At 61.6% G+C, this 57,052-nt stretch carries 51 protein-coding genes and 1 pseudogene; 17 read left to right on the top strand and 35 right to left on the bottom strand.

The annotated features are described in order from the left end of the window. Positions 1–42: 42 nt before the first annotated feature. A complete protein-coding gene (gene chrA, locus A3AS_RS0133340; protein ID WP_018321826.1) occupies positions 43–1,434 on the bottom strand; it encodes a chromate efflux transporter in 1,392 nt (463 codons plus the stop codon). Further along, positions 1,434–1,697 (bottom strand): hypothetical protein, encoded by a 264-nt coding sequence (locus tag A3AS_RS0133335; RefSeq protein WP_018321825.1) that lies wholly within the window; start codon positions 1,695–1,697, stop codon positions 1,434–1,436. Before A3AS_RS0133335 ends, chrA begins: the two co-directional genes overlap by 1 nt. 309 nt (positions 1,698–2,006) lie before the next feature. On the opposite strand from A3AS_RS0133335, the gene A3AS_RS0133330 reads away from it, so the two are divergent. The 4 genes and pseudogenes from A3AS_RS0133330 (at position 2,007) to fetB (ending at position 5,746) form a co-directional block, all read left to right on the top strand. Next, complete coding sequence (locus A3AS_RS0133330; RefSeq protein WP_018321824.1) at positions 2,007–2,906, top strand: sulfite exporter TauE/SafE family protein; 900 nt, start codon at positions 2,007–2,009, stop codon at positions 2,904–2,906. 406 nt (positions 2,907–3,312) lie between these two features. After that, positions 3,313–4,343, top strand: a pseudogene (locus A3AS_RS0133320) (Cj0069 family protein). 3 nt (positions 4,344–4,346) lie between these two features. Further along, positions 4,347–4,943 carry an ATP-binding cassette domain-containing protein gene (locus A3AS_RS0133315; protein ID WP_018321823.1) on the top strand — a complete coding sequence of 199 codons (597 nt, stop codon included), beginning with the start codon at positions 4,347–4,349 and terminating at the stop codon, positions 4,941–4,943. Beyond that, positions 4,940–5,746, top strand: coding sequence for an iron export ABC transporter permease subunit FetB (fetB, locus tag A3AS_RS0133310; protein ID WP_018321822.1), 807 nt, complete (start codon positions 4,940–4,942; stop codon positions 5,744–5,746). The genes A3AS_RS0133315 and fetB overlap by 4 nt, the downstream gene beginning before the upstream one ends. Before the next feature lie 56 nt (positions 5,747–5,802). Here the strand turns inward: fetB and A3AS_RS0133305 are convergent, their stop codons facing one another. The 8 genes from A3AS_RS0133305 to A3AS_RS0133270 form a co-directional block, all read right to left on the bottom strand. Next, positions 5,803–8,580, bottom strand: coding sequence for a family 16 glycoside hydrolase (locus A3AS_RS0133305; protein WP_018321821.1), 2,778 nt, complete (start codon positions 8,578–8,580; stop codon positions 5,803–5,805). Positions 8,581–8,838: 258 nt separating this feature from the next. Continuing rightward, positions 8,839–9,438 (bottom strand): ubiquinol-cytochrome c reductase iron-sulfur subunit, encoded by a 600-nt coding sequence (locus A3AS_RS0133300; RefSeq protein WP_049815060.1) that lies wholly within the window; start codon positions 9,436–9,438, stop codon positions 8,839–8,841. Between the two features lie 242 nt (positions 9,439–9,680). Continuing rightward, positions 9,681–10,280: a superoxide dismutase gene (locus A3AS_RS0133295; protein WP_018321819.1), complete on the bottom strand. Its 600-nt coding sequence runs from the start codon at positions 10,278–10,280 to the stop codon at positions 9,681–9,683. A 438-nt stretch (positions 10,281–10,718) separates the two neighbouring features. Continuing rightward, positions 10,719–11,261: a LamG domain-containing protein gene (locus A3AS_RS0133290; protein WP_018321818.1), complete on the bottom strand. Its 543-nt coding sequence runs from the start codon at positions 11,259–11,261 to the stop codon at positions 10,719–10,721. Between the two features lie 196 nt (positions 11,262–11,457). Then, complete coding sequence (locus A3AS_RS0133285) at positions 11,458–12,819, bottom strand: ABC transporter permease subunit (RefSeq protein WP_026202623.1); 1,362 nt, start codon at positions 12,817–12,819, stop codon at positions 11,458–11,460. Further along, a complete protein-coding gene (locus A3AS_RS0133280; protein WP_049815059.1) occupies positions 12,806–13,552 on the bottom strand; it encodes an ABC transporter ATP-binding protein in 747 nt (248 codons plus the stop codon). Before A3AS_RS0133280 ends, A3AS_RS0133285 begins: the two co-directional genes overlap by 14 nt. Before the next feature lie 245 nt (positions 13,553–13,797). Beyond that, a complete protein-coding gene (locus A3AS_RS0133275) occupies positions 13,798–14,124 on the bottom strand; it encodes a hypothetical protein (protein WP_245283341.1) in 327 nt (108 codons plus the stop codon). Positions 14,125–14,335: 211 nt separating this feature from the next. Beyond that, on the bottom strand, positions 14,336–15,334 hold the full coding sequence (locus A3AS_RS0133270; protein WP_018321814.1) for a transcriptional regulator GcvA: 999 nt from the start codon (positions 15,332–15,334) through the stop codon (positions 14,336–14,338). A 125-nt stretch (positions 15,335–15,459) separates the two neighbouring features. Here A3AS_RS0133270 and A3AS_RS47835 point away from each other — a divergent pair, with 125 nt between their 5' ends. Genes A3AS_RS47835 through soxA form a run of 5 tightly spaced genes read left to right on the top strand, consistent with a single transcriptional unit; the run spans position 15,460 to position 18,600 of the window. Then, positions 15,460–15,696 carry a DUF1127 domain-containing protein gene (locus A3AS_RS47835; protein WP_157644455.1) on the top strand — a complete coding sequence of 79 codons (237 nt, stop codon included), beginning with the start codon at positions 15,460–15,462 and terminating at the stop codon, positions 15,694–15,696. A 36-nt stretch (positions 15,697–15,732) separates the two neighbouring features. After that, a complete protein-coding gene (locus A3AS_RS0133260; protein WP_018321812.1) occupies positions 15,733–16,425 on the top strand; it encodes a glutathione S-transferase family protein in 693 nt (230 codons plus the stop codon). A 41-nt stretch (positions 16,426–16,466) separates the two neighbouring features. Then, positions 16,467–16,922 (top strand): thiosulfate oxidation carrier protein SoxY, encoded by a 456-nt coding sequence (gene soxY / locus A3AS_RS0133255; protein WP_018321811.1) that lies wholly within the window; start codon positions 16,467–16,469, stop codon positions 16,920–16,922. 25 nt (positions 16,923–16,947) lie between these two features. Continuing rightward, positions 16,948–17,274 carry a thiosulfate oxidation carrier complex protein SoxZ gene (gene soxZ / locus A3AS_RS0133250; RefSeq protein WP_018321810.1) on the top strand — a complete coding sequence of 109 codons (327 nt, stop codon included), beginning with the start codon at positions 16,948–16,950 and terminating at the stop codon, positions 17,272–17,274. Between the two features lie 45 nt (positions 17,275–17,319). Then, the gene (soxA, locus tag A3AS_RS0133245) at positions 17,320–18,600 is read left to right on the top strand and encodes a sulfur oxidation c-type cytochrome SoxA (RefSeq protein ID WP_157644454.1); all 1,281 of its coding nucleotides are present in this window, start codon (positions 17,320–17,322) and stop codon (positions 18,598–18,600) included. Positions 18,601–19,380: 780 nt separating this feature from the next. Here soxA and A3AS_RS0133240 read toward each other — a convergent pair. The 10 genes from A3AS_RS0133240 to A3AS_RS0133195 form a co-directional block, all read right to left on the bottom strand. Next, a complete protein-coding gene (locus tag A3AS_RS0133240) occupies positions 19,381–20,700 on the bottom strand; it encodes an amidase family protein (RefSeq protein WP_018321808.1) in 1,320 nt (439 codons plus the stop codon). 21 nt (positions 20,701–20,721) lie between these two features. Further along, positions 20,722–21,405, bottom strand: coding sequence for a DUF2848 domain-containing protein (locus A3AS_RS0133235; RefSeq protein WP_049815058.1), 684 nt, complete (start codon positions 21,403–21,405; stop codon positions 20,722–20,724). Further along, a complete protein-coding gene (locus tag A3AS_RS0133230; protein ID WP_018321806.1) occupies positions 21,389–22,081 on the bottom strand; it encodes an ABC transporter ATP-binding protein in 693 nt (230 codons plus the stop codon). Before A3AS_RS0133230 ends, A3AS_RS0133235 begins: the two co-directional genes overlap by 17 nt. Then, a complete protein-coding gene (locus A3AS_RS0133225) occupies positions 22,081–22,827 on the bottom strand; it encodes an ABC transporter ATP-binding protein (protein WP_018321805.1) in 747 nt (248 codons plus the stop codon). The genes A3AS_RS0133230 and A3AS_RS0133225 overlap by 1 nt, the downstream gene beginning before the upstream one ends. Then, positions 22,824–23,747: a branched-chain amino acid ABC transporter permease gene (locus A3AS_RS0133220; RefSeq protein WP_026202622.1), complete on the bottom strand. Its 924-nt coding sequence runs from the start codon at positions 23,745–23,747 to the stop codon at positions 22,824–22,826. The genes A3AS_RS0133225 and A3AS_RS0133220 overlap by 4 nt, the downstream gene beginning before the upstream one ends. Next, the gene (locus A3AS_RS0133215; protein ID WP_018321803.1) at positions 23,747–24,646 is read right to left on the bottom strand and encodes a branched-chain amino acid ABC transporter permease; all 900 of its coding nucleotides are present in this window, start codon (positions 24,644–24,646) and stop codon (positions 23,747–23,749) included. Before A3AS_RS0133215 ends, A3AS_RS0133220 begins: the two co-directional genes overlap by 1 nt. 46 nt (positions 24,647–24,692) lie before the next feature. Further along, positions 24,693–25,976, bottom strand: a complete 1,284-nt coding sequence (locus tag A3AS_RS0133210) for an ABC transporter substrate-binding protein (RefSeq protein WP_018321802.1) — start codon at positions 25,974–25,976, stop codon at positions 24,693–24,695. A gap of 157 nt (positions 25,977–26,133) precedes the next feature. Then, entirely contained in the window at positions 26,134–26,514 is a 381-nt protein-coding gene (locus tag A3AS_RS0133205; RefSeq protein ID WP_018321801.1) for a hypothetical protein, read from the bottom strand. Positions 26,515–26,531: 17 nt separating this feature from the next. Further along, positions 26,532–28,001, bottom strand: coding sequence for a 4-hydroxyphenylacetate 3-hydroxylase family protein (locus tag A3AS_RS0133200; protein ID WP_018321800.1), 1,470 nt, complete (start codon positions 27,999–28,001; stop codon positions 26,532–26,534). A 21-nt stretch (positions 28,002–28,022) separates the two neighbouring features. After that, entirely contained in the window at positions 28,023–28,541 is a 519-nt protein-coding gene (locus tag A3AS_RS0133195; protein WP_018321799.1) for a flavin reductase family protein, read from the bottom strand. A gap of 142 nt (positions 28,542–28,683) precedes the next feature. On the opposite strand from A3AS_RS0133195, the gene A3AS_RS0133190 reads away from it, so the two are divergent. Continuing rightward, a complete protein-coding gene (locus tag A3AS_RS0133190; protein WP_018321798.1) occupies positions 28,684–29,292 on the top strand; it encodes a MarR family winged helix-turn-helix transcriptional regulator in 609 nt (202 codons plus the stop codon). A 708-nt stretch (positions 29,293–30,000) separates the two neighbouring features. Continuing rightward, on the top strand, positions 30,001–31,440 hold the full coding sequence (locus A3AS_RS0133185; RefSeq protein ID WP_049815057.1) for an FAD-binding oxidoreductase: 1,440 nt from the start codon (positions 30,001–30,003) through the stop codon (positions 31,438–31,440). Positions 31,441–31,689: 249 nt separating this feature from the next. Here the strand turns inward: A3AS_RS0133185 and A3AS_RS0133180 are convergent, their stop codons facing one another. From A3AS_RS0133180 to A3AS_RS44150, 11 genes are all read right to left on the bottom strand, one after another. Beyond that, positions 31,690–33,012, bottom strand: coding sequence for an FAD-binding oxidoreductase (locus tag A3AS_RS0133180; protein WP_018321796.1), 1,323 nt, complete (start codon positions 33,010–33,012; stop codon positions 31,690–31,692). A gap of 147 nt (positions 33,013–33,159) precedes the next feature. Continuing rightward, on the bottom strand, positions 33,160–34,632 hold the full coding sequence (locus tag A3AS_RS0133175; RefSeq protein WP_026202621.1) for an aldehyde dehydrogenase family protein: 1,473 nt from the start codon (positions 34,630–34,632) through the stop codon (positions 33,160–33,162). Between the two features lie 75 nt (positions 34,633–34,707). Then, complete coding sequence (locus A3AS_RS0133170; protein ID WP_026202620.1) at positions 34,708–35,877, bottom strand: alanine racemase; 1,170 nt, start codon at positions 35,875–35,877, stop codon at positions 34,708–34,710. Positions 35,878–35,903: 26 nt separating this feature from the next. Next, complete coding sequence (locus A3AS_RS0133165; RefSeq protein ID WP_018321793.1) at positions 35,904–36,776, bottom strand: GNAT family N-acetyltransferase; 873 nt, start codon at positions 36,774–36,776, stop codon at positions 35,904–35,906. A gap of 370 nt (positions 36,777–37,146) precedes the next feature. Continuing rightward, entirely contained in the window at positions 37,147–38,115 is a 969-nt protein-coding gene (locus tag A3AS_RS0133155) for a homoserine kinase (protein WP_018321791.1), read from the bottom strand. 34 nt (positions 38,116–38,149) lie between these two features. Then, positions 38,150–39,577: a threonine synthase gene (thrC, locus tag A3AS_RS0133150; RefSeq protein WP_018321790.1), complete on the bottom strand. Its 1,428-nt coding sequence runs from the start codon at positions 39,575–39,577 to the stop codon at positions 38,150–38,152. Between the two features lie 72 nt (positions 39,578–39,649). Further along, a complete protein-coding gene (locus A3AS_RS0133145; RefSeq protein WP_020508784.1) occupies positions 39,650–40,960 on the bottom strand; it encodes an FAD-binding oxidoreductase in 1,311 nt (436 codons plus the stop codon). A gap of 53 nt (positions 40,961–41,013) precedes the next feature. Continuing rightward, complete coding sequence (locus A3AS_RS0133140; RefSeq protein WP_018321788.1) at positions 41,014–41,892, bottom strand: ABC transporter permease; 879 nt, start codon at positions 41,890–41,892, stop codon at positions 41,014–41,016. Positions 41,893–41,930: 38 nt separating this feature from the next. Further along, positions 41,931–42,881, bottom strand: a complete 951-nt coding sequence (locus A3AS_RS0133135) for an ABC transporter permease (RefSeq protein WP_018321787.1) — start codon at positions 42,879–42,881, stop codon at positions 41,931–41,933. 55 nt (positions 42,882–42,936) lie between these two features. Next, the gene (locus A3AS_RS0133130) at positions 42,937–44,607 is read right to left on the bottom strand and encodes a peptide ABC transporter substrate-binding protein (RefSeq protein WP_026202618.1); all 1,671 of its coding nucleotides are present in this window, start codon (positions 44,605–44,607) and stop codon (positions 42,937–42,939) included. Beyond that, complete coding sequence (locus A3AS_RS44150; protein WP_049815061.1) at positions 44,604–46,295, bottom strand: ABC transporter ATP-binding protein; 1,692 nt, start codon at positions 46,293–46,295, stop codon at positions 44,604–44,606. The genes A3AS_RS0133130 and A3AS_RS44150 overlap by 4 nt, the downstream gene beginning before the upstream one ends. A 641-nt stretch (positions 46,296–46,936) precedes the next feature. On the opposite strand from A3AS_RS44150, the gene A3AS_RS0133120 reads away from it, so the two are divergent. Together A3AS_RS0133120 and A3AS_RS0133115 are read left to right on the top strand one after the other, a co-directional pair. Beyond that, positions 46,937–48,262, top strand: coding sequence for an FAD-binding oxidoreductase (locus tag A3AS_RS0133120; RefSeq protein WP_018321784.1), 1,326 nt, complete (start codon positions 46,937–46,939; stop codon positions 48,260–48,262). 113 nt (positions 48,263–48,375) lie between these two features. Continuing rightward, positions 48,376–48,852, top strand: coding sequence for an Lrp/AsnC family transcriptional regulator (locus A3AS_RS0133115; protein ID WP_018321783.1), 477 nt, complete (start codon positions 48,376–48,378; stop codon positions 48,850–48,852). Positions 48,853–48,880: 28 nt separating this feature from the next. On the opposite strand, the gene A3AS_RS0133110 is transcribed toward A3AS_RS0133115, so the two are convergent. Beyond that, the gene (locus A3AS_RS0133110) at positions 48,881–50,257 is read right to left on the bottom strand and encodes an aspartate aminotransferase family protein (protein ID WP_018321782.1); all 1,377 of its coding nucleotides are present in this window, start codon (positions 50,255–50,257) and stop codon (positions 48,881–48,883) included. 343 nt (positions 50,258–50,600) lie between these two features. Here A3AS_RS0133110 and A3AS_RS0133105 point away from each other — a divergent pair, with 343 nt between their 5' ends. Then, complete coding sequence (locus A3AS_RS0133105; protein WP_018321781.1) at positions 50,601–51,290, top strand: haloacid dehalogenase type II; 690 nt, start codon at positions 50,601–50,603, stop codon at positions 51,288–51,290. Positions 51,291–51,401: 111 nt separating this feature from the next. On the opposite strand, the gene A3AS_RS0133100 is transcribed toward A3AS_RS0133105, so the two are convergent. The 3 genes from A3AS_RS0133100 to A3AS_RS0133090 all read right to left on the bottom strand — a co-directional run bounded on the left by A3AS_RS0133100 (position 51,402) and on the right by A3AS_RS0133090 (position 54,364). Next, positions 51,402–52,859, bottom strand: a complete 1,458-nt coding sequence (locus A3AS_RS0133100; RefSeq protein WP_018321780.1) for an NAD-dependent succinate-semialdehyde dehydrogenase — start codon at positions 52,857–52,859, stop codon at positions 51,402–51,404. 211 nt (positions 52,860–53,070) lie between these two features. Further along, positions 53,071–53,427 (bottom strand): cupin domain-containing protein, encoded by a 357-nt coding sequence (locus A3AS_RS0133095; RefSeq protein WP_018321779.1) that lies wholly within the window; start codon positions 53,425–53,427, stop codon positions 53,071–53,073. 13 nt (positions 53,428–53,440) lie between these two features. Then, positions 53,441–54,364, bottom strand: coding sequence for a glyoxylate/hydroxypyruvate reductase A (locus tag A3AS_RS0133090; RefSeq protein WP_018321778.1), 924 nt, complete (start codon positions 54,362–54,364; stop codon positions 53,441–53,443). A 342-nt stretch (positions 54,365–54,706) separates the two neighbouring features. Between A3AS_RS0133090 and A3AS_RS0133085 the strand changes: the two genes are divergently transcribed. The 3 genes from A3AS_RS0133085 to A3AS_RS45905 all read left to right on the top strand — a co-directional run. Further along, a complete protein-coding gene (locus A3AS_RS0133085) occupies positions 54,707–55,585 on the top strand; it encodes a GNAT family N-acetyltransferase (protein ID WP_026202617.1) in 879 nt (292 codons plus the stop codon). A gap of 609 nt (positions 55,586–56,194) precedes the next feature. Next, the gene (locus A3AS_RS44145; RefSeq protein ID WP_020508782.1) at positions 56,195–56,695 is read left to right on the top strand and encodes a hypothetical protein; all 501 of its coding nucleotides are present in this window, start codon (positions 56,195–56,197) and stop codon (positions 56,693–56,695) included. Next, a partial coding sequence (locus A3AS_RS45905; protein ID WP_084674964.1) for a transposase occupies positions 56,685–57,052 on the top strand: 368 nt, incomplete at its 3' end. The genes A3AS_RS44145 and A3AS_RS45905, both read left to right, overlap by 11 nt.

Below are 57,052 nucleotides of genomic sequence, written 5' to 3'. Positions count from 1 at the left end.
GTTGTGTCCCCGCCCCAGGTGAAGTTCGCTCCGCGATGCCACCTATATGATGCCTGCCAGCCGCAGCACCACGCCCGCGATGCACGACGCGGCGAGCACGACGAGCATTCCGATATTGAAGCGGAAGATCGCGGTGGCCGCGGCGAGCGAAAGCAGGAGAGCCGGCACGTCGATGCTGGTAAGCACCGGCGCGTCGAACGAAAACCCCAACCCGTGAACTGGAAAAGTCTGCCGGAACACGGTGTGTAGTGCGAACCAGATCGAGAGATTGAGGATCACGCCCACGACGGCCGCTGTGATCGCCGTGAGCGCGCCGGCGAGAGCCTTGTTGCCCCGCAATGCCTCGATGTAGGGCGCCCCGACGAAGATCCAGAGGAAACAAGGTGCGAACGTCACCCATGTCGCCAGAAGGCCGCCCAGCGTTCCCGCGACCATGGGAGATAGGCCGCTCGCCTCGCGGAAGGCGGCCATAAAGCCCACGAACTGAACGACCATGATGAGGGGCCCAGGGGTGGTCTCCGCCATGCCGAGGCCATCCAGCATCTCCCGGGGCGTGACCCAGTGGTAGTATTCGGCGGCCTGTTGCGCGACGTACGCGAGCACGGCATAGGCACCGCCGAAGGTCACCATCGCCATTTTGCTGAAGAATATGGCGATTTGGCTGAAGACGTCGTTCGGTCCCAGCGCAATGAGCAGCGCGACGACCGGAATGAGCCAGATCGCGAGCCAAGCGGCCGCGACCCGCAGAGTACGCCCCGCGTTCGGCCTAACGTGCTCCGGAATCCCCTCGCCCAGCATGCTGTCGATGGCCGCAGAGTTCTTTCCGCCGTGTTCGAGAGCAGCGAACTCAGGCCTGCCGAGCTTAGCACCGACGAAGCCGATGAGAGCCGCGGCGACGATAATCAGCGGAAACGGTGCCCTGAAGAAGAAGATCGCGATGAAGGCGACCGCGGCCAGTCCGACCATGATGGGATTGCGGAGCGCCCGTTTGCCGACGCGGACCACCGCCTGGATTACGATGGCGAGGACTGCCGCCTTGAGGCCGAAGAACAACGCCTCGACGAAGCCAACGTTGCCATAGGCGGCGTAGATATAGCTGAGCCCCATGACGGCGAAGATGCCGGGCAGGATGAATAAGCCGCCCGCTACGATGCCACCGACCGTCCGGTGCAGCAGCCAGCCGATGTAGGTTGCAAGCTGCTGCGCTTCAGGTCCCGGAAGCAACATGCAGTAATTGAGAGCGTGGAGGAAACGGCTTTCCGATATCCAGTTCTTCTCCTCGACCAGGATGCGGTGCATGACCGCGATCTGACCGGCCGGTCCGCCGAAGCTCAAGATCGCCACTCGCATCCAGACAAGAAGCGCCTCGTTGAAAGAGATTCCGTGCGCCGGTGGCTCGGCGGCGATTTTCTGGTTTGCTGGAACGTCAGTCATCAATTCACCCTGTTGATCGGCCGGCTGTGCGTCTCCTTGGCCGCGTCGCAGCACCATCGGTAGAACGCCTTGGGGAGTGGAAAGTCGGCATTCAACGGCTCGACGTCGAAAGGAGTGGTGTCGAAGCGCTTGGCCACGGCTCCGACCTCGGCTGCCGTGCCGCCCCGCCCGTCGCGCTCGGGAAGGCAGCGGTGCAGCGCCGGCGCGGCCGCCGTGCCGATCAGTCGGGTGTCAGGTGAAATGGAGGGGTATGATGAAGACATGCTGCGCCCTTGGTGATCAGGACGCGATTCTTGGGCATGTCGCCTCGCGGGGAGATCGCAAACCCCCGTGCCTCGAATAGAACGCCTCGAGACCAAGCTGTCAACCCGCACGCGCTCGCAAGCTAACACCAGAAGGTCACGAACGCTTCACCGCCCATGATCCGTCCATTAGCATTACGGCGTGGCTTCGAAAGAGGCGGCGCGCTCGATGTAGGCCGACGCCCCGCCGGGTTCGTTCGACCTGCAAACTGACCGTTTTAGTGATAGGATGAGTGGTCTCACCCGATCGGTGCCGTTGGAGAAGCCGCAATGCCTCCTTTCGATCTTGTGGTGATCGTTGTCGCCGGCATCGCTTTATTTGCAGCCTTCGTGAACGGCGCCCTCGGCTACGGCTTTTCCTCGCTCACCGTACCGATGGCTCTCGTTTTTTATACGAACCGCATCCTGAACCCGGCAGTCGTTCTAGTTGAGGTGATCACAAATCTCTACGTTCTGTTGATCAATCTGAACGGGGTTGCAACGGTCTGGAGAAGAGTGTTTCCGGTCGTTGTCGGGCTTCTGCCAGGCATCGGAATCGGCGCCATGATTCTTACTTCGGTTCAGCCAGGCTGGATCAAATTGGTCACCTACTCTCTCATTCTGCCCCTCATCCTGCTTCAGGCAGCGGGCTGGCGGAGGCCAATTCGGTCGACATGGCTGGTCGGTCTACCCTTTGGAACCACGCTGGGCGTCCTATACTCCGTCACAACCATCTCCGGGCCGCCGCTTGCGATTCTATTCAACAATCAAGGTCTGGTTAAAACCGAATTTCGGGCTGGCCTGGCATTGGTGCGCGTGGCCGAGTCCAGCGTGACTGCCATGGTCTATTATCAGCTTGGCCTGTTTACGGCTGAAAGCGGCAAGCTGTTGTGGGTGTTTTTTCCCTGCATTGCGATTGGAGTGCCGCTCGGCTCCTACGCCATCAGCCGCCTGGATGCCGAAACGTTTCGCCGGATTTGCATGAGCTTCGATGCATGGGTCGTGGGCTTCGGTTTCTCCAGGGTATTGATCGAGGTGAATTTGATGGAGAGCCCTTGGGCCTACGGCGTATTGATCCTGACGCTGCTGATCGACGGCTGCTTGTTGTACATTTTTTTCTCGCGCAGGGCTGCATCAGCTCGCTCGCGAGGAGAATTACTTACGCACGGTGCACAGGGTGGGCCCGTATAATGGTAAAGACCATGAGATGACTGAACCTCCGCCTGACCGATATTCTACGCTCAACACCTTGCTCGGTTACCTCATAGCGGCGCTCGCCATCGCTATACTGGTCTTCGAAGTTCTTCCTTCGTTTCGCCTGGGTTAGAGCATCATTCCATTCAGACATGACCGCCTTTGCGCCTGACCGGCCGCACTGTTCCGCGCGGTGCACGCCGCCTTTGTCGACCTGTCCGTAGATCGGACCTCTCAAGCGGACTTTGGCGGAACCCGCTGCCGCCCTGGTGGCGTATCCCTCGGTGCTAACGTCTTGAAGGCTCCCCATAATCTCACATAAAGTGCTTCCAAGGGGACAAGCAGGCTCCCCGTGAGACTTCGGTCCAAGCTCTGCGCAGCACGCAAAACGTGGAGTTTGCGCATGACCGAACGTCAATCTTCTTCCCTACATTCTGTGGCCATTCTCTCGCGAGGCGACGCTGCCACGCGCCGCGATGCGACCCCTCAGAACAGCCGGTTTGTCCAAGTCTTCGAAGCACTCGCCGCCATTGGCATCGAAGCCAAGCTGGCGATCTACGATGAGAGCTTCGCCGAGGCGGTCCGCGAGCAACTGCTCGCCGTGGACGGCGTGCTCGTCTGGGTCAACCCGATCCAAGACGGTCAGAACCGCGCCGGTCTCGACGCCCTGCTGCGCGACGTCGCAGCGACGGGCGTGTGGGTGAGCGCTCACCCCGACGTCATCCTCAAGATGGGCACCAAGGAAGTCCTCTATCGCACCCAGTCTATGGGTTGGGGATCAGATACGGCGCTCTATGAAACCGCCGAGGCGATGCGCGCCGGGCTGCCGACCCGGCTCGCCGCTGGCCCGCGCGTGATCAAACGCAGCCGGGGCAATGGTGGCCAAGGCGTTTGGAAAGTCGAGAAGCTGCCGGCCTCGTCCATGATAAAGGTGCTGGACGCGACCAAGGACGCACCCGAGGAATTGACGCTGGATGATTTTGTCCGTCGCTGCGCGGAGTATTTCGAGAACGGTAGCGTGATCGACCAGGCGTACCAGCCTCGCCTAAGCGAGGGCGTGGTGCGCTGCTACATGGCAGGCGACCGCTGTGCCGGCTTCGGCCACCACAAAGTCAAAGCCCTGGTCGACTCGCCGGCCGCGCGGTCCGAGGCCGGACGCGGCTCTACACTTCGAACGCGGACCCCCGCTTTCAGCGGCTGCGCCGGTTGATGGAGGACGAGTGGACTCCGCAGCTAACCTCGCTGCTGGACATCGCGCGAAGCGATCTCCCCGCGATCTGGGACGCCGACTTCATGCTCGGCCCAGCTCAGGCCGACGGGAGCGACAGCTACGTGCTCGGCGAGATCAATGTCAGCTCGGTTCATCCCTACCCGGACGAGGCGCCGGCGGAGATCGCCCGGCGGGCTGCCGATCGGCTGCAGCTTAAGCTCTGACGCATGCTGACGGTCAGCGGGCTCAAGCGTCTGCACATCTCCGTGTCGTTCGACCTGCAGGACGGCGAATGCGTCGCCCTGCAGGGGCCTTCCGGGGTCGGAAAGACCTTGCTGCTCCGCTCCATCGCGGATCTCGATCCTAACGAAGGAAAGGTCAAGCTGGACGGCATGCTCAGGGAGGCGATGCCCGCCCCTGCCTGGCGAAGGAAAGTGACATACCTCGCCGCCGAGCCGGGTTGGTGGTCTGACACCGTGCAAGAGCACTTCTCAGCCTGGGAGGATGCCCTTCCGCTGGTCGCGCGACTGGGGTTGCCGGACGACTGCGGAGCGTGGTCGATCCAGAGACTTTCGACGGGCGAGAGACTGCGGTTGGGACTTGCGCGGTCGCTCATGCTGCGATCGCGGGTGCTTCTGCTGGACGAGCCAACCTCCGCGCTCGACCCGGCATCCTCCGCGGCCGTGGAATCTCTGATTGCCGAACGCATCTCGGATGGAACGAGCGTCCTCTGGAGTACCCACGACAATGCCCAAGCCCGCCGGGTCGGGACTAGGATATTTGCGATGAGGCCCGACGGCGGCATCGAGGAAAGGCGGCCGTGACCTACATCCAGCTTTCGTACGGCAATCTGGCCCTCCCCGCACTCCTTGTCGTCATGGACGGCGTCTTCTCGCTTGTTCTCCGCCTGAAACTTGAGAAGCAGCTGGCCATTGCGACCGTTCGCATGGTGGTCCAGCTCGTCCTCGTCGGATACGTGCTGACGTTCCTGTTTGCCGCGGTGTCGCCGCTCTGGACCGCTCTCGCCGCCCTGATCATGGTCTTCTTCGCGTCGCGAGAGATCGTCGCGCGGCAGAAACGGCGCCTTCAGGGCGTCTGGAAGTACGGTCTGGGCGCGGGATGCACGCTGCTCGCCGCCGGTACCGTCACGATGTTCGCGCTCCTGACGGAGCTACGCCCCGATCCTTGGTATCATCCGCGCTACGCGCTGCCTTTGCTGGGCATGATGCTGGGCAACACCATGACCGGAATAAGCCTCGGCCTGGACGTGCTGACGAACAGCCTGGTGCGCGAGCGGGCTGCCGTGGAAGCGTGTCTCGCGCTCGGCGGCACCCGACACCAGGCACTGCTGCCTGTCGTACGGGATGCCTTGAGAAGCGGCTTCATGCCGATCATGAACAGCATGGCGGCGATTGGCCTCGTTTCCTTGCCGGGGATGATGACCGGCCAGATTCTTGCCGGCGTCGAGCCCGTCGATGCAGTCAAATATCAACTGCTGATTATGTTCTTGATCGCTGGCGGAACAGGCCTGGGAACGCTGGCCGCCGTCCTGGGTGGCGCACGCCTGCTGACCGATCATCGACACCGATTACGCTTGGATCGAATTCTTGCCGAAAAATCCACTTAGATGCTTGAAATTCCCAACGCGATTGCAGGTGCTCGCAAATAATTGCAATGGATGCCTCAAGCCGAGACAGGGGCATTGGGCCTGACGCGAATGTTTGCGAACGCAACCGTACCAGTGTGTACCTGCAGACCGATGAAGCCGGAATCCGGATCCTCGCTCTTGCTGCGGCCCCGGAACCGTTCGGTTGGATCGTTGGGATCCGCTATGAATGTCGTGGCGGGCTGGCCGTTGAGCAGCACGTCGTACCTGCGACCCGTCACCGTGATGTCGTAGCTGTGCCAGATGCCTGAGGCGAGCCTTTGGTTATTGGTATAGTTCTGTTGGCCAGGTGCGGTGCCGATGGTTTTCACCTTGTAGACCGCTCCGGTCCGATTGTAGAGGAAGCCGTCGAGCTCGCCTTTACGGGTATCACCGCGCGCTTCCTCGTCGATCTGGATCTCGTAACCCGTATCGACCGCAACGGTGGCCAGATTTCCCGGAACGTCCGGCCCTGGCGTGCCTGGTAACTCAGGCAGTTTGGGATTGCGGAAGCGTAGAAAGATGCCAGAGTTGTCATTGCTAGTGCCGCGCGGGTGCGGCAAGCAGAAATCGAGCCGCAGGGTGAAATCGTCGAACTGATCGGCGGAGTAATAAAGCAGCCCGATCCCGTTCGAGTCGGGCTGCGCGATGAGAGTGCGCCCGGCCAAGATGAAGTTTCCGCCTCCCACCCGCTTCCATCTCGTAAAGAGATCTGCGGATTTTTCCGAGCCGTCGAACAGCGATCTGAAACCGGCCTCCGCAACGGAAGTCGGCGGCGGCGGCAACAAATGGTCGCCGAGCCTCCGGGCGAGCGCGATCCCGGTCAGCATCGGGTTCGGCGAACCAATCGTCGGGAAGAGCGCAGGACCCACCGCATAGGCGTTCTTTACGCCGTGGAAACGGCAGTTGGGATCGGTCACCGACTTGGTCGGATCGTCACCCATACGCAACGTACCTGCTTCGTGATGAGTGGAACCAAGTGCATCGCGCCGGCCGTTTGGATTCTGATCACGCCCGACATGAGGGATGACGGCCGCGATCGTCGTCACATCCGCCCCGAGTTGCACTTCCGCTCCCGACGCCGGATGCAGGAAATCAACCGCGCGGCCGTTGGCGAAGGCGATCGCCAGATCATCGGACGCCTTGTCCATGGCTTCCCAGAGCTGCATGTCCTTCGAGTTCGACTGTAAATTCACAAAGGCCTTGCGTTCGCCGAAGTCGACCTGACCGGGATCGAGATCAAGTGTAACGTTGCTTGCCCCGTTGTTGGGCTGCATCTCGCCGATGCCGCGGATCGTCACGATCACGTGGGAATCGGTGGTGTTCAGATGTTGCTGCACGGTGTCGAGGTCGGGGATCTTCTGAAACAACTCCGCCTCTGAGTTCGATCCGGCATTGCCGAGGCCGGATGCGGTGATCTGGAAGTGGAAATGGCCAAAAGAGCCGTCCGGCCTGCCGTCTGCTCCGACGAAGGCGTGCCGGCCCTTGAGCAGCAGCGCCGACGTTTGCAACGCCTTTACGTGAGGCGAGACGGTGTCGAACGCATCGCGTGGCACGCGCAGAGAGAGGTTCGATCGGAGGTGCGCCATGAGGTTGGTACCGATCCGGCCGTCTGCTCCAAAGGACAAGAGGGCAAGACGCGTGCTCTCGATCGTGCCGAGCGCGATGATCACCTTGGCATCGGGCGAGAGCGGGATGCGCCCGTGTTCGGTCACCACGCCATCGACGCGCAGCCCGTCCGGATCGTTCGCCAGGGTCAGCCGTGACACGTGGCAACGCGGCACCACCATCAGGCGCTTGCGCACGTCGTCACCTGGCCCGTCGCTGAACGCGCCCCGCGCTGCCTTGATCAGCAGCGGCACCGCGCTGAATTTGTTGAGCGGGAAAAAGCCCGCGTGTTCGGGCCGCGCCTGCACCGCCAGCGGCGCCTCGAGCTTGAGCTTGTTGTGCATCTCGGCCTCGAGCTGCTGGCGCTGCACCGGATCGGACGGCGGGTTCGGCGGCGGAACTCCCAACAGTCCGGCGAGATCATCAAGCGTGGGCGGGGTATCTAGAATTTCGACGGGCGGCGCTTCCGGCAAACTGCCGAGATCGATCGCGTCGGCAATCCTGTTGCCGGTGATCACCTTGTACAGCTGCTCGCGCATCCCATGGTGCAGCTCTCCGAAGATGTAATCGTTCGTAGCGGTGACGCCGATCTGCTGTCCTGATTGGCGGAAATAGCCGTTGTCCCCGTTCGGCAGCTTCTTCGCGTTGAGGTCATCGAGCACGGCCTGCGGCCAATCAGTGCCGGTTTCCGAATCGAGCAGCCGAGGCGACCACCCGCCCCACCAGATCGAGCGGCCGCCGACACAATAGGCAAGCCCGGACGCCGCATAACCGAGGACCGGCGCCGCGTTCCAAGACAGTCCCCAAACCTCGCGACCGAGATTGATCGACGGCAGGTTCTGCATGTGCTCGGCGAGCAGAACCGGCCCTGCCTCGAGAACGAGGATGCGCTCGCTCCGGCCCGTGCTCCGAAACCACAGATGCTCGGCGACGGCGGAGCCGAATGTGCCACCGCCGATGATGATGAAATCGAACGGCCGCATGTCGCTACGCGGCGGCAAGGGATTGCCCTTCACATCCCGCGCGCCGGCACGAAAGGCCGGATCAGAATTAGCGAGCGCCTCGTCGAAGGTATTGCAGACGTATCGACCGAGTACATCAAGGGCGAAGTCGGTGGGTTGTGAGGATGCGCCGATATTCATATTGGCCTCCGATCCCGAGCCTTCGTGCACGTGCCGGACGACGTTCGCCCAGCGAACGACGCGCATTGTAAGTCCGTCCCACCGCAACCTCCGTGAACTGCTTCACAGATGATGACAGTGGAGCGTGTATTAATGGAATGCCTTAGAGATCGTTCGAAGTGCAGGCCTGCAGAGAACTTTCGAGCCTCTCCACCTATTGGCGCAAGGCTGAGCTTAATCAGCCGCTAGAGCGCACGGCTGCCTGCTTGTCGTTGGGAGCCTTCTCATGCACGAGGAACCCGAGCTTCGCCCCGGGATCCCCTGCGAGGAGGCGTGACGCTTCGCCTATCCCGCCTGCCCGCCAACTTTGCCGACGAATGATCCCGCCAGGAGAAGAGCACCGTCGGCGATTGCCAGCGGGAGCGCAGCCAAGCGCCGGGGAGCCGGCCCGAACACGACCTGCGCATTTTGGCGAGGATCAAATTCCGAATTGTGACAAGGGCATTTGAGGATCGTCTTGTCCCCTTGCTCGGCCTTTACCCACTCGGAGACCGGACATGCAGCGTGGGTGCAAATCGCCGAATAGGCGATGATGCCCTCGGGCGCGCGAGCTCGTGTCGTCTCATCAAGCTCGGCTGGGTCGAGCTTTAGGATCAGGACCTCGTTAAGACGCGAGCCGTTTCGGATCACCGACGTCTTGGGGTCCTTTGGCCACGCGCGCAGTGGGGGACCGCCGAGCTTGAGATCGTCGGGCTTGATCACCTGCCCCTCCTGCCCTCCTTCCGAGATGACAAGAAGGTCGCCCTTTTGAGGTCGCTCGTCGCTGCCCGGCCGCTCCTCCGCGAGAACAGATTTCGTTGCCAAGCAGGCGCCGGCTGCAATAGCGGTCAGAAGAAGCGATCGTCGTTCTTGACTATGACTATGCAGGGCTCGAACTCCTGAAATGCTCGCAGAGCCGACCCGGAAATTAAGCGCCGTGACTCGGCCAAAAAGAAGGCGCGTGAACGCTTTTCGCCACTCGCACTACTTTCTTGTCCGCGCCGCCTGAGGCCGAAGAGGTTCGACATTTTTCGTGCAGTGGCTGGACAAAGCCGTGCCAATGCCAGTCTATGACGTGCGACCAATTACCGATTTGGCACGCATGCCGCGAGAGCGCGCGATTTCGCAATGGCTAGATAAGCGCGTCTCTATCGCGCATCAGTCTCCTTCTCTCGAGACGCACGTTGCACGGCCGGCCAATTAATCGCGGCCATGAAGACATCGACGTAATTCGCAGCCTTGGCGCCGTAATCGATATGATAGGAATGCTCATACATATCGAGCGCTAGGATCGGCACGCCACCAGCCAACGTGTGGCAGTGATCCGGAGCCCATTGATTGACAAGCTTGCGGTCACGAGCCGACCAAGTCAGCAGCACCCAGCCGGAGCCGCCACCTAGAGCCTTGCCCATGGCTACGAATTCGGCCCGCCATCGCTCGTACGACCCAAAGTCACGCGTCAGCGCTTCTTTCAGCGTCGCGTCGGGTTCGCTCTCGTCACCGAGCCCGGCGAAGAACACTTCATGGAGAATCATCGAGTTTGTCGCGATGAGTTGTTCGCGCTTCAGCCCGTTGATCAGGAACCCCGGCGCAGTGGCAAAGTCCAACCCGGAAAGTTGCTCATCGATCAGATTGAGCCGCTTGACCGCACCGCCGTAGTTGTTTTCGTAATGGCTGATGATCATCCGCTCCGACATGCCCCGAATGCGGCTCGGGTCACAGGGTAGCGGCTTCACGACATAGGTCATGGCAACCTCCCGACGTGTGGCGTGGATGGCAGGCAAATGCCGCGAACGCCGCTGCGCGGCGTCGCGCTTGAGGGATCAGAGACTGTTCGAAAAACGATCGCGATAGTGGCTGACATGGTGCGCCCTTGGTGAACTCGGACGCGATTCTTGGGCATGTCGCCTCATGGGGAGATCGCTTCCCCAACTCGAGAAATAAAAGCCCGCTGCGGCAACTTGTCAAGGCGATGGGTCATTCCATTCCGAAGCCTCGGAATCGTTCATGGAACTGCGTCCGCAAGACCTCTCACCTCGCTCCGCGATGAAGATCCCACCCCTGCTCCCGGTTCGGCGGTAACAAGGGCGACACCCATCACGCCCAATAGCGGCGCGCTGCTGCCTGCCAGAATCCATTCCTGTTCGTCGTCCATCTCCTTTTCTGACGGATTTCTCTCCCCCGTTTCAATTGCCGCCGGCGCCCACGGTGTAATCTGCGAAATACATGTGGCTGTCAGCCTTGGACCAGAGCCCGATCCTGCCCGAGACAGGTTGTGCGAGCGTGTGCTCCAGATATAGCTTGCCATCGAGATAGCCTTCTACCTTCGTGCCGTTCACGCGGATCTTGAGATCGTGCCATTGCCGTGTCGCAGTCGGCGTATTGCGCACCCATTTGACCGACGATCGTTTCCCATTCTCGAACTTCCACAGCACGATGTTGTTCTCCAGACAGTTCGCGCGGACTGTCAGGTAGTCTCCGTTCGGCTTGAGGTTGAATAGGATACCGGCGCCCTGATCGATCCGGCCGGATAGACCTTTAAAGCGCACCGAAATCTCGCCATCGCTGAAATTGTCGATCTTTGCCATGACCGCGTAGGGATAGTAGGCATACGCCTGCACACGATCGAGAAACTCAGCGTAGCGTTCACCGTAGAGAGCCCGAGCCTTGTCGGCGATGCCCGCCGACGACTGCCCCTCCTTCCACTGCCGGCCGTCGACTGTGAGCACCTTCTTTCCCCCTCCTCCTCGATCCTCCACGCGCCCACCACCGGCACCAGCGATTTTGGCTCCCCGCCGACGGTCTCATTCGAGAGGTCAATCCTGGTTGGTTCTGCGGCCAAGCCCGGCAACGCGTGTGCCACAAGACCAAGAGCCGCGAAGATCACCACTGCGCCTTTGTTGCTGACTGTCATGGCTTCACTCCTTAATGATCTAGGGGGCCTTTGTCGGGAGGCAGCCGGCGGACCTGCCGCCACGCGAGCACGATAAGGAGCGGCAATCCGCCGAAGAACCACAGCAGCGTCGCGTCCGCACTAACGACCAATGGATAACCAGGGTACTCTTCGCCAACGCTGGATGCAGGTGGCTCCGCGCCCGCAAGCGCATATATCAGCGGCAGTATCTCCCGCGGGCTGGTGGAGCGGCTCACATCACTTTGGTCACCGTAGAGATATTCGATCTGGCCATAGGCGTCCGAGGAATTGGCAACATTCGGTCGTTCGCTCACGAGAAGCACCGTGAGGTCAGGCGTGGCGCGTTCGAGCTTCGCCAGAACGTTCCGCCGGAGATCGATATAGCGGGGGTCCTCGGCAGCAAGATTGACCTTGATGACCAACGGATGTCGAAGCGTCGCGAGCAAGTGTTCGTCAGCGGCGGAAAACGAGTTGCGCCGATCTTCGCTGACATCCGCGGACGACCTGATCTGTGCCGCACCGGCGAGCGCAACGGCAATCGCAATCACGCAAGATACAGTGCGGATCATTTTCGTTCGCGCCGGCGTTCCGGGAGGGAGCCAGACAACTGTCAACGCAGCAAGTCCGCCGATGACGGTTATTATGCCGAGCACCAGGCCGGCCGAGAGAAGTCCCTGCTCAAACGGACGCAGCGCCTGTGTCAGCGACAATTGCGCAAGCCAGGCCGCCAGGCCTGAGCGACCCGCGAGCGTGAAATCCAGTACCCACGATCCGATGGTGACAGCGAACGCAATGATAGCCGCAGTGGCCGAGTTGTCGGAAAGGACCGCGGCGAGCAACCCGATGACACCCGCCAACAGACCATAGAGCAAATGACCAAACAGAAGGTTCAGTGTCTCTGACGCGGCCAGATGACCGCCCAATATCGCCCAAATCGCCAGCGCAGAAAGTGCAGGAATGCTCACCATCATCCAAGCTGCCAGGACCGCACAGAATTTGGCGGCAATCAGCGTCGAAGGCCGATACGGCAGTTGGACCAGCAGGCGCAACGCGCCACTTTCCTTCTCTTGCCCCAGTGCCCGGATCGCCACGAAAGGAAACAACAACGTCACCGCCACATAGAACGAGCCGAAGGTCGGGACCAGGATTCCGTCGAGCGGTGACAGGCTTCTCGCCAAAACTGGCGATTGGAGAGCCGCCGCACTTGACTCGCTGTAGAGCGAGACTGCCTGGACGAAGCTGTATCCGACGAGCGGACATACCAGCAGCAACATGGTCCAAAGTGCTCGCCCAGCCGTAACCTCGCGGAGTTCTTTTGCGAGCAGCGGAATGATCGGCGCGATCGATCGAGCGTGGGCCTCACGTGAGCACAAGGAAGATCTCCTCCAGCGACCCGTTCGGTAGTCCCGTCTGCGCCCGCAAGTCGGCCAGTCCCCCGGATCCACGCACCTGCCCTGCCGAGAGCAGGATAAAGCGGTCACAGACCCGCTCAGCGTCCCGCAATTGATGAATGGAGAGGATCAGCGTTCGTCCGCTTGCCGCCTGACGACGCAATGTATCCATGACATCCTGTGTCTGCCTCAAATCGAATCCGTCGAATGGCTCGTCCATCAGCAACAGGTCATGCGGCGCAAGCAGCCCGATGGTCAGCATCAGCCGCCGGGCATACCCCTTTGACAGAGCGTGCACGCGTTTTCGAAGGACCGGCCGTAACCCGAGTTCTTCAATGATCGACCTGATGTCTGCCTCCGATCGTCGAAAGACGCTGCCGACAAACGAAACGACCTGCAGTGCAGATTGATTTTGGTAGGGGCGAACGCCATCAGGCAGGTAGAACAGGGCGCTGCGTCGGCGGTCTGCCTGCAACCGCTCGCCACGCCAAAACACCTCGCCTGAGTTCACCGGCAACAGTCCGGCAACTGCTTCGAGCAGCGTGGTCTTGCCGGCGCCATTCGGACCGATAACGCCGAGGATTTCGCCGGGCGCAGCAGTGAATGTCACTCCGTCAACGCCAGTGGCGTCGCTTCCGTAACGCTTGGTCAGGTTTGCTACACGCAATGAAGGCGGCGCGCGATCTGGCGAAGACCTGTCGTTGACAGTTGACATGCTGCGTCCTTGTCAGAATCGGACGCGATGCTTGGGCATGTCGCCTCATGGAGAGATCGCCATCCCCAGGCCCGTGAGCCTGCCAGAGCCGGAATGCCTGTCAATTAGGAACCGGCAGAGGAGGGACCAACTAGCTTGCAGGCCTGTTCACTTCACCTTGATCAGGTCCCCTGCTCAGCGTTCGGGAGCGGCAATCTGAGCGCTGTGGGAGACTATCTTTGCGAGGCTCCGGCCGCTGCGAGTTTTCAGCGCTTCTCTTCACCTTCGGGACGTGCGCGCCAGTCACGACCTACTGTTTGATGGTCGTCGTCCGTCTTGCCAGCGGATCCCTCGCGCTCGGTCGCGGTTTGGTTGGCATTTTCTTGGGCCTTCCAATCGCGCTCGATCTGAACGCTCTCACCGCGCGCCCGCTCCTGGTCGCGAGATTGGTCCGATTGTTGCGGCGTACGGTCCGGCTGCACCGGAACGGATTGTGCCTGCTGATCGGCCTTCGCCGGTCCAGACTCCTCGGCAGACGCCGGGAGCGCCGCAAAGGACAATGATATTGCCATTACTACTGCAAGAACACGCATGATCTCTCCTCCTCCGTAGGATGGAGGTGTAACAACTTGCGTGGTCTTCGGTTCAGAGGCTTGCGCGGCCAACAGGCTCGCGCACTGCAGTGCACCCAGCCCGTGCAACCGTTGACCTGCTGGTCGCCACGATGCGATCTCCCTGTTCTCGCAATGAAGGATTCACCGCGTCGGCGCGAGAGGAGTTGCTAACTCCGGATTGACCATTGCTCTATTCGCCTGCGGACGATCGCCTAGGTGAGTGGCGCCTCGGTCCTTTTGGACGAAGGGCGCGCGACGGCCTCCGATCATCGGAATCCGGCGCCAGTGTCTTGAGCTGTCGGAGGTCCGCTGCGGCTTCAGCAAGAAGCCATTCGCGGAAGGTCGCGATCTTGGGCAGGGCCGCAGTCGCCTTCGGACACACAATCCAATAGGTCTTGGACAGAGGCAATGACTCAGGGAACGGCAGCACCAGCCGGCCATTGATCAGATCCCATGCTGACAGCGTCGTGCGTGCCAGCGCAATCCCCTGCCCGTTGATCGCCGCGTCGATCACCATGCTCGCGCGGTTCAGCACAGGACCGTGAGTGACGCCTGCATCGTCGATGCCTGCACCACGCAGCCAGTTCGCCCAGTCGGACCGGCTATCCAGGTGGATCAGAGGAAACTTCAAGATATCTGCGATGCCAGCGATGCGACGACGGCCCGACAGTAGTTTTGGACTGCATACGGCAAAGAGCCGTTCCGCGCAAAGCCTCACGACCTCCAGTCCCGGCCAGTTCCCATCGCCATGACGTACCGCCAGGTCGACGTCCTCCCTGGCAAAATCGACGTGATGCAGGGTTGCAGAAACCCGAAGATCGATGCCGGAATGTGCCTCGGCGAAGTTTCCCAACCGGTGCACCAGCCACTTGGCAGCGAAGTCCGGCGAGGTGCTGACAGTTAGAACGCCTGCGCTTTGCCGCTGCAGCAAGCGCTCCGTGCCTGCCGCAATCCGATCGAGCGCATCGCGCACGACCGAAAGATACTCCCGACCGGCCCCAGTGATGACGAGGCGCTGCCGTTCGCGGTTGAACAGCTTGATTGCGAGCTCCGTTTCCAGGGCCTTCACCTGATGGCTCACCGCCCCCTGAGTGACACAGAGCTCTTCCGCAGCGCGCGTGAAGCTTTCATGCCGGGCTGCAGCTTCAAAGGCCTTCAGTGCGTTCAACGGCGGCAAATGCGGGCGCACACAAGGGCTCCAAAGGTCATTAGAAAAACTCAGGCAGGCCCGAGAAAAGATGCTTTGCGGACTACGTCCTGCTGGTCCTATTCAGGCGCCAGCAATTTCGAAATCATGGGATTTGAAGCCGCGGAATGTCAACCCTTTTTGCCGATTCCGACCATCCACCGCGTATACGGCGCGATGTTGCGACAGCGGGTCATCAACCCAATTCATGGCTGGTGAGGCTCGACAAATTGCTCTCCTATAGCGAGCGAATGCATCAACGGGCCGACCTGCGTGCGGTCGCCGACGAACCCCATCTGCTTGCCGATATTGGAGTGACCCGGGAAGAGGCCTTGGAGCAGGCAGACGCGCCGTTCTGGCGATGACTGATTCTGATTGAATCATGAACGGGAGGAAGAGCTATGTCTGAAGCAGTCGTCTACGGATTTCCACGAAGCACGTTCGTAAACATTGTCCGGCTGGTCCTCACGCACAAGAACGTCGCTTACACCTTCGAGGATCTCGAGCCGGTCATGGGCAAGGGCGAACACCTTGCGCTTCACCCGTTCAACCGCGTTCCGATCTTCAGGCACGACGATTTCACTGTCTATGAGACAAGCGCGATCGTCCGCTATATCGACGAGGCGTTCGGAGGGGAGATGCTGACGCCCCGAGAACCTCAGGCGCGGGCGCGTATGAGCCAATGGATCAGTGCCGTCGACTCTTACTTTTACCCTTACATGATCTTTCACGTGACCCACGAACGCCTGGTCTTTCCGGAGCTTGGGATCGCGTCCGATGAAAGGGTTGTGGCGCACGCTCTGCCCAAGGTGGAGCACGCACTCGGCGTGATGGAGCGCGAACTGGCGCATGGCGGCGATTATCTGCTCGGCTCGCAGCTCACGCTGGCCGACTTTTACATGCTGCCCTGCACATTCGCATTTGGTCTGACCGACGAGGGGCAATCCATGTACCGGAAATTGCCCGCGTTCAGCCGCTGGCGCGCACGAATGGAAGAACACCCGACCACGCGCAAGCTCCGCGCCAGCCTGCCGCCACGCGAACCGATCCTTCACGCGCGCGAATGGGCGAACTCCCATCGGCCAAAATACTAACACTGCGGAGCAAGCCAGACGCGCCGCAAAAGGAGCTACGGATGAGACCTGTCTCAAGGCGCGAATCGCTCGCGCTCGTTGCCCAAGCCACCGCACTAACGCTGGTTGGTGCGGCAACCCCAGCCTATTCGGCGCCAGCCGACGCTGCCGCCGAAATCGCGAAATTCGTCGGCGGCGCTGCTCTTGAACCAGGCAAGATCACTCTCGACCTGCCGGAGATCGCTGAGAACGGTAACGCGATTCCACTTGCGATCGACATCGAAAGTCCGATGACGGCTGAGGACAACGTGACGGACGTTCTTGTCCTCGCCGACGCGAATCCCTGGCCGCGAGTCGCCAGCTTCCACCTCACCCCCCTGAGCGGACGCGCTGCCGTGGCCACCCGCATTCGCCTGGCAGGGACGCAAACCGTTAGCATCGTGGCCAAGACAAACGCCGGCCGATTCTTGATCGCGCAACGACAGGTCAAGGTCACCATCGGCGGCTGCGGCGGCTGAGTTTACAGCGTTTCAGGAGATCGTCATGACCGAAAAGCCGCCTCGGATCAAACTCCCCAAAGAGGCACGAAAGGGCGAGGTCATTCAGATCAAGACCCTCGTCGCGCATGTGATGGAAAACGGCCTGCGGCTGGATCAGAGCGGAGGTCTTGTTCCGCGCAAGATCATCAATCGCTTCACGTGCACCTTCAACGGCAAACCAGTATTCGCGTGCGACCTCGAGCCCGCGGTTGCCGCCAATCCGTATCTCCAGTTTTCAGTGAAGATCGACCAGAGCGGGGTCTTCAGCTTCACCTGGGTTGACGACGACGGCACGACGATCAACGCCTCGGAGACGATTGCCGTCACTTAACGCCCGAGTGTCACTTCGTTACTCGTCCAAGGACATATATTCCTGATGATGTTTACCGTCCGAACACTGATTTTCGCGGGCACAGTGATATGCGCCCTCATGGGACTTGCGATCATTTTCACAAAAGGCGGGAGCGCCGCGCCGGCCGAACGGCTGGCACCTCTCGCAGTCGATGGTCCTGCGGCGGCGCGGCCTTGGGTGCGATATAGCGGCTGGCCAACGCGCGGTACCTCAAAGTTCAATTCCCTGACGGCAATTGTGTCGCCGCCTCGGCCCGAGGCGCCGCGCAAGATCACCGCGCCTTTGACCGGCAATCCCGCCGCCGGTCAAAAGCTGGTGGCAGACCGCACACGCGGCGGCTCGTGCATCGCATGCCATGTGATGGGACCGGCCGGCGGCACGGATCTGCCAGGCAATGTCGGGCCGGACCTTTCCGAGATGGGCAATGCGGGGCGGGACGATGAATGGCTATTCAATTATATCAACGATGCGCGGGTCTATAACCCCGATACCGTTATGCCGCCCTGGGGCACGCATGGGCTTCTGAGCAACAGCGAGATTGGCGATATCGTCGCTTTCCTCAAGACGTTGACCAAGTCTGCTCCATTCAAGTCCGCGCTTGATGACCCCAGCCGACGCCCGATTCCCACCGAGCAGCGCGACAATCTCGATGCGATGATCAATCCAGCGATGTGGGCTGTAGAGGAGCGCGCACCCGCGCTGTGGAAAGCGATGGGACCTACAGGTGCCGCCTGCACCTCGTGTCACGCCACTCCCGATCAGGCTTTCAAGACCTGGGCTGCCGCGATGCCAAAGTGGGAAGCAAGGCTTGGCAAAGTTCTTGGGATCGAGGAATTCGTCACACGTCACGCGAAGGCCACAACTGGACACCAGTGGCTGATGCAAAGCGAAGAGAATACGGCGCTGTCAACCTATCTGCGCTACCTCGCCAATGGCTCGTCGATCGCTGTCGACGTCGAGAGTGAGCCGGCAAAGATCGCCTACGAACGCGGCAAAGCCTTGAGCATGCGGAAGATCGGCGCCTTGAATTTCTCCTGCGCCGACTGCCACAGCGCGGACAAGAGCGCGCAGAAGTGGATTCGCGGACAGTGGCTTGGCGATCTGCGCGGGCAGCTCGATCACTTCCCGACATGGCGTACCAGCCAGCAATCGATCTGGGACATTCGCAAGCGTTTTCAGTGGTGCCAGGTGGCTATCTGGGCCGATGATCTTCCGCCGGATGCAAGCGAATATGGCGACCTCGAACTCTACTTGGCGGCACAAAATGCCGGACAGAAGATGAGCGTGCCGGGTATTCGCCACTGATCGTCTAGACGGCGGGCATGACGGAGCGGGATCTCCGGCCCGGACGACAGGAGGGACGTGTGATAGCGCAGGGAAATCGGCGCGCATCTCTCAATCGGTATTTTCCAAGGATTTGTCCCGAATATGCCTAGCGGGGAGCGCACCAACCCACGCTCGAAGAGCTAGTGCTCTTGGTTGGTCCGTGGAGCTGTCCATCGTGGTGATTGGTGGATATGGCACTGCTCATTGGGCACTTGCTACCTGCCTCAGCCCCCCGCATTTGGTCATCCATGTCTGCCGACCCGATCCCGCTCCACCCGCTTCGTCACGCCTCTTACATTGGCTGTTGCAAGAATATTCTTGATCTCCCGGTGCACACGTCGTGCACACACAGGCTTTTAACCAAGTTGCCGGCTGACCGGTCGTCATTGAATGTAATGCACTGGCCAACACACTTATAGTGTGGCCAGCACGTCCTCCTGCGGTCTCGCGCGGGCTGAGACGCGCGTAGACTTGCCGCACCGGTCCAACCAGTTTAATGAAAGCATCGAGCACGTGGCTATTGCCGCCACGGTGTGCCCTGGAGAAGCCGCTAGGGCGTTCGAAGCGGTGGCGACCACAGGCGGCAAGCCAGTCCAGAGCATTGCCGGAGAGGTTAGCAATGTCGCCCCACGCGCAAGAGCATTCATCACTCCGCCAAGGAAGACCGCTCCGATCAGAATCAACGCGTTGACGAAATCACTGCCCCCACGTTTGGATGGCATTGCTCACGACCAGAGAGCCGAAAGTTCTTTGTTCGCACTACAACGGCGAACGTAGTGTTGCTTCGATGCACGATGCAATCTCGAGCAGGCGCCTGTCCGCATTCCTGCGACCGACAAGCATCAGCCCGATGGGAAGGGCGTCGACCGGCAACGGCAGCGAGATCGACGGACAGTCGAGCAAGTTAGCGACGCGCGGATTGCGCAGCACGAGGCCATTGAGCTCATGGAATGCCGCATCCGCCGTAAGAGAGGAAAGAAGCGGCGCTCGGATTGGCGCCGTCGGCAGGACGAAAACCTCGTTGGTGCCGAAGCACTGTTCAAAGGAACGGATTGCGGCCTGCCGGATCCGCACCATGCGGACATAGTCCGAGGCGAGGACGCCGGCCCCTGCTTCGATACGAACGCGCGTTCGGGGATCGACACCGTCGAGTTCCTGGAGCCCTAGACTGCGCAGCGTCGCACCGACCTCGATGGAGGGGAACGTGCCGATCTTGTCTATCTCAGCGACATCATGGAGTGCGCTCTCGATCGATCCGTCCTTGATCTGCAATCCGCCCTTTCGGAGCCGCTCCATGGCATTCTCGAACGCGCCGAGCACATCTGGCTCGCAGCCATGAAACAAGCGTCCGCGAGCAACGATGAGGCGGAAAGTGCCAGGAGAGGCTCCCCTGAGCCGCGATGGCGTGCCTTCCCCCGAAAGCACCTGATCAGTGAGGAAACAATCTTCGACGTTCGAGGCGATCGGGCCGATCGTGTCGAGGGTTGATGACAGCGAGAACGCGCCCGAGGTCGGCACGAATCCACTGGTTGGCTTGAAACCGACCGCACCTGACAGCGAGGCAGGAATTCGAATCGAGCCGCCGGTATCGCTCCCGATAGCGATGTCTGCCATACCTTCGATCACCGACACCACTGCGCCCGATGACGACCCTCCTGGAGCGCGTGCGCAATCTCGCGGGTTGCCTGGCGTTCCATCATGCGGGTTCGTGCCGAGCGCGGAGAAGGCAAACTCCGTCATCTGGGTTTTGCCGATGACGATGGCACCTGCAGCCCGCAGCCGTTTCACGACTTCAGCGTCCTCAACGACCGGCGCCAGACTGCGCAGCACGGCCGATCCTGAACTCGTGACCGTGCCGGCAACGTCGAACAACGCCTTCACCGAAACGATGCGGCCATCGAGCGGACCGCGAGGCGTTCCGGCAGCGGCGCGCCGATCCGCGGCCTCGGCCTCCCACCGGGAGCTGTCTGCGAAGACCGCCGTGAAGACGTCCTTCGCTTCCGGCGAACCGATCCGCGCAAGTGCCGCCTCCAGCCGCGCGACGGCCGAAGGGTGCGATGGATCCTTTGTTGCTGTCATGACACGCGCCGAGCAGAACGTTCAGGAGACGACTGGAAGTACGTCGACATCGTAACCATGCGTCAACGAGCGGTTAAGGATCGGATCCTTCAGCTCCATCTCGAAGCGCGTCCCCGGCCGAATGCCGCCGATCGCGCCCGGCGTACCGCAGAACATCAGCGTGCCGGCTGGTAGCATGTCCGTGCCGGTGTAGCGACGAATGAGATCGCGCGGCGTCCTGAGCGAGGACACCGGGCTGTCCTGGTAGAGCACCCGTTTTCCGTCAATCGTCGCCCACGAGTGAAGGATCAGCTCATCCCAGTGCCCCTCGACATCGGCATATGACCAGAGCTGCGGGCCGACCGGCTTGCCGCAGAGCTGCTTCGAAAGGGCGATGCCCGACGCTTCGGCCTTGCGATCGGTATGGTCGGAGCCGACGCCGACCCAGAGCCCGTCAGCCATGGCGACGATGACGGGTTCGACCTCGCCGGAACTGTCGGGGCCGAGGACGGTCAGCCGGCTTTGCTGGGTCAATGTTTGCGCCGCGACGCGGTAGTAGAGCGGTGTCGTCGAGGGGCGCGGAATGCCCAGCGCAGCCAGCTCCTCGATATGGTGCTCGATCGCCGCGGCATCCCTGCCCGCCCAGCCGGCAATGACGAGGGAGTCGATGTCTATCCCGACATGGTCGGCCCTGTCCATTGCGAGGCGGTCAAATTGCAGCAACATGGAATTCCCTATCCTTGGTCGAGGTCGTCAGGATTTCGCCGCGCTCGATCTGCAGCGTCGTGTCGGCGATCCGGTCGAGCAGCGCGGGCGACGATTCCGTAATCAGCATGGCGAGTTCGGGCCGATACTTTCGCAATTCGCCGAGCGTTCGCGCATAGTCGAGCGCGAGGGCCGGTGCCAGACCTTGGAACGGCTCGTCGAGCAGCAGAACCTTGCGTGCGACCGTCAGCGCGCGCCCCAGCGCGACCATCTTGCCCTGCCCTCCGGAAACGCCGCCGGCCGGCCGGGACCGCATCACGTGCAATTCGGGCAACAGCTGGTAGATCTCGTCGAGCCTGCGCGCGATCTCGGCGCGGTCGAGCTTCAGCGCCAGGGCCGGGAGGCGGATGTTCTCCTCCACACTCAACTCCGGAATCAGGCGCCGGTCCTCCGGCGCATAACCGATCCCGGCGCGGGCGCGGGTGTAGGCAGGCCTGCTGCCGAGATCGTCAGCATCGAGGCGGACAGAGCCTTGGTCCATCGCGATGAGGCCCATGATTGCGCGCAGCGTCGTGGTCTTGCCGGCGCCATTGCGCCCGATCAGCACCGTCGTCTTGCGCGCGATGATCTCGCAACTGACGCCGCGCAGCACACGGACGCCCTCGATCGAGACGCTGACCTTGTCGAGACCGAGCATCAGGCCACCCCTACGACACGCTGGCGCACCTGCGCATTGCTGAACACCTCGTCGGGCCGTCCCTCGGCCATGATGTTGCCGGCGTTCCAGACCAGGACGCGGCTCGCGTAGCGCGCGACCACATCCATGTCGTGCTCCACGAACAATGCGGTGATGCGGCGCTGGCGCAGAGCGCTCATGAGCGCCTCCATGAGCGGGAAGCGTTCGAGAGCGCTCACCCCGCTGGTTGGCTCGTCGAGCAGGAGCAGCCGGGGCTTGAGCGCCAGCGCGACCGCGATATCCAGCAGCTTGCGATGCCCTTCGGGAAGCGTGCTGCTGATCCGGTCGGCATCGTCGGCAAGTCCGACCAGGTCGAGCAGCGCCCTCGCCTCGTCGCGCCGTCTCGCGGTTTCGAGCGGCTGCACCGCGCTCCACAGACCATCGGTTGCCGCCAGCGCCAGCATCATGTTGTCGATCACACGCTGTGCGGAGAAGAGTTGCGGGATCTGGAATGCGCGGGCGACGCCGCGGCGCGCGATGGCGCGCGGCGACAGACGGGTGATGTCGTCGCCGTCGAGCAGCACGCTGCCCGATTTGGGGCGGATGTAGCCCGTGCAGATGTTGAGCAGCGTCGTCTTGCCAGATCCGTTCGGACCGATGATCGCGAGGAACTCGCCGTCATGGATCGCGATGCTGACATCGTCGGCGGCCTTGACGCCGTTGAATGAGACGTGAAGGCCCCTGGCTTCCAGGATGGGACGGGTCATAGGCTCGTCGCCTCCTTGCGCGCGAACAATCCATAGACCCCTTGCGGCATGAACATGATCACGATGATCAGTGTCATGCCCACGATCAAATTCCAGGAATCGGTGACGGTGACCGCGGCGCTGTGCAGCAGTTCCAGGAACAGGGCACCGATGAATGCGCCCGGCACGCCACCGATGCCGCCGAGCACGGCGATCAGCACGAGGTGGCCGGATGCGGTCCAGAACGCGAAGTCCGGGACCACGCGACCGATCGCAAACCCGGCGATCGCGCCGCCAAGGCCGGCGAGCGCCGCCGAGACGACATAGGCGATCAGCAGAACCGCCCAAACCGGAATGCCCAGATATTCGAGCCGGATTTCGTTGGTGTGGACGGCCGAGAGCGCGTGACCGAGCGGGCTGTTCAGGTAGCGCTGCACGGCCAGACCGACGAGCACCATCAGCCCCAGGCTGAGATAGAACAGCACGCTCTTGAACGCCGGCTCGCCAAGCACGATCCCGAAAACCGCCGGGATCGGCACCGCCATGCCGTCGGTCCCGCCGGTGACGCCGTAGAGCTTCGCGCACAGCGCGTAGAACACCATGGAGACCGCGAGGTTCAACATCGCGAAGAAGATCGCGCGATAGCGGACGAGAAACGATCCTGCAATGGCGCCAACGAGCGCCCCGCTCAGCACCGACAGGATCAGCAACAGGCCAAGGTCGTTGACCCCTGCGCGCGCCAGGAACGCGACCGCATAGGCGCTGGCGGCAAAGAACATCGCGTGTCCTATCGAGATCAGCCCGGCGCGGAGCAGCACGGCGACGCCGAGTGCCGCAAAGCCCTTGGCGATCGCCAGAGTGAGGACGAATTGAAGCCAGGGCGCGGCCACAGGCAACAGTGCGAGGACGAGGACCGCCGCGGCGGCAGTGATCGTTCGCATCATATCCTCCGCGCCGTCATCGATCCGAACAGGCCGTAGGGACGGATCAGGAGAACGACAAGCATGGCTGCATAGGGCGCGACGGCATCCAGCGAGGGGGCCAGATAGATCGCCAGCACGCGTGCCAGGCCCACGATCAGGGAGGCCAATGCGGCTCCTTCGATCTGTCCGAGACCGCCTATCGCTGCAACCGCAAAGGCGAGCACCATGGTGTCAGCGCCGAGGCCCGGCGCGATGCCTGAGGTCGGCGTGGCCAACGCGCCGCCCAATGCTGCCAGGAACACGCCGAGCGAAAACGCCAGGATGAAGATCCTGTTAGTGTCGATGCCGATCGACTGCGCCATCTCGCGATCGGTCACGACGGCCGTGACCAGGCGCCCCAGCCGGGTGTGGTTGATCAGGAGCCTCAGGCCGATCACGACGAGGAACGCCATCCCAATCAGGAGGATCTGGTAGTTGAGATAGACGACGCCGCCGATTGAGGTGGTGCCGAGCAGCCGCATCGGCGCGTCTTCGTAGAAGGACTGCACGCCGAAGATCACGCGCTGGAGATCCTCCAGGATGAGGAACAGTCCGAACGTGATCAGGATCTGCACCGCCTCCGATTTTCCGTAAGTCCAGCGGACCAAGCCGCGCTCGATCAGCGGACCGAATATCGCCGCAACGCATGCGGCGCTGAACAAAAGTGCCGCGAAGGACAAGTACGGATTGAGCTGCCGGCTCGCAATGAACAGGCAGATCGAGGCCGCGACATAGCCACCAATCGAATACAGGCTGCCATGGGCGACGTTGAGGACGCGCAGGACGCTGAACACGAGAGTCAGGCCGACCGCCGCGAAGAAGATCAACGCGGCGCTTGCTAGGCTGTCCAACAGCAAGGGGATGACTGCATTCAACATCGGCCTATGCCTTCCGTCATCGAAATCAGGTGAACGTCATCCCGGCCTATTTGTAGCTTCCCGGCTTCGGCAGGCGCTTGGCGAACTCGGGCTTGAGTGTCGCAATCCAGGCCAGCGGATCTTGACCCGCCTGCGGCATCAGGCTGTCGCCCTTGTAGCGGACCATGTCGGCGATGACGGGAAACTGCTGCCCCGACGTCTTCACGGTCACGCCGACGATCTGGTCGACGAGGCCGTCATTGTCGGCCCGCGTCTGCGCGGTGCCGGTCAAGGTCTCGACCTTGCTGCCCTTCATGGCATCGGCGAGCTCGGCACGCGTCGGCCATTTACCGCCGTTCTTCTGCATCGCGGCCTCATAGGCCGCCTTCACGTAGATCAGCGTGTTGGCCATCTTGATCGACGGGAACACCGGATACTCGCCGAAGCGAGCCTTGTAGGCTTCGGCAAACTTCACCGTTTCCGGCTTCTTCTTGGCGTCCGGCGACATCCACCAGCCATCGCCGAGAACACCGACGATCACCCCATCAGGCAACGGCACGCGCTGCAGCACGGTCTCGCCGAGCGCCAGGATCACCTGACTGGAGGTGAATATCCCACGCGGTGCGGCCTGACGAACGAAGTTCTCGAGATCGGCGCCCCAGAGGTTTGAGAAGACGACGTCCGGGCGCGCGGTGGCGAGGCGAGAAATCTCGGTCTGATAGTTCGGCGAGCCCAGCTTCGGATAGAGCTCGGCGACAATCTCGACGTCCGGCTTCAGGGCTTTCAGCGCCGCGGTGAAGATTTTGGCTGCGTCATGCCCGAACGCATAGTCCGGATTGATGATCGCAACCGTCTTCACATCGGGTTTGCGGTCCAGCAGGTAGATCGCGTAGGCGATGAATTCCGGCACCGTGTTGCCGTTCGGGCGAAACACATATTTGCTCTTGCCGTCCATCAGCAGCTGATGGGTATCGCAGTTCCAGCCCACGGTGGGGACCTCGAGCTGCTCGGCGAGCGGCGCCAGCGCGAGGCAGTTCGCGCTCGACAAGGCCGCGATCATGACCTGGTTCTTCGCGTCCCCGGCGAGCCGGCGATATTCCGCGATCACACCCTGCGCGCCCTGGGTTTCGTCGACATAGGTCGCGCTGACCGGCACGCCACCGATGCCGCCCTTTGCATTGATCTCGTCGATCATGAGGTCGGCGGCGTTCTTGCCCGGCATGCCGTAGGCTGCGGCAGGCCCCGACGTGAACGTGAAGATGCCCAGTCCCAACGCGCTCGGCTTGTCCTGCGCAGCGACCGGCGTCGCGGCCACCACACCGAGCGCGAGCGCCCCGGCAAGTCCGTCCACCGCCCATCGGACTTTGCTCTGCGGCCCACCGCGATCCAGCCTGAAGAGCCCTTCAAGTGACGACAGGCAACGCGCAACTACGGCAGAGATACCTCTAGACATCATGACTTCTCTTCCCCTGTGCTGGTCGAATGATGTTGTGCGGCAGCGATCCGGATCACACCGGATCGAAATAGTGCATCTCCAGAAGCAGGCAGCCGTTCACGGACTTGAACGGGCCATGCGGAGCGTGCGGCGGCCGGCAGGCATAGGTGTTCGGAGGGAAGCTCTTGCCGCCCTCGCCGTTCGCATCGTTGCCGACGATCAAATCGCCCGAGACGAGATAGACCTCTTCCCAATATTCGTGCGAGAACGGCGCGGTCGTGTAGACCCCCGGCGCGAAGCGGAGCAGCCGCGTCCGCGTCCCGCGCCGGTTCTCCTCGTCCAGTCCGCCAGAGATGATCTTCTGCTGGATGCCGGACGGATATCCCGCCGGCACTTCCCAGCCAGTGGTCATATCGAGCGTATGGAATTCGTCGTGCTTCTTGTTGACGGGCATGGGTTGTCTCCTTCGGATCAGGCGGCTTTGCTGGCGGGCGAGACGCCGTTGAGGTCGTAGGAATCGAGCATGGTCTGCACCAGCCGGTCGGCGCCGGCCCAGTCGTAGGTGCGATAGGAATGGCCTTTGGTGACGAAGGTCGCGCCGGCGTAGAACATCTCGTATTGCTGATGGCGCGAGCCGAACTCGGAGCCCACGGCATCCCAGGCGAGCTTGTAGAACTTCACGCGGTCATGCGAATTGGCCTTCGGCGACTGCTGGGTCTTGCCGATGAGGGCCGCGATCTCGGGGTTGTCGAAGTCCTCAACCGACGAAGGCAGCATGATCATGCCGCCGCCGGCGAGCTCGCGCAGCGTGTTGATGATGTGCGCGTACAGCTGCTGGGTCAGCACCTGCGCGGAGTAGAGCGTGTGCCGGTCCGGGATGAAATAGGGACCGACCTGCGTGCCCTTGGCCTCCATCGCAGCCACGAGGGCGTCGACCATGCCGGTCTCGGCCGCGAGCTGGCCGAGCATTTCGCGCACCTGCGGGAACTGGGTGACGCCGTTCATGTCGGCGGTCCGATGCGCAAGCCCGGTCAGGAATTTGAGCTTCACGCTTAATCGCACCATCGCCTGATAGTTCTGATAGACGTGACAGGGCGTGGCATGAAACTGCTTCTGGCACATTTCGACGTTGCCTTCGATGAAGACCCGGTCCCACGGCACCTTCACGTCGTCGAAATAGAGAACCGAATCGTTCTCGTCGAAACGGCTGGACAAGGGATTGTCGAACACGGCACCCGCGGCATCCTCGTAGGACTTGCGCGACAGCATCTTGAGGCCCTTCGTGTTCATCGGAATTGCGAAGGACATCGCATAGCGCTCTTCGCCGGGACGCATCGGCTGGATGGTCGTGACGAAGACTTCGTCGGCGACCACACCGCCGGTGGCGAGCATCTTGGCGCCGCGGATCGTGATGCCTTCGGCGTCGCGGTCGACGACGCCGGCGGTGAGGAACGGATCCGCCTGTTCGGCCGCGCCTTTCGAACGATCGGCCTGCGGATTGATGATGACGTAGGTAAGATAGAGATCCCGATCGCGGGCGTAGCGGTAGTAGCTCTCGAGCGCGCCGGCGCGGGCCGGATCATAGGCTTTGAAGACGTCGAGGCCCATGTAGAGCCCGGAAATGCAGGACGCCACGTGGTCCGGAGCGCGTCCCATGAAGCCGGCATGCAGCGAGGCCCACGCTTCGAGCGCCTTGCGTCGCGTCACGAGTTCGGCATAGGAGGCTGGAAGCTGCCAGATGCGGTTGGCGCGACCCGCGCCCGTGTCGAACGTCATCAGTTCCGCGTTGTCCGGAGCGCTCGCAAAGTCGAACAGGCCCGCCATGGAGCTCGCGAGATTGCGAAAGGCATGGTGCGTCGTGACATCGCCGACCGAGGCGCCGTTGATGTAGATGGTCCGGCCGTCCTTCAGGCCTGACAGATATTCCTTTGCGCTGCGCATCGCAGTTTCTCCGGTTCGAAACTAGTAGTGAATGGGAAGCGGCCAGGTTGGCTCGCGCTCGGTTTCATCGACGAGATCGCGGTATCGGCCGCGAAAGAAGATCAGGGGAGCGGCTGCCTCGGCGCGACTCGCGTGCCTGATGACGCGGACGAGGAAGATCACGTGGTCACCGCCCTCGTAGACCGCATACGGTGCACATTCGAAATGCGCCATCGCGCCCGAGATCAGCGGTGCCTCGGCATGGCCGACCGACGTCCTCACCTGGTCCCATTTGTTGGAGAGAGCGCGCGCGAACTGGTTGGAGATGTTTTCCTGGTCGCGCGCCAGGATGTTCACGGCAAAACCTTTGGCCTCGAGCATCGCAGGCAGGCTGCGCGCCTTGCGGTCGACGCTGAAAAGAACGAGCGGCGGATCGAGGGAGACGGAGTTGAACGAGCTCATGGTCATGCCAATGAGCTCTTCGCCGCTCCCGCGCGCGGTCACCACCGCAACGCCGGTGGCGAATTCGCCGAGAGCACGCCTGAATGCACGATCCTCCATGGACACCGCCTCGTCGCCCGGTCCTGATTTATAATTCCCAGATAGCTTTCTGACAAAGCTACTTTAGAATGTCAATACCCTTGCTGACAGTGCGCATGCGTGCTCTTTAGGCAGCTTCCAACGCTCTGATTTTGCGGAGAGAATGCCAGTGTTTGATGCGCTGTTGACAACGTCGAAGCCTGAGTTGCTCGACAAGGATGGAGATCGCACGCTTCGCGGCGTCCTCTACGACTACTTTGCATTCGGACGGAGCCTGGAAGCTGCGCGCGAGATCTTCGCGAGCTTTGTTGGCCTGTCCCCCACTCAGTATTTGATCCTGATCGCCATCAAGAATTCAACGGCGGAAAAGCCGATGGGGGTCAATCAGGTCGCCGAGCGCCTGTATCTAAGTGGTGCCTTCGTCACCAACGAGATCAACAAGCTGGTGTCTGACGGTCTGATCGAAAAAAGCCCTCACCCGGGCGACGGGCGGCGCGTGCAGCTCACGCTGACCGAACACGGGATAAACCTGTTGGTCCGTCTCGCCGCCTTGCAACGCCCGGTGAATGACGCGCTGTTTGGCATGTTGACGCGCGAGGAGTTCAGAGTGCTCTCCCAAATGCTCTCTCGTCTTGCTTCCAACGCCGAAAGCGCGTTGAAGCTTGCCGAGCACGTCCGGACAACGCTCACGTCCCAGAATAACGAAGCGTCCCGCACCGAGCCGAGAGTTCGCACGAAGCGACGAGCAAGCCGTCAAAGCCTGCGGGAGTGACTATTTCGACCAAGGCGTTGGGTGCTTCTGACCGCACTGGACTAGCGACTGCGTCGTCATAACGAGGGCAGTGCTCTCGATTGAGTCCGTGAGTCGCCCAACCGCATTGATTGAAGTGGAAAGGACTTCAGCCGCAGGACTGAGACTGTTGGTCAGCACTTGCCCTTCCCTTCCGCCAGAATTTGGCGTGCAGGCTGAACCACAAAGCCCCCTCGACGTTGGCTGTCATGAGATTTTTCTTGATCTCCCGGTGCACACGTCGTGCACACGCCGCCCTCTAACCAATTGAAAACTTATACTCTCGCTCCAATCCATCATGGGCAAGTTTGAGCTAGCTCCAGCAATCGATGTCCAATTGGAGCCAATTCAAGGAGGTTTCGTCCATCACCTCTTCCCATGAGCCACGGCACGGAGAGAGTGTCAGTCAACCTCCATTGAAATATGTACCGTTTTTCGATTCAGCACAGAGCAACCTACGATCTTGGCTACGGTAGCGACGCCCCACTTCAAGCATCAGGGATAGATGACCCGTGAAGTCATCGACTACTTCTCTCAAGTCCCAGACGCCTCGCGAGAAAGTGTTCGACGGCGGCGCAAGCTGCCGACAATCGTAGTAATTCAGCATTGGTTTCTTCTGAATGACCCTCCAACGGCAGCCAATGCGGCACAAACGCGCAAAGATGGCCCGATGCCAATTGGGAGCTGAGCATGTCCCAGTCAGTACACGTTCGGGCCTTTCGCGACCTTGTCGGCGACGGAGGCGTCGTTGACGACCCGGAGCGGATGGCTACCTACACGACGGATCAACGCCAGCTCTCCACGGGCTCGACGTTTGCCGTGCTGAAGCCGGCGACGACGAAGCAAGTCGCCGACATCGTGCGGCTGGCGGCGCATCATGGTATCGGAATCGTTCCGCAGGGCGGCAATACCAGCTACTGCGGCGGTGCGACACCGGACGCTTCCGGACGCCAGATTATCGTGAGCCTCGAGCGGATGGACAGGATTCGCGAAGTCGATCCCGTCTCCATGAGCATCTCTGTGGACGCCGGCGCCATCCTGAAGAACGTACAGGACGCCGCGGCGGCCACCGGACTTCTGTTGCCGCTCAGCCTCGGCGCGGAAGGCAGTTGCCGGATCGGCGGTAACATCGGGACGAATGCCGGCGGGCTATCGGTCGTCAGGTACGGAATGACGCGTGATCTGCTGCTCGGAATTGAGGCGGTGCTGTCGGACGGCACGGTGGTCTCCGACATGCGCAAGCTGCGGAAGAACAATACCGGCTACGATGTCAAACAGTGCTTCGTCGGAAGCGAGGGGACTCTGGGCATAGTTACGGGCGCAGTGTTGCGTCTCGCGCCCCTGCCGACCCGCCGCGCGACTGCCTGGCTGAAGCTCGCGAGCGGCGCGCCGCTCGCCGAGCTTCTCGCTCTGGTCCGTCGCGAATCCGCGGACCTGCTGACCACTTTCGAATTCATGGCGGCCCGATCCATCGCGCTTGCGACCGACGCAATGACCGACCCGCGCTCCCTTGGAGCGGGCCCAGCTGGCGCCGTCCTCGTCGAGTTAGCCTCTTCCTCACGTCATCTCGATCTCGACGAACTGATGGAAGCCGTACTGGCCGAGGCGATCGAGTCCGGATGGATCGAGGACGCACTGCTGGCGCAGAGCGAATCGCAGCGGACCGCGATGTGGCGGCTCCGCGAGACCATCCCCGAGGGCGAGAAGCGCCGGAACGGGTCGGTCAAGCACGATATCTCGGTACCGCTTTCCTCCATTCAGCGCTTCCTAGATCTGGCCGGCTCACAGGTGCGAGCATACGACGCCGACCTTGAGCTCTCCGTGTACGGCCATGTCGGCGACGGCAATCTGCACTACAACGTGCTCGTTCCCGCCGGCGTCGACCGCATCGAGTTCACCAAGCGGATCGAAAGCAGCCTGTCTCTGCAACTCTACGATACAGCCGCAGCGCTCGGCGGTACGTTCAGCGCGGAGCATGGCGTCGGCCGATTCAAGAAGCATCTTCTGGAGCGGTACGGCGATCTCGGGCGCATCGCGGCGATGCGCCGGATCAAGACCGCCTTTGATCCGGCGGACATCATGAACGCTGGCGCGATCGTCTGCCCATTGGGAGAGAAGTCTGCCCGTTGAACCATCGGCCGGCGAGTTGGCGATCCTTTCCAAACGGTGGGTCTTCGGCCGATGCACCTCGATCAGCCAAATCGTCTTGTCCATAAAGAAGAAAGAGCCACTCCGAAGGAGTGGCTCAAGTTGGGGAGGAAACGCCCCTTAGGGACTGCTAAATCGCGATCAGGTCCCGCACGGGGATAAGGATCTTCGAGCACAGCTCCGAGTCCTTTGCTCGCCACGGTACGTCGGGCCTGACGTCCGGCTCGATCTTCAGATGGCGGCGATGTCCAGCTTGGAACCATCGACCAGACGCGACAGCCGGAACGGCGTCGGATCGACGCAAGGCGTGTCGCTTACGACAAGCTCTGCGGCCAGATAGCCGAGCCCCGGGCCCAGACCGAAGCCGTGACCCGAGCAGCCCGCCGCGAGGACGAGGCCATCCACCCCGTCCACCTGCGATACCACGGGCACTGCGTCCGGCGTGCAATCGACGAAGCCGCCCCAGGCGCTATCGATCTCTATTTCGCCGAGTTGGGGGAAGGTTTTCCGGACACTCTCCACCACTTGGCTCTCCAGCCATTTCAAGGGCGGAGGGTCCAGCACGCGATTCTGTTCGAAGATCCGGTCGTCGTTGGTCAGCAGCGCCGGCAATGAATCCGGCCCCGAAACGAACGATTGGCCGATGCCGAGCCTGACGTTCTTCAGGCGACGCAAGAACTGCGGCATGAATTGCCGGCTATACCGGATGGCCTGGGGCGTGATTTCGAGGTTCGCCTTGCCGCTGATCGCAAGCGTGTAGCTGCCGTCCAGTCGGCGCGTAATCGTGCAATAGGGTGTGGAGACCGCCTCGCCTATGTTGATTGTCGGCGTGGAACGCAGCGCGGTCTGCCGGATGCTCGCTTGGGGGAAACTGATCCCGAGCGGCCGAAGGAAGCGCGAGGACCAGGCGCCGGCGGCGCACAGCACAGCACTGGTTCTGATGTAGCCCTTCTCCGTGTGCACGCCCGCAATCCTGCCATTGGCCAAGTCGAGCGCCCGCGCGGCGCATCCCTGGTGGATCGTGGCGCCCAGAACTCTAGCCCCCTCAGCGATAGCCGGTGCGGCGAGCGCAGGTTCGGCCTTGCCGTCTCGCGCCGAATAGGTCCCGCCGACCCATTTGTCGCGCGCTTCGGGGACGCGCTCGGCCACCTCGGCCCGGCTCAGCACGCGGGTATCGACGCCGTACTCCCTGGCGACCTCGCGCCACTTTTCCCAGCCCGCGAGCACAGCCTCGTCATGGGTCGCATAGACGAGACCGCAGCGACGAAATCCAAGGTCCCGATTGATATCGCGCGTGAGCTCGTCCCACAGCCGCATGGAGAGCACCGATAGCGGCAGTTCGCGCCGGTCGCGGTTCTGCTGGCGGCACCAACCCCAGTTTCGGCTCGATTGTTCACAGGCGACGTGCCCCTTCTCGAGGAGCGCCACGGAGAGGCCACGCTTCGCCAGGTAATAGGCGGCCGTAGAGCCGAGGATGCCGCCGCCGACGATGACGACGTCGGCCTCGGCCGGGAGACGCTCATCGCTGTGAATGCGCTCGACGTGAGGCGACATGGTCCAACGAACCTCGGCTGCCAAGAATGCGGGAGCAACGTTTCCGATCAGCCCTTCATCGCATCGTGCGCTCGGTAGAATGTGCTGAAATCATCCAGGACTTCGCAAGATGTTCGGTTTTCTGGCCGTTTGAGCGATACGAGATGCTCAAGCGCGAGAGTGATAAAATCCGAGGACGGCCTTGGTCTCGAGATACTCCTCCATGCCCTCGATGCCGTATTCGCGACCGTTGCCGGAGCGCTTGTAGCCGCCGAAAGGTGCGTTGGGGTCCCAGTCAGGATAATTGAGATGGACTTGACCCGACTGGATCTGCCCGGCGACGGTTCGCGCCGTCTCCATATCAGTGCCCTGCACGTGGGCGCCGAGGCCGTAGACGGTGTCATTGGCGATCGCGATCGCTTCGTCCACGGTGTCGTAGGGAATGATCGACAGCACCGGGCCGAAGATCTCCTCCTGCGCGATCCTCATGTCGGGACGGACGTTCGAGAAGATGGTCGGCCGCGCATAGAAGCCAGTCCGGAGATCGTCGGGCCGCCCTCGCCCGCCGATGACGAGCTTGACGCCTTCTTCCAGTCCGACGCCGATCATGGTCTGGATGCGCTCGAACTGCGGCCGGTTGGCGATCGGACCATGGGTCGTGCTTTCCGCAAGGGGATCGCCGACCACCAGTTCAGAAGCGGCCGCCGCGGCCAAGGTCTCGACCTCCTCGATCCGTGAACGGGGCACGAGCATGCGCGTCGGCGCACTGCAGGATTGGCCGAGATTGCGGAACGCGGCGGCGACGCCAAGCGGAACAGCACGGCTGAGATCGGCGTCCGGCAAGATGATATTTGGCGACTTGCCGCCGAGCTCCTGGGCAACGCGCTTGACGGTGGGCGCTGCCGCTTGCGCGACGAGAACGCCGGCGCGCGTCGAGCCGGTGATCGAGATCATGTCGACCAACGGATGCGACGCGAGAGCGGCGCCCACGATCGGACCTGTCCCATTGACGAGGTTGAAGACGCCGGGTGGGCAACCGGCATCGTCCATCAGTTCCGCGAATAGCAAAGCGCTCAGCGGCGATAATTCGCTCGGTTTCAACACCACCGTGCAACCGGCCGCAATCGCCGGGGCCACCTTCGCAGTAATCTGATAAAGTGGCCAGTTCCATGGCGTGATGAGGCCGCAGACGCCGATTGGCTCGCGCATGATCGCGGTGCTGCCGCGCGCGGCGATGAACGGATAATTCGCGAGATTGTCGTGGGCGACGCGGATATGCTCGGCGGCCAACGGCACCTGAGCGCGGCGCGCATAGGTGATCGCAGCTCCCATCTCACACGTAAGCGCCTGCGCGAACAGCTCCAGCCGCTCAAGGAGCAAGGCGTGCATCCGGTCGAGCAGCGCCGCTCTCTGAGCAGGCGGTGTCATGGACCAGGCGGCGAAGGCTCCTCTGGCGGCTGCGATCGCGCAGTCCACATCATCGTCGTCGCCGAGCGCGACGTCGGCGATCGGCTGTTCCGTCGCCGGGTTGACGACAATTGCGGCTGCCGTGACTGATCCGATCGGCTTCCGCCAGTCTCCGTCGATGTAGAATTTTCCGAGAAAGCCGGCTTCCGTCAAATGTCGAAGGGGCGAGGTCATTGGAAGCGATCCTTGATCCGGGAATAGGCGCCGATCGGCGGCGGGAACCAGGGGCTGGGAATGGCCCGGCCAGTGCTACCAGCCGCGCATCCGGGGCCATCGGGCGTGAGTCGCGTCGCCGCCGGCGGAGACGACGTTGTACAACTCGTGTTGCGACGCCGTAGCACAGGCGTGATTGGGGAGAATCCTGACCTTCGCGCCGATCGGAAGATTGGGCAAAGCGTGCGCCGACCCGGGCCTGATGGCGAGGATCCCGTGCTCCTGGCTTGCTTGCGAAACGATCAGGTCCGGATAGACCTTGCCGGCCACGTCGCAGACCAGACCATATCCGTGGTCGACCCGCTGCGCCGCGGTGCCGCGGTCGCGCGACAGCGCCATCCATCCGGCATCGACCAAAATCCAGCCCTTCTCGGGCTTCGTGCCGATCACGGTGGCGAGCACCGAGATCGCGATGTCGTCCGTCGTGCAGACACCAACACCGTGCATGACCAAGTCGAAGAACATGTAGACGCCCGCCCGCATTTCCGTGACGCCGGTCAGGTCTTCGGCGAAATGCGCTGTCGGGGTCGAGCCGACGCTCACGATGGGGCATTGGTGCCCGGCCGCCCGCAAGGCCTCCGCCGCGGCAACCGCTACCGCTCTCTCATTCTCCGCGGCCGCGACGAGAGCCTCGGGCGTGAAGAGGCTGTAGGATTCGCCTGCATGGGTGAGAACGCCGGCAAGCTTGATGCCGGCCTCGCCCAGCGCGACCGCGACTGCAATGAGCTTTGGATCGTCCGCGGTCAGCCCGCCGCGGTGACCATCGCAGTCAATCTCGATGAACGCAGTGGGTGTCACACCAGCGGCACGACCGGCGGCGCCGAGCATCCTCGCCTGCTCCGGCGAATCGAGCAGTACCTTGAGGTCAACGCCTGCTTTGCGCAGACGCATCGCTCTTTCAGCTGTGTGGGGCGCCAGACCCACCGCATAAGTCATGTCGCGAAAACCGTGCCGCGCGAAATACTCGGCTTCCGCCAGGGTAGAAACAGTGATCGGCCCCGATCCGGACGGATAAGCCCGTCGCGCCACGTCGATGGATTTCGCGGTTTTCATGTGGGGACGCAGCACGACGCCCCGCTCCGCCATGCGCGAGAACAGGCGGGCGAGATTGCGATCGAGCCGATGCACGTCGAGCAGGAGAGCCGGCGTTGCCAGCGTGCCGAGCGTTGCGGCCGTCTCGGAGTTCTGGTGATCCGTTCCGCTCATCTCCTCGCGTCGCACGTCGATGTCTCCTAGCCGAACGACTGATTGGGAATCGCAAACACGCGCGCCGGCCCGCTTGATGGTGCCGGCGTGCCCAAGATCATTGTGGTGGCATCGCCAACCTGCTCCAGGCCGATGCCTTCAAGCCAATTCCCGAGCTGCGATGTGGCAGAGGTGTCGATGCGGACAAAACCACTGCCGAGCCGCGCGAGCGCAGCCTCGATCAGCGCCTGTGCATCGGTCTCGGTTTCGGCGACGACGGGACCGATGACATGCCCGCGGCCAAAAAGCCGGGAGATGGCGTAGCCGCGGGCCATGCCGTCACGCTGCAGGAGATAGCTATCACCGCTTTGGAGTAGCTTTTCGAGCATCTGTCGTCTCTCCAAGCCCGTAGCGTCGCGATCGAGTCGCATGATCACCTCGAAATCCGAGGCAGCCATTGGCCTGACGAGCCCCGGCGGCGACTCATGGCGTCCTCTGGGAATTCCCTGATGCTGGTGGATGACCCCGATGGGGACGAAACCGCGCCGCTGGTAAAGCGCTTGGCCTTCGGCGGTCGAATTCAGCGCAATGCTTCGTGGACGCGCGGACGTCAGCAACGCATCCATGAGCCGGGCCCCATAGCCACGGCCCTGAGCGGTCTTCGCGACGATGATCATACCAGCGGAAGCATGGGTTTCGCCATACGGCCACCATGCCGCGGTCCCGATCACCGTCCCAGCGTGTTCCAGAACAAAGCCTTTGCCCAGCTGCAGCGCGACATCCCAATCTTCGAGCCGATAGGGCCAGGACATCTCCTGCGAGAGCTTCAGGGCGCCTTCCAGGTGTGATCTGGCGAATGGAACCAGCACCGCGGCTCGATCGTCGCGATCTCCGGCCTGGTAAGCTGCGGGCTTCATCATTGGTCGACGTTTCTCTTGCTCGCGGTACTTGTCGCCAATACCTGATTGACGGCGAGGTCCACCTGATCCTCGCATCGTCCGCACTGTACGTTTCACCAGACAGCATTACACAATTGGACTGGAGCAAAGTTCGGCATAGAATTTCATTGTTCGCGGCTCGACGCGGCCAATCTGCCGTCAGCGGCGGGCGCGCCAGGACGGCGCTCGAAAGCGGGCCGTCAGAGCTGACGCCTCACATGCGGCGGGAGCACCACTGCAAGCGCCAGACGGTGCGGATTGACGTCGGTTATCACGACGTGTCGCGCGCCGACGCGTCGGGCGCCGCGGCGCGGCCTTCGAGAGTCGGCGTCATAATTCCCTCCAATCTCCGCTAGGGCGCCATTTCGGCGATCATCATGGGGATCTCTCCACGCAGCACGCGCAACATGCGCTCGAAGTGACCCGGATCGTGTGGCTTTAGGAGCGTAGCTTTGCGGGGCAGATATACGTCCCACAGGCGCGACAGTAAAAACCGAAATGCCGCAGCGCGCTGCATCGCGGGAAGCAGCAAGCGCTCCGAAGGAGTCAACCTCCGGACGCTCTCATATGCGTCGAGGAAGGCGATGACTCGCTCCTCGTCGTAACGGCCGGCGGGACCATCGATGCACCAATCATTGACGCACACTGCAATGTCGAACAGAAGCGCGTCGCACCCGGCGAAATAAAAATCAAGAACGCCGGACAGTTGCCCCCGCTCAAACAAGGCGTTGTCGCGAAAGAGATCAGCGTGCACCGGTCCCCTGGGCAGTTGCCGGTAGGTCGAGGACAAAGCGACCTGGTTCTGAAACGCCAATTCACTCGCGAGCAGCGAGCGCTGTCCAGCAGATGCATAGCGGCTGACCACCGGCACAACCTCGTTCCACCACTGGAGGCCGCGCGGATTTATCTGTTGTCGCGGGTAATCGGCCCCAGCCAGGTGCACCTGCGCGAGGAATTTTCCGACGGCACCACAATGCGCGACCGTAGGCTCCATCTCGCTTGCACCGGGAAGCCTGGTAACGACGGCGGCAGGCCGCGCCTTCAGTGAGTGAAGGATTTCGCCGTCACGGTTGGCGACCGGATTGGGGACGGGCATGCCCCGCACCGCAAGATGCTTCATGAAGTGGAGGTAAAACGGCAACTGCTCGAAGGGGAGGCGCTCAAAAATGGTGAGCACGTACCCTTCCCGATCCGTATCGACGAAGTAGTTGGTATTCTCAATTCCGCTGGTGATCCCGCGAACGGAGCGAGGCGCGCCGAGACCCCGCGCTCGAAAGAACGCTGTGACTTGGTCGAATGACAGCTCCGTGAATACGGCCATGGGTTGACGCGACCTTCGTTCCGATATCTGCCGTTCAGCAGGCTTTATCGCGCACAATCTCGGTGATGTAGTTCTTGACAGCCTGGGCATTCGCGGGAAGGACTTTGACCCGCCTCGGCAACTTCTCAATGCCATCGTAGCTTTGCGGGCGATCGGGCTCACGGCCCAGAGCTTCCTTGATCGTCGCGGCGAATTTGATCGGCAGAGCAGTTTCGAGCACAATCATCGGCATCTCGGGACTCGCGTGCATGCGCCCGACCTTCACGCCATCTGCCGTATGTGGATCGATCACGGTGTTCCGACGCTTCCACGTGTCACGGATGGTCGCGAGCCGATCGGCATGTGTGCTCCTTCCGCTACGGAAGCCGAAACGGGCTGTAGGCTCTGCAAATCTGGATTCTCCACTCAGATCGAACGAGCCTCGCTCCCCGAGCTGATCAGCAAACAGCGATTTCGTTCGCTCCGCGTCCCGATCTAACAAGTCGAATACAAAGCGTTCGAGATTTGAAGCCTTGGAGATGTCCATGGACGGGCTTGAGGTTTCGAGCGTGTCTGCGCGACTTCGGACGCGATACACCCCGGTACGGAAAAACTCGTCGAGCACGTCGTTCTCGTTGGTCGCAAGGACCAACCGGGATATTGGAAGCCCCATCATGCGCGCAACATGCCCCGCGCAGATGTTGCCGAAATTCCCCGAAGGCACTGCAAAGCTTACACTTGTCGTCCCCCGTTCGGACGCCTGCAGATAACCGGAGAAGTAATAGACGACCTGCGCAAGGAGCCTCGCCCAGTTGATCGAGTTCACCGCACCGATCTTGTATTTCTGCTTGAATTCCAGATCGCTCGCCACCCGCTTGACGATGTCCTGGCAATCGTCGAAGACGCCTTCTATCGCGATGTTGTGGATGTTGTGGTCCTGGAGGCTGAACATCTGAGCTTGTTGAAAGGCGCTCATTCGTCCGCGGGGCGAGAGCATGAACACCCGCACCCCTTTCTTGCCGCGCATGGCGTATTCTGCCGCGCTTCCGGTATCGCCACTGGTCGCACCAAGAATGTTCAAGTTCTCCTGCCGGCGCGCCAGCTCGTACTCGAGCAGATTGCCGAGCAACTGCATGGCCATGTCCTTGAACGCCAACGTGGGACCATTCGACAGTTCCTGGAGGTAAAGTCCCCTCTCCAGCTTTCGCAGCGGCGCGATGTCAGGCTTTCCGAATATCTCCGGCGTGTAGGTCTTTGCACAGATGGCATTCAGGTCGGCGGAGGGAATATCGCCGACATAGAGCGACAGGATCTCGAAAGCCAGGTTGGCGTAGGACAGCGTACGCCACGCATCCAGCGTGGCGTGGTCCACACGAGGATAGGTTTCCGGGACGTACAGCCCGCCATCCGGGGCGAGGCCTTCAAGCAATGCCTCGCAGAATTGCTTGCGGCCTGAATGGCCGCGCGTGGACACGTACTGCATCGTCAATCTTCTTTAGAGAGGCGGAAGTGGCTCCGGAACTCAGACCTGGGTTGTAAGCTGTGCTGCCGGCCGTCAACGGCTGGCGCGCCACATCGCGATCCGGTCACGCATCCGGTAGCCTTGAATGAAGGCAGGCATGAACCACGGATTGCCTCGATAGAACGGGATGAAGGCCGGAGGCCTGAAGTCGAACGCGGTACGCGCCCTCTCCTCGTGTCCCAGGAGCTTGTGGGCCGCATGCATACCGACCCATGGCGCCCAGACCACGCCCGACCCGCAGAAGCCGCTGGCATAGACGATACCTTCCTTCTCGAAAATGCGCGGAATCATGTCGCGGTTCATGGCCACATGGCCGAACCAGCTGTGTGAGAGGCGAACGGGCTCCAGCTCAGGGAACAGATTCACCAGGCCCTTGCGCAGAAGCAGCTTCGGGGCGACGGGGTCGCCGACACGAGAGCTGTCGCGGCCGCCCAGCAAGATGCGTTTGCCATCAGGCGAGGGCCGATAATAGAAGCCGACCTCCCGGTTCTCCGTGATCATCATGCGTTTCGGCATCAGCCGCGCCATGACTTCGGGCGCAAGCTCCTCCGTCGCAATAATCCGGCTGCGAACCGGGACCAGCCGACGGCGCAGGAAGGGCACGGCGCCATCGGTGTAACCGTTGGTACACACCAGCACCTGACGCGCCTGCACCGGACCGGCCGCGGTGACGACGCGGAAACCGGAGCCATCTCTGTCGATCGAGATCACGGGCGTCCGCGCGTGGACTCTCAATCCGGAAGCGAGCGCGACCCGCAGCAGTTCGGCGTGAAACTTCGCCGGGTGCAGTCCGCCGATGTCCATCCGAACCGTACCGCCGCGATAGACATCGGTGCCGATATGCTGGCGCTGCTCGGCATAGGGAACTGCGTAGGCTTCGATCCCAAGCTTCTTTGCCAGCCTCTCCGCGGTGCGCGCCATGGCCTCGTATTGCTCGTAGCCGAAGGCGCCCTTGAACTGCCCCACCGGCTGGAAGTCGCAGGCGAGGCCTTCCGTCCTGATGAAATCGTACAGGAACTCGCGCGCGGCCTTGCCTTCCGCCTCGATCGCCAGCGCCCTCTCCTCTCCGAACCGGCGCGTGAGCGTCGCGTAATCGGGCCGAATGGATCCGCTGGTGATACCGCCGTTGCGCGTCGAAGCTCCTTCACCAGGGTCCATGGCGTCATAGGCCGCAACCGAGCGGCCCTCGCGCGCCAGCACCAGACCGGCCGAGAGCCCCGCATAGCCCGCGCCCACGATCAACACGTCGAGCTTCCTGGCTATTGGCTGCTGAGGCGGCGGCTTAAGCGGCGCGGCTTCCCACCAATAGGGCGTGGCCTTCTCGGCAACTCTCGGCGCGTGCATGGCTTTGCTTCTCGTATGGTCGCTGGTTTCAGCCGCGACTCAGTTGAAATCGTTCAGATGTGATCGTTTCGAACGTCGAGGGCATCTCGCAAGCCATCGCCGATGAAGTTGAAGCTCGTCACCGCCATCGTAATGGCGGCACCGGGAATGATGGCAAGCCAGGGAGCGCTCGCCAGATATTGCTGGGCGCCATTGAGCATGTTGCCCCAGCTGGGCAGCGGCGGCTGGATGCCGTAGCCGAGAAAGCTGATATAGGCCTCCAGAAGGATCGCGCGCGCGACGGCCAGACTTGCGGCGACGATGATGGGACCCATGGCATTGGGCAGGATCTCGCGAAACATGATGTGCGCCCTGCGAAGCCCGACCATGCGCGCGGCCTGGACGAACTCGCGCTCGCGCAGGGAACGGACCTCGGCCTCGACGATTCGCGCAGTCTCCATCCAGCTCGTGACGGCAATGATCACGGTGATCATCGCCGGGCTCGGCCGCAGCGTTGCGGCCAGCGCCAGCACGAGAAAGATCGAGGGATAGGACAGGAAGCCATCGACCGTCCGCATCAATGCCGCCCCGACCCAACCCCCGCGATAGCCGGCCGTCACGCCAATGAGCGTGCCGATCAACGTCGACAGCAACATGGCGGAGAACCCCACCGCCAGCGAGACGCGCCCGGCCATCAACAGCCGCACCGCGAGGTCTCGCCCTAAGGGATCCGTGCCTAAGTAATGGTTGCCTGTCAGCGGCGGAGCAAAGCGGGCGCGCAGATCGATGTGGAGCGAATCGTAGGGCAAGGCATAGGGACCGATGGCGCACGCCAGCACGAGCAGGGTGATCATCGCGATTCCCAAGAGCGCCAGGTGATGACGCATGAAGCGGATAACGGCACGGCTGTGCCACCAGCGGGCCGGAGCTGCGTGCGCGACGATGGCGGTCATATCTACTCGCTCCTCTTATCTGTCGTGAGTCTGCAGGCTCAGGCCAGGCGAATGCGCGGATCGACGGTGGCGATCACGATGTCTGCGATCAGATTACCCAACAGGACCAGGATGGCCGAGAAGATCAACAGCCCCATCACGACCGGATAGTCGCTGTAACCAAGGCTGTCGAGAAACAGCCGCCCCATGCCCGGCCAGGTGAACACGGTCTCCGTGACCAGCGCGCCGGTGAGAACGCTGGGCAATTGCATCCCTGCCAGCGTGATCATCGGCAACAGCGCATTGCCGATGACATGTTTCAGCAAGATGCGGCGTTCGCTCACGCCCTTGGCCCGGGCCGTCTTGACGAAATCCTGACTGAGCGCATCGAGCGTTGCCGTCCGCATGTAACGGCTCCAGATAGCGACATGAACGAGGGACAGCACCAGGCTCGGCAAGATCAGGTGATGCAGATAGTCCAGTACCGAGCCGTCGCCAATCGTGTACATGTTGCCTGCGGGCACCCAACCCAGCTTCAGGGTGAAGATGTAGATGCCGATCAGGCCAAACCAGAACGTCGGAACGGACAGCGCCACCATGGCGCCGACAGTCGCGCAGTAGTCGAACAGCGAATAGCGGTGGGTGGCGCCCCGGATTCCGATCCAGGCACCCACCCCGATCGCAAATGCGGTGGACGTACCCATAAGCAGTAGCGTCGCCAGCAAGTGTCGACCAATCACCGTCAGCACCGAAGAGCCATCGCGGAACGAGTGTCCCCAATCGCCCTGGAGCAGCCGCCAGGCCCAATCGAGATACTGCATCCATAGCGGCCGGTTCAACCCGAGCTGCGCTGCGAGCCGCTCCACATCCTTCTGGGTCATCCCCGGATCGAGCCCGAACTGCGCCAGAGGACCACCCGGCATGAGGTTGAGAACCGTGAAGCCGATGATCGAGACGATCACCAGCAGCACGATGCTCTGCAAGAGACGATTCAGCAGGAAGGCGGACATTCGAGTCCTCCATTAGCGTGACAACACCGTCCGACGCGGTCCGTCCGGCGAGACATCAGCTCGCCCAATACCAGGCGAGCGCGTTCCAGGACTCCGTGCGCGTGTTGCCATTCGGCACGAATCCATTGATCCCTTTCTTGAGACCTTGGACCGAGTTGCTCTGATACAACGGCAGGAAAGGCAGATCGCGGCGCACGAGTTCCTGTACGCGAGAGTAGATCGCGCGCCGCGCTTCGGGATCGAAGGTGCGGGCGCCTTTGTCAAGGAGGGCATCGACCTCCGGATTGGCGTATTGGGCATTGTTCGAGCCGCGGCCGCCCTTCGCTGCGATCGAGCGCGAGTGGAGGCGATTGGTGACGTCCGGATCGGCGCCAATCAGATACGAGCTGCCGACGATCACGGAATCGAACTGCGATTGCACCCAGAAATCGCCCCACATCACGGCGGCGGGCAGGTTCGATATCTTCATCTCGACCCCCAGTTGCGCGAACGTCTGCTGCAGGAACTGCTGCACCTGTTCACGAAGGGGATCGCCCGACGTGGTCGAATTGGTAAAGGACAGGCGAACGCCGTTCTTGGCGCGAATGCCGTCCGCGCCCTTTGCCCAGCCGGCCTGGTCGAGGATCTTGCCCGCGCGATTCACATCAAATTTGTGTAGGGGCAGATTGGCGTTGAAGAAGAAGGACTGCCGCGGCATGAACGTCTCTGTCGGGGTCGGCACGCCGTAATAGAGCCCCTGAATGATCGCCTCCTTGTCAATCGCCGCGTAGAGCGCCTCGCGAACAGCAAGCTCCTTGAACTGCGGGCGCTCGAGGTTCAGATAGAAGGATTCGAACGAGGTCCTTGGGACGAGCGTCACCACACGGTTTGGCAGCGTCTTGGCTTCCCCGTAATGATCGGGCGTGATGTAAGGCTGGCCCACGAGATCAATGTCGCCGCTCTTGAACTGGGTGTAGAGGACCGTGAGATCGGGAATGTATTTGAAGACCAGCCTCTCGATGTGAGGGCCATCACCGAAGTATTCGGTGTTCGCAACGAGTTCGAGATGATCACCAGCAACCCTCTTGCTCCACTTGAAGGCGCCGGTTCCGACCGGTGCCTGGTTGAAGGCGGCGTTGTTCGGATTGGCCTCTTTCTCGAGGATGTGCTTGGGGACGATGAATGTTTCGGTCAGGAACGACAGATACGGCGCAAAGGCCTCCTCCATTCGCCACGTCATCTCCGTCGGCGAGACCACCGTGATGTCGCGCACGAGAGCATGGCCGGCCGTGCGCCAACTCCGGAAGTTCGGATTCGTAATCAGCTCGAGCGTGAACTTCACGTCCTCGGCGCTGAACGGTTTGCCGTCGTGCCAGCGGACATCGTCGCGCAAACGAATACGCCATTTGAGACCGTCTTCCGAAATGCCGCCATTCTTCTGGTTCGGCACTTCCACGGCCAGGTTGGGCTGAATAACGCCCTGAGGATCGATGCGAAACAGCGCGTCGAAGACCGAGAAATGCACGCCATCATCGACTTCAATGTGTACCATCAGCGGATTGAAGACGGTCGGCTCTTGTCCAAGCCCGACGATCACGCGGCCGGTTGGCTTTGTCGGAGAGGTGCGCGCGTTGGCCGGCTTGCCCAATAGATTGGGCGCGATCAGGCCGGCAGCTCCGCCGATCGCCACCATTCGCAGAGCATCACGCCGCGAGTAGCTCGATGTCGTTGCAGAACCCTTGGTCATAACGTCTCTCCTCCCTTGTGCTGTCCGCCATACTCTGCATGTTCGGGCATGCTCAGGGGTTGCTCGCCCGGGATTGCTGCCACCAGTTCTCGCGTGTAGGTGGATTTCGGATCGAGGAATATCTGGGACGGCGGTCCGCGTTCCACGATTTGTCCTCGATGCATGACGGCGATTTCATCGCAGATTTGGCTTGCGACGCGCAGATCATGCGTGATGAAGATCATCGAGACGCCGGTCTCCCGCTGGATCTGGTCGAGCAGCTTCAAGATCTGGGCCTGGATCGATACGTCGAGCGCTGAGACCGCTTCGTCGGCAATCAGCAATTTTGGCTTGAACATCAGCGCCCGCGCGATGCCGACGCGCTGGCGCTGCCCGCCGGAGAACTCGTGCGGATAGCGCTCAAAGGCGCCTGCATCCAGGCCGACATGGGACAGAAGCTCCCGCGCACGCTCGCAAGCTTTGTCATAAGGCATGCCATGCGCGACCGGGCCGACAGTGAGAATTTGACCGACCGTCGATCGCGGATTGAGCGATGCGAAAGGATCCTGAAAGATCATCTGGATGTTCGGCCGTAGCGGCCGAAACTCGGCTTCGGAAAGCCCAGCGATGTCGCGGCCTTCGAACAGAATCGAGCCGCCGTCGCACTCCATGAGCTTGATCAACAGCCGACCGAGCGACGACTTGCCCGAACCGCTTTCCCCGACGACGCCGAGCGTGCGACCCGACGTGAGGTCGAAGCTGACCCCATTGACCGCAGGCACGATGCGCTGCGTACGGAAAAGCGCGCTGCCGCTGCGATAAGTCTTTGCCAGGCATTCGACCTTCAGGATCGACGCTCGCTCCAGGGCTTCCGAGGGAACGCGGTCCTTCCCGGTCAGGTGGGGCACGGCTGCGATCAGACGGCGCGTATAGAGATGACCGGGCGACTTCAGCACCTGCGCGGCACTGCCCTGCTCCACGCAATGGCCCTTCTCCATCACCACAACGTGGTCGGCAATCTCCGCGACGACGCCGAAATCATGGGTAATGAACATGACGCTCATTCCCTTGCGGCGCTGAATGTCGCGGATCAATTGCAGGATCTGCGCCTGGGTCGTCACGTCGAGTGCGGTGGTCGGCTCGTCCGCAATCAGGATCGCAGGTTCGAGAGCCAGAGCCATAGCGATCATCACCCGCTGCCGCTGCCCGCCCGAAAGCCGGAAGGGATATTGGTGATACATGAGCTGCGGATCAGGCAGACCCACTTCAATCAACAAGTCTATGGCCCGGCTGCGGCGCGAGGCCGGCGTGCCCACGTCGTGCGCGGCCATCACCTCCTCGATCTGCGCGCCCACGGTCATCAGCGGGTTGAGCGCCGAGAGAGGATCTTGAAAGATCATCGAGACGACTCGGCCGCGCAGACTGCGGAGCTTTTCTGGCGCGAGGCCTACGATGTTCGTCCCATTCAGGTGGATCGCCCCCGAGGTGACCCTGATCACCTTCGGCAGAAGCCCCATGATCGCATTGGCGGTGACCGACTTGCCCGATCCAGATTCTCCGATGATGCAGAGAATCTGTCCACGTTTGAGATCGAAGGAGATGTTCTCGACGGCGTGGGCCCGCTCCATTCCTTCAGGCAGGCTCACGGTCAGTTCGCGCACCGACAGCGCGACATCGGCGGGGGCTGCAGCCGGCTCGCCAGAGGCCATCGGAACATCCTCCCTTTTTAGCTTCGTTCGGCCATCCTGCTGCGAGCCGCGCCTTCGGTTCTTTGCCTTGCCACGCTTCTTCGACAGGTCGACGATTTGACGTTCGACGTGCCATTCCTCCATTGGAGGCTGCGACATGATTCAGGCCTCCCCGCGCAAGAGGCAAGAACTCTTCTTCGCAGTGCGGCGCCGACCGAACAGGTCAGTTCGATCGAAGCGAAGCATGGATGGTGCCGAGCTCATAGCTTGATCGCTTCTGCCAAGATCTGCTCCTCGACAAGGCTCATGCGGGTTGCCTCTATGGACTTCGATCCTTCGATCCGTTCTGCCGATCTTGACGATTTGAATCACCCTGGAGTCGCCGAAAGCCGGCATCGAAGCAGCAGGAACTTCTGAAAACGAAGTCCGATTTGGCATTTCAGTCTGCGCCGCCAGCCCTGCCGCGGCGGCGCGCGACGGATCGCAGGAGCACGTGCATCAGTCTCGCCGCCTGCAAGGCTGCGACCCAAGCAAAGTATTTTCGCAATAATAGCCTGTGTCAAAGGCAGTAAACCGCAGGATATTCGGTCTCATGGCCAAAGTCCGCGGGGCCTGCCGCAATTCCCCGGTTACGCTACGCAACCACCGGAGATCCCTGTCGGATGAGCGCGCCGCTCCTGCATATCGAATCCAGTCCATCCCTGCCTCGTGAGGCGGACGTCGTCGTCATCGGCGGCGGCGTCGTGGGTGTGTTCACAAGCTACTATCTCGCGCGTCGCGGCCTCAAGGTTGCCTTGCTCGAGAAGGGCCGCGTCGCCGCCGAGCAGTCCAGCCGCAACTGGGGATGGTGCCGACAACAGAACCGCGACGCACGCGAGCTGCCGCTTGCGACCAAGAGCCTCGATCTCTGGCAACGAGTTGCCCAGGAAACGGGTGAAGACACGGGCTTTCGCCGCTGCGGCCTATTGTATTTGTCGAACGACGAGAATGAGCTGGCAGGCTGGGCCAAGTGGCGAGACTTCGCCAGGACCGTTGGCGTCACGACGCATCTGTTGAGCTCGGAAGAGGCGAGCGGTCGGGGCAAGGCGACGGGTCGCAAGTGGAAGGGCGGCGTCTTCTCGCCGACAGACGGGACGGCGGACACTTCAAAGGCCGTCCCCATCGCCGCGCGTGCGATCATGGCGGCGGGCGGCACGGTGCACCAGCTCTGCGCCGCGCGCGGCATCGAGCTCAGTGCCGGCCGGGTCAACGGCGTGGTGACCGAGGCGGGCACGATCCGGACGAAGACGGTGGTCATGGCAGGAGGCGCATGGGCATCTTCGTTCTGCAACCAGCTCGGAATTCGCTTCCCGCAGGCATCCGTGCGCTCTTCGATTCTCGCCCTGGCCCCGGGCGCGGCCGACCTGCCTGATGCCCTTTACGCAGGGCTCGTGTCGGCCACGCGCCGCGGCGATGGCGGATACACGCTGGCCATCAGCGGGCGCGCGCGACTGGATCCGACGCCGCAGCAGGTCAGGTTCGGCCGCGAATTCCTCCCCATGTTCGCCCGCCGCTGGCGAAGCCTCAGCCCCGGCGCCTTCGAGGGCATGCGGCAAGGCCACGAATCCCTGGCGAAATGGAGGCTCGACGAGGTGACCCCGATGGAGCTGAACCGAACGCTCAACCCCCGCCCCGACATGAGGCAGATTCGGCTGACGCATCGACGCGCGTGCAAGCTGGTCCCCGAGCTGCGGCACCTCGCCATCTTAAACGTCTGGGCCGGCTACATCGACAGCACACCGGACGGCATTCCGGCAATCGGCGAAGTTGAATCCATTCCAGGCTTCATCCTTGCGGCGGGGTTCAGTGGGCACGGCTTCGGGATTGGGCCCGGCACCGGGCACATGATCGCCGACATCATCACCGGTCGAGCACCGATCGTCGACCCGCGCCCCTACAGGCCGGAACGGCTGAAAATGAGCGCCTGGGGGAAGGTCAGCGAGTTCTGAATTGCAGTTTCCGCCTCGTTGGGAAAAGCTGCTGGTTGATGCTATGACAATGCATATGACGCTGAAGACTCAAAGCCCTGACGCCGTTGTCGGCCCCATCTGATGGCATTGCTATGAAGCTCGATAAGATCGACATCAGGATTTTATGCGAACTGCAGAAGAACGGGCGCATTTCCAACGTCGAGCTCGCAGAGCTGATAAATCTTTCGCCGAGCCCGTGCCTGATGCGCGTCAAGAGGCTCCAGACGGAGGGCTTCATCACCGGCTATTCCGCCCAGATCGATGTTGCCAAGCTCGGACAAACTCTGACGGTCTTCGCTGAAATCACCCTGAAGAATCATCGGCAGATCGATTTCGCTCGCTTTCTCACGACGATCGAAAAGATCGATTCGGTCGTCGAATGCCATCTGGTTTCGGGCGGGTACGACTATCTCGTCAAGTTCATCACCGCGGGGATCAGCGAATACCAGGCGGTCATGGAACGCCTGGTCGAGATGGATATCGGCATCGACAAGTACTTCAGTTTCGTCGTGCTGAAGTCCCCGATCGTGAAATCCCATCTGCCGCTCGAAAGCATCTTCGATAGCTAAGAACAATCTCCGACCGGCAGCGCGGTGATCATCCCTTCATCGCCGCGCGGACGTCCTTGTCTTCGAGCGTCTGGTCGAGCGTAGTCTTTGTCCGCTCAATAATGCCGTCGATGTCGTCATCGGTGCAGCACAGCGGCGGCGCGTAGCCCAGCACGCCTTGCGCGAAGGCGCGGATCACGAGACCATTGTCCCACGCGCGGTCGAAGATGCGGCGCGCCGCGTCGGCTTCCGCCGGCAGAGGCGTCTTGAGCTCCTTGTCAGTGACGAGCTCGATTGCAGCCAGCATGCCGCGACCCCTGATATCGCCGACAAGCGGATGATCGGCAAGCGCCCGAAGACCTTCCATCAGCCGGTGCCCGGCCTTCCGGCCGTTTTCCAGCAAGCCGTTTTCATAGAGATCAAGGCACGCGAGCCCAACGGCTGCGCTGACGGGATGAGCGGAATAGGTGTAGCCGTGGCCGACGGCCACCTTGCCGGCGCCATCGGCAATCGTGTTGTAGACGCCGTCGGACATGAGAACGGCCCCCATCGGCACGTAGCCAGAGGTTAGCCCCTTTGCCGTGGTCATGAGATCCGGCACGACGTCATCCTCTTCACAGGCGAAGAGCGGACCGACACGGCCAAAGCCGGTGATGACCTCATCGGCAACGAACAGAATATCGTGCTCCTTGCAGACCGCATGCATCGCCTTCAGCCAGGACGGCGGCGGAACGAGGACGCCTCCTGACCCCTGTATCGGCTCGACATAGAAGGCGGCGACGCGTTCGGCGCCCAGTTCGGCGATCTTGGCCCGCAAGGCCGCGACCGACGCCGCAATGATAGCCTGGGGATGGGAACCGACAGGGTTGCGATAGGCGTAGTGCGAGGGGATCTTGTGTTGCCAGTCGTATGGCACCCCAAAGCCCGCATGAAAGGCGGGCAGCGCCGTCAAGCCAGCCCCTGCCGTCGACGATCCATGGTAGCCAGACTCGACGGAAATGAACTGGTCCTTCTGCGGTCGCCCTTTGGAATGATAGTAGTACCTGATGAACCGGATCGTACTGTCGATGGCATCGGAGCCACCCAGCGTGAAGTAGACATGGTTCAGATCGCCAGGCGCCAATTCAGCCAACCTGGCCGCCAGCCGGATCGCCGGGTCCGAGCCCAAACCGAAATAGCCCGTCGCATAAGGCAGCTCCTGCAGCTGCCGCGTAGCTGCTTCAACGATGCTGTCCTGTCCGTAGCCGGCATTGACACACCATAGGCCGGCGAAGCCGTCCAGCAATTGACGTCCCGAGACATCGGTCAGCGTCGCGCCCTTCCCTGACTTCAGCACGCGGACACCCGTCGTCTCGTGGCTTCGATAGGATGAGACCGGGTGAATCAGATGCGCGCGATCGAGTTCAATCAGCGAGTTGCTCAACATGTCGTCCTCCAGATCAACCGCAATTTTTGTGCGGTCACCCCGATGTTTTCGCACTCAACATAGGATGACCAAGACAGCAGTTGCTCCCAGGCTGGACATGGACGAAGGGCATTTTGACTGTCATTGACGATCGGCGCCGCATCTTATGCCGGCATCGGCTTGCGCCAGGCATTGGCGCTCACGTCGGATGCGCCTATTTCGCACAACTCTCTGCCACAGCTCCGATCCGATACGACACAATCTGCTCCCGGTCACCGCGACATCGGTGCTTTATCTTGTCGGGTGCTCGCTATGATGCTTGTCGTATCGGCAAGCGGTGCGTGAGATCGCAAGGATTGGAGCTATGGCGACGTTCAGACCCAAATACATCACCTTCGACTGTTACGGCACGCTGACCAATTTCGACATGGCCGGCGCGGCGAGGAGAGTCTATGGCTCTCAACTTTCTGCCACGACGATGGCTAGTTTCATCAAGGATTTCGCCGCCTATCGCCTGGACGAGGTTCTTGGCGCGTGGAAGCCGTACTTCGAGGTCGTGCATAATTCGGTGGAGCGCGCTTGCAAGCGCAACGGTATCGTATTTCGGCCGGAGGATGCCCAGCGCATCAATGAAGAGATCCACACGTGGGGTCCACATGCCGACGTCCCGGCTGGTCTGGCCAAAGTTGCCAGGGAGATTCCGCTGGTCATTTTGTCGAACTCCATGAAGAACCTCATCATGTCCAACGTGGAGAAGCTCGGTGCTCCCTTCCACACGGTCATCACGGCCGAGGAGACTGGCGCCTACAAGCCACACATGAAGGGCTTCGAATACATGCTCGACAAGCTGGGCTGCGGCCCGGAAGATATCACCCACGTCTCCTCCTCGTTCCGCTACGATCTGATGACCGCCTACGATCTGGGTATCAAGAGCAAGGTATGGGTGAACCGCGGTCACGAGCCGGCGAACCCCTTCTATGAATACACCGAGGTCCCTGGCATCGGCGGCTTGGCTGCCGCAGTCGGCCTGGAGCCTCTTCGTAAAAGCGCCTGAGCGCAGTTCTTTCGGGATCGCTCGCGGCATTTCAGCAATAGAGATCTGCGCTGGTCAAGGAAAAGGGGCGGTTCAACCGCCCCCTTTTCTTGTTTCAGATCCGATGGACGCTCAATCCAGGCCGCCGACATGAAGGGCCTTGCTCTCGAGATATTCTTCTATCCCGAGCTGAGATCCCTCGCGTCCCAGGCCCGACTGTTTGACACCGCCAAAAGGCGCAACCTCGGTCGAGATCAGGCCGGTGTTCAAGCCGACCATGCCGAACTCCAGCGCTTCGGCAATACGCCAGGAACGCTTCAGGTTTTCAGTGTAGAAATACGCCGCAAGACCGAAGGGCGTACCGTTTGCGATCGCTATCGCCTCGTCCTCCGTCTCGAACCGGAAAAGCGGCGCGACCGGTCCGAAGGTCTCCTCCGAAGCCAGGAGCATCTCGGTCGTCGCGCCACCGAGCACGAGAGGCCGAGCAAATTGCCGGCCCTCCGGCACCGCCTCACTCTCAGCGATGATCTTTGCGCCTTTATCCAGCGCGTCCATGACGTGCCGCTTGATCTTCTCGATCGCTGCGCCATTGATCATCGGCCCGATTGCGACCCCATCTTCCGTACCGGCACCTACCTTCATTTTCGCGACCTTGCCGGCGAGCTTCTGTGCAAAGGCATCGTAGACACCCGATTGGACAAGAATGCGATTACAGCAGACGCAGGTCTGTCCGCCGTTGCGGAACTTCGACGCAATTGCGCCCTCGACGGCGCGGTCGATATCGGCATCGTCGAAGACGATGAACGGCGCGTTGCCGCCGAGCTCGAGACTGAGCCGCTTGATGTTGTCGGCGGCGCCTTTCATCAGCAGCGCGCCGACGCGGGTCGACCCCGTGAACGAGATCTTGCGGACGGTCTCATTGGCCATCAGCTCCTTGCCAATGTCGGCCGGCATGCCCGTCACGATGTTGATCACGCCAGGTGGAATTCCTGCCCGCTCCGCCAGCACACCGATCGCGAGGGCCGAAAACGGCGTGAATTCAGAGGGCTTGATGACGACGGTGCAGCCCGCGGCAAGCGCAGGCGCCACCTTGCGTGTAATCATCGCGTTGGGAAAATTCCAGGGCGTGATGATCCCGCAGACGCCGACCGGCTCTTTCAAAACCAGAATGCGGCGATCGACGGTGGGAGACGGGATCGTCGATCCGTTGATCCGGCGCGCCTCTTCCGCAAACCATTTGACGAAGGAGGCCCCATAGCGGATTTCGCCGAGCGATTCCGCCAGTGGCTTGCCCTGCTCCAGCGTGAGCAGAAGAGCCAAATCCTGCTCATGGTGTCGCATGAGCTCATACCAGCGCTCCAGCAGCGCGGCGCGCTCTGCATGGGCCTTGGTCTTCCAATGCTTGAACGCGTCGGCCGCAGCGCGGATGGCAGCCCTGGTCTCCTCGCACCCCATATCGGGGATGGTGCCAAGAACTTGCTGGCTGGCAGGATCGATGACATCAACCGTCGCCTTCGCACTCGCGTCGCGCCAGTGGCCGCCGATCAGTGCCTGCTGGCGAAACAGATCCTTGTCTTTCAATGCAACCATGTATTTGTTCCCTTACTCTTCGGGGTCAAACCGCCAACACTGCCGGATATGCGATTGGCGAGACAAGCCGTCTCATCTGAGCCATACAGCACCGCGCGCCGCATTTTTCATCGAGAAGAAAGCGTCTGACCGCGTTGAATCCGGTCAGACGGGCACTCGAAAGTCGATTGTTCTGGCCGTCGTTTAGTGAGGCCGCCGTCAGGCATCGTGCTCAGTCATAGTGGCAGACATAGATCTTCCGCACGGTCTCGATCGTGCGCCAGACGCCGACAAAGCCCGGCTTCATCACAAAGCTGTCGCCGGCGCGGAAAGTCTTCGTCTCGCCACCCTTTTCCTCGATTTCGATAAGACCCGAGATGATGTGGCAGAACTCGAAGGTGGTGCCCTTGATGGAATGCGTCTCGCCCGGCGTTGCTTCCCAGACGCCGGTCAGCACCTTTTCGCCTTTCGAGGCGTCCTGCGCCCAGGTCTTGAAGGACGGATTGCCCGAAATGAGCCGTTCCGCATCTGGCACGGCCTTCTTCGGTACAAAATCCGGATTGGTGTCGATGGTAATCAGAAGTGACATGGCATCTTTCCTGTTAGTAACCGAGCGTTCGATCGACGAGGCCGATCGGATTTCGTCCGGCGCGGTGGCGCCGGATGTTCTCTATGACAGATTCCGCGGCCGTATGCGGTTGCGTCACGGACGCGATATGCGGCGTGATGATCACCTTCGGATGCGACCAGAGCGCATGGGCTCCCGGCAGCGGCTCGGGATCGGTCACGTCGAGCATCGCTGCGGCAAGGCGCCCGCTATCGAGCGCTTCGATGAGTGCGCCCTGGTCAAGCTGCGGACCGCGGCCGACATGAAGCAGCCTTGCTCCCGCCGGCAGGAGAGAGAACAGCTGTGCGTTCAGGATGCCGCTTGTTTGCGCCGTCAGGGGCAGAAGACAGACGAGAATGTCCGTTCCTTTCAGGAAGTTGCCAAGCTGACCATCGCCGTGGAAGCAGGTGACGCCCTCGATCGTCTTGTTGTTGCGGCTCCACGCGGCAAGCGGAAATCCAAACGGCTTGAGGCGATCAATCGCAGCTTGCGCCAACATGCCGAGGCCCAGAAAGCCGACGCGCCGATCGGCCGCCTGGGGCGTTTCAAGAGCCTGCCATAGGCCTCTTCCCTGCTGCTCCCGATAGGCAAGCATCTCGCGATGGAGTGTCAGCACCCCAAGCACGACGTACTCCTGCATCATGCGTATAATGCCATCTTCGATCATGCGCACGAGCTTGACGTGGCCAGGTAGGGTCTCCGGCTTGAATTGATCGACCCCCGCACCGGTGGAAAAGAGCATTTCCAGATTTCGAAAGCGCGAGAGATCGTCGGGCGCGTTCCAGGTTATCAGGTACCGTACCTTTTCCGGCTCGAAGCATTCGCTGGAATGATAGAATTCGAGATCAGGGAGCTCGCGCGCAAAGGCCTGCCGGAATATAGCCGCCCGAGCAGCATCGGAATTGAAAAGGAATGCCATCGACGTGGTCCTCTCAGGTCCTCGCCCGGGATGCGGCGCGTTGAGACCGGACTGGCCGGCCACCGAGGGCTGGAAAGGCGGCGAGCCCTACGAAGCCTTCAACGTTCACTGGGGTCACCCTGCCTGCTGTTGCCGGATATCGATAGGCCGCAACCAGTAGCTTTCCCTGCTGAATCGAGCTGAACCAGCGGCGAAACATTCCGAGTACCGCCCGCCAAACAGGCGAAACCTGCTGGCCTTCCGCGCTATGCTGCTGCAAAAGAGGGCTTGTGCGGCACGCAACAGAAGGCCGGCGGGGGATAGGCCGCGGGCTTTGAGCTCGCAAAGGAATGGATGAGCGGAATGGGACGAACGGTACGCGTGAAGTCCTTTGAACTGGTGGCCAAGGACATAAACGACGTTGATGTGAAGCTGCTCCACGCGCTTTCGATCGGTGTCGGTTGGCCGCATCGCCCCAAGGACTGGGATTTCCTGCGCCGCGCCGGCCACGGCATCGTCGCCGTTGATGGCATCGGCCGCGTTTTCGGCAGCGCGATGTGGTTCCCTTATAGCCAGGAATTCGCAACGATTGGCCTGGTGATCACATCGCCCCGAACCCAGGCACAAGGTACTGGCCGCTGGCTCATGGAGCAGGTTTTCGAGCGGTGTGGCGACCGGAATTTGACCCTCAACTCAACCCATGCCGCCTATCACCTGTATCTGTCGCTGGGGTTCACGAAGGAAGCCACCGTATATCTGTGGCAAGGAGAACTCGTCTCACCACCTCCGCCGGTGCAGGCTCTGGCCGGTGAATTGAGCTCGCTGTCCACGGCGGACATCGGAGAGATCGCGGCACTGGATGAACGCGCGTTCGGAACTAACCGGCAGAAGCTGCTCGCATTGCTTTCTGAAGGTGCTTCAATCTCCGTCCTGCGCCGGGGCGGAGAGGCCGTCGGTTTTTCCATGAAGCGCGAATTCGGCCGCGGTCATGTGATCGGCCCGATCGTTGCCAGCAATGATTGTGACGCGATCCATCTCACCGCTGTGCATCTTAGGAATCTCGCGGGACAATTCGTCCGCGTCGATACGCGGGAGCAGACGGGTCTGTTTGCCGACTTCCTTCAACAGAGCCGCCTCGCAATGACCGACACCGTCACGACGATGTCTAAGGGCCGGCGATTCCTGAACCGAAAGGAAAATGAGCCGTGGGTGTACGGGCTAGCCGGTCACGCGTTGAGCTGAAGCTATGAAGCGAAGCTCCGTGGGGACTGGTACCAACGGCCGATCGCGACCCTACAGAGACGGGCCGTGGCTAGCGCGGCTAGCGGAGGGGCGAGTCGCTCGCGAAGCGGACCCAAGCGCACGAAATCGTAGTTTGGCGTGCGCAATCGCGCAATTGGCGGAGAGATGTGAGTCAAACTCACGACGTTCGACCATTCCGCGTCGAAAGCACTCGCCCGCACCCTACCCTCGGAAGTTCAGATCCTGCACATGTGCCAAAAGCCTGCGCACGTTGGCTGTGGTGAGATTTTTCTTGATCTCCCGGTGCACACGTCGTGCACACGGCGCCTTCTAAGCGATTGAAAACCTTAACCTCTCATTCCAATCCATCATGGGCGCCACGGAAAAGCGATAGTCTTGATATTTCAATGATTTACCTTATGCTTTCAATAGGATGAAGCATGAACGTGTGCACTCCAAACTAGCCGAATTTGCACACGTTTGTACCCGTTTTGACCTCTCGGTGCCCACATAGTGCACACGAAAAGTCGGAGTGCACACGCGTGGCGACCTTCACACAATTTGGCATCCGGAAACTGGCGCGTCCAGGTCCGCCGCAAGACCCGCTACGTGGCCGAGACTTTCCGACGGCGCAAGGACGGCGAAGAATGGGCGCTCGAAATGGAGCGCAACATTGACCGAAATGGCTCGTCCAAGCCCCGCGTGGTCCGGAACGTTCGCACGTTTGGCGAGCTGATTGACCTGCACGACGAAGATATGCGCGAGGTCGGAAGACCCCCTCGCCGGTCAAAGGCTGCTGTGATGGCGTCGCTCAAGGCCGAGCTCGGTAGTGTGAAACTTCCCGCACTCAATCGACAGCGGCTGATTGAGTTCGGAAGGAAGCGAGCCAAACAAGGCGCTGGTCCCGCAACGTTGGCGATCGATTTGTCGTTCATCCGAACAATCATAACGCATGCCGCTGCGGTCCAAGGCATCGAGGTTTCTGCCGAGGAAGCCCGCCTCGCACGCGTCGCGTTAAGTCATCTCAATCTGGTTGGAAAGTCTCCCTCCGGTGAGGGCCGTCTTGCCGGGTTAAGAGGAGTGCTGTGTAACAGCCCTTATGGACAGTAATAAGTTCAGTGCACGGATTGAACGGTTCGAGGTTGTCGAGACTGGCCGTCGCCGTCGCTGGACGGATGACGAGAAACCTAAGATCGTTCTGGAGAGTTTGCAGGCACCGCGCGCGGTCTCGTCGACAGCACGACGATACGGCATCTCGCGCTCGCTGCTGCTGACTTGGCGACGATCGTTTGGGACGCAGACGAACGAACGACCTCAGCCAGCCTTTGTGCCGGCGATGGTGATGCCGGACCAACCGCCGGTGCCGCCAGTAGCTTTGGCGGGGCCAGCGGGCGGACGCATGGAGATTGTCGTCGGCAAGGCCTGTCGCGTGATCGTGGACGCCAGCGTTGATATGACCGCGTTGTC

The organism is Bradyrhizobium sp. WSM2793, from assembly GCF_000379585.1.
Classification (GTDB): domain Bacteria; phylum Pseudomonadota; class Alphaproteobacteria; order Rhizobiales; family Xanthobacteraceae; genus Bradyrhizobium.
This window is presented reverse-complemented; position numbering and strand designations above follow the sequence as displayed.

Excerpts from the sequence above, each read along its gene's own strand:
- chrA (WP_018321826.1), bottom strand. The coding sequence starts at position 1,434 with ATGACTGACGTTCCAGCAAACCAGAAAATCGCCGCCGAGCCACCGGCG.
- A3AS_RS0133190 (WP_018321798.1), top strand. The coding sequence starts at position 28,684 with ATGCCAGTGTTTGATGCGCTGTTGACAACGTCGAAGCCTGAGTTGCTC.
- A3AS_RS0133165 (WP_018321793.1), bottom strand. The coding sequence starts at position 36,776 with ATGATGAAGCCCGCAGCTTACCAGGCCGGAGATCGCGACGATCGAGCC.
- A3AS_RS0133230 (WP_018321806.1), bottom strand. The coding sequence starts at position 22,081 with ATGCTCGGTCTCGACAAGGTCAGCGTCTCGATCGAGGGCGTCCGTGTG.
- A3AS_RS0133180 (WP_018321796.1), bottom strand. The coding sequence starts at position 33,012 with ATGTCGCCTCACGTCGAGCGCATTCACAGCGATGAGCGTCTCCCGGCC.
- A3AS_RS0133170 (WP_026202620.1), bottom strand. The coding sequence starts at position 35,877 with ATGAGCGGAACGGATCACCAGAACTCCGAGACGGCCGCAACGCTCGGC.
- A3AS_RS0133280 (WP_049815059.1), bottom strand. The coding sequence starts at position 13,552 with ATGTCAACTGTCAACGACAGGTCTTCGCCAGATCGCGCGCCGCCTTCA.
- A3AS_RS0133205 (WP_018321801.1), bottom strand. The coding sequence starts at position 26,514 with ATGCCCGTCAACAAGAAGCACGACGAATTCCATACGCTCGATATGACC.
- A3AS_RS0133225 (WP_018321805.1), bottom strand. The coding sequence starts at position 22,827 with ATGACCCGTCCCATCCTGGAAGCCAGGGGCCTTCACGTCTCATTCAAC.
- A3AS_RS0133140 (WP_018321788.1), bottom strand. The coding sequence starts at position 41,892 with ATGACCGCCATCGTCGCGCACGCAGCTCCGGCCCGCTGGTGGCACAGC.
- soxA (WP_157644454.1), top strand. The coding sequence starts at position 17,320 with ATGATGTTTACCGTCCGAACACTGATTTTCGCGGGCACAGTGATATGC.
- A3AS_RS0133220 (WP_026202622.1), bottom strand. The coding sequence starts at position 23,747 with ATGCGAACGATCACTGCCGCCGCGGCGGTCCTCGTCCTCGCACTGTTG.
- A3AS_RS0133235 (WP_049815058.1), bottom strand. The coding sequence starts at position 21,405 with ATGTTGCTGCAATTTGACCGCCTCGCAATGGACAGGGCCGACCATGTC.
- A3AS_RS0133195 (WP_018321799.1), bottom strand. The coding sequence starts at position 28,541 with ATGGAGGATCGTGCATTCAGGCGTGCTCTCGGCGAATTCGCCACCGGC.
- A3AS_RS0133105 (WP_018321781.1), top strand. The coding sequence starts at position 50,601 with ATGGCGACGTTCAGACCCAAATACATCACCTTCGACTGTTACGGCACG.
- A3AS_RS0133100 (WP_018321780.1), bottom strand. The coding sequence starts at position 52,859 with ATGGTTGCATTGAAAGACAAGGATCTGTTTCGCCAGCAGGCACTGATC.
- A3AS_RS0133085 (WP_026202617.1), top strand. The coding sequence starts at position 54,707 with ATGGGACGAACGGTACGCGTGAAGTCCTTTGAACTGGTGGCCAAGGAC.
- A3AS_RS0133155 (WP_018321791.1), bottom strand. The coding sequence starts at position 38,115 with ATGGCCGTATTCACGGAGCTGTCATTCGACCAAGTCACAGCGTTCTTT.
- A3AS_RS0133115 (WP_018321783.1), top strand. The coding sequence starts at position 48,376 with ATGAAGCTCGATAAGATCGACATCAGGATTTTATGCGAACTGCAGAAG.
- A3AS_RS0133130 (WP_026202618.1), bottom strand. The coding sequence starts at position 44,607 with ATGACCAAGGGTTCTGCAACGACATCGAGCTACTCGCGGCGTGATGCT.
- A3AS_RS0133120 (WP_018321784.1), top strand. The coding sequence starts at position 46,937 with ATGAGCGCGCCGCTCCTGCATATCGAATCCAGTCCATCCCTGCCTCGT.
- A3AS_RS0133240 (WP_018321808.1), bottom strand. The coding sequence starts at position 20,700 with ATGACAGCAACAAAGGATCCATCGCACCCTTCGGCCGTCGCGCGGCTG.
- A3AS_RS0133275 (WP_245283341.1), bottom strand. The coding sequence starts at position 14,124 with ATGCGTGTTCTTGCAGTAGTAATGGCAATATCATTGTCCTTTGCGGCG.
- A3AS_RS47835 (WP_157644455.1), top strand. The coding sequence starts at position 15,460 with ATGTCAACCCTTTTTGCCGATTCCGACCATCCACCGCGTATACGGCGC.
- thrC (WP_018321790.1), bottom strand. The coding sequence starts at position 39,577 with ATGCAGTACGTGTCCACGCGCGGCCATTCAGGCCGCAAGCAATTCTGC.
- A3AS_RS0133110 (WP_018321782.1), bottom strand. The coding sequence starts at position 50,257 with ATGTTGAGCAACTCGCTGATTGAACTCGATCGCGCGCATCTGATTCAC.
- A3AS_RS0133200 (WP_018321800.1), bottom strand. The coding sequence starts at position 28,001 with ATGCGCAGCGCAAAGGAATATCTGTCAGGCCTGAAGGACGGCCGGACC.
- soxZ (WP_018321810.1), top strand. The coding sequence starts at position 16,948 with ATGACCGAAAAGCCGCCTCGGATCAAACTCCCCAAAGAGGCACGAAAG.
- A3AS_RS0133295 (WP_018321819.1), bottom strand. The coding sequence starts at position 10,280 with ATGACCTATGTCGTGAAGCCGCTACCCTGTGACCCGAGCCGCATTCGG.
- A3AS_RS0133215 (WP_018321803.1), bottom strand. The coding sequence starts at position 24,646 with ATGTTGAATGCAGTCATCCCCTTGCTGTTGGACAGCCTAGCAAGCGCC.
- A3AS_RS0133145 (WP_020508784.1), bottom strand. The coding sequence starts at position 40,960 with ATGCACGCGCCGAGAGTTGCCGAGAAGGCCACGCCCTATTGGTGGGAA.
- A3AS_RS0133135 (WP_018321787.1), bottom strand. The coding sequence starts at position 42,881 with ATGTCCGCCTTCCTGCTGAATCGTCTCTTGCAGAGCATCGTGCTGCTG.
- soxY (WP_018321811.1), top strand. The coding sequence starts at position 16,467 with ATGAGACCTGTCTCAAGGCGCGAATCGCTCGCGCTCGTTGCCCAAGCC.
- A3AS_RS0133175 (WP_026202621.1), bottom strand. The coding sequence starts at position 34,632 with ATGACCTCGCCCCTTCGACATTTGACGGAAGCCGGCTTTCTCGGAAAA.
- A3AS_RS0133330 (WP_018321824.1), top strand. The coding sequence starts at position 2,007 with ATGCCTCCTTTCGATCTTGTGGTGATCGTTGTCGCCGGCATCGCTTTA.
- A3AS_RS0133090 (WP_018321778.1), bottom strand. The coding sequence starts at position 54,364 with ATGGCATTCCTTTTCAATTCCGATGCTGCTCGGGCGGCTATATTCCGG.
- A3AS_RS0133335 (WP_018321825.1), bottom strand. The coding sequence starts at position 1,697 with ATGTCTTCATCATACCCCTCCATTTCACCTGACACCCGACTGATCGGC.
- A3AS_RS0133185 (WP_049815057.1), top strand. The coding sequence starts at position 30,001 with ATGTCCCAGTCAGTACACGTTCGGGCCTTTCGCGACCTTGTCGGCGAC.
- A3AS_RS0133095 (WP_018321779.1), bottom strand. The coding sequence starts at position 53,427 with ATGTCACTTCTGATTACCATCGACACCAATCCGGATTTTGTACCGAAG.
- A3AS_RS44150 (WP_049815061.1), bottom strand. The coding sequence starts at position 46,295 with ATGGCCTCTGGCGAGCCGGCTGCAGCCCCCGCCGATGTCGCGCTGTCG.
- A3AS_RS0133315 (WP_018321823.1), top strand. The coding sequence starts at position 4,347 with ATGCTGACGGTCAGCGGGCTCAAGCGTCTGCACATCTCCGTGTCGTTC.
- A3AS_RS0133260 (WP_018321812.1), top strand. The coding sequence starts at position 15,733 with ATGTCTGAAGCAGTCGTCTACGGATTTCCACGAAGCACGTTCGTAAAC.
- A3AS_RS0133305 (WP_018321821.1), bottom strand. The coding sequence starts at position 8,580 with ATGCGCGTCGTTCGCTGGGCGAACGTCGTCCGGCACGTGCACGAAGGC.